The sequence below is a fragment of the Eubacterium limosum genome, assembly GCF_000807675.2.
Classification (GTDB): Bacteria; Bacillota; Clostridia; order Eubacteriales; family Eubacteriaceae; genus Eubacterium; species Eubacterium limosum.
This window is the reverse complement of the sequence record NZ_CP019962.1, coordinates 2,414,438-2,472,108: the sequence shown is the minus strand read 5'-3', so window position 1 is coordinate 2,472,108 and position 57,671 is coordinate 2,414,438. Positions and strand designations below refer to the sequence as shown.

Here is a 57,671-nt window from a genome sequence, read left to right as displayed (position 1 = left end):
ATTAACGTTTATTTGGTTAATATCCTTTTTTGAAACAAAATGAGTGGATAAGGTGTTTTTATCCTCCAGTTTTCCCTCATTCACTTGCTCTGAAGAAGTTCCCATTTCATTACTTTTTTCGATTTGTATCGGAGTATGCCCCGCATTTATTAAAGCATCTGAATTACTTTCTTCGGCATAAACAGTTCCGCCAATTAAAAGAAAAAAGCAAACTAAAATGTTAATCAACCATAATCTATTCTTTTTCATCCTTTATTACCTGTCTTTCATAAAACACTTTTTTCAATCAAAACGATCGATTTCTTTGACTGCATAGCGCAGAATCTGCAATGCATCGGTTGCGTTAACTGTATTATCTTTTGTGACGTCCGCCCGGATAAACTCATTGTTTTTAAGCGTGATTTCTTTAACCGAGTGGCGCAGTACCATCAATGCGTCGGTTGCGTTAATGATTTTATCATCATTTACATCGCCAATTTTCAAAACTACTTCAGGCTTTTCCTCCTGTTCACAAATAAAGCCTAGCGTCGTCTGCATATTTTCAAAATAAGTCGCACGGTCATTCCAGCAACCATCCACGCCCATAACAAGATACTCTTCACAACTGGAGGTATTATTGGGTTCATTTATTCCCCAATTCGTGTAGGTTAATGGGCTATTATCGATCCATCTCCATTCTCCTTTATTTTTTTCAGCCGAGGCACCCAACAAATATTCGGAACGCCCACCATCCTGGATAAGTTCTTTTAATATATTTTGTGTTTCCTGATCTTTAACAACTGCTAATCTTCCGCCTTTCATCTCACAGAATTTCTGCGCTTCATTCCACGGCAAGCTGACATCATAGCGCGTATAGAGTTTGCCATTGTAGTTCAGCATTTTACTGCCTTCGTTATTTTGCAATTCATATTCAACGATAAAGCCGGTTCCATAACGGTCTTCGTTGTTCAAATCATTCCATGTCCCGTCTGCTGAATAAATCGCTGCCTTATCTTCAATATTGCCATAATTATCCGGCTGATTCTGTGACCAGTTCCTATAGTCAAAACTTTCACCTGTTATCCAACGCCATATTTGATAATCCTGCGTTTCCGCCCCAATCCAATAACTATTTTTCTCACCCTTTTCCACCATCGCAGTCAGAAATTTTTGTTCATCCTGAGAATTCACCGTCGCTAAATGTCCATCCATAAACACCGCCTGATCTCTTGCACCTGCCCATGTCAAAGATGTATCATAAAGTGCGTACAGATGTCCATTTTTTTCTTCTATTTGAGCTGGTTTTAGCATTGGTACGTACCCGACTATCGCATCAAATCCCGGGTTTTTCGCCCGATCATATGCGTATAAATGGATATTATACGGCCCTTTTTCTCCATGGTATTCATCAAAATTAACCCGGTAATAAAACCGTTGATCCGGCCCAACCCCAATATCATGCCACAGATTTTCTTCCTGTCCGTATTTATCTGACCAAATCGCAATCCTTATTTTATCCACACCGCTGCCTTCATCACTGCATTTTCCTGTGACCGTAAACCCCTTGTTTCCTAAATCAATAATTTCAACATTAGTCAAAACCGGCTTTGTATCGTCAATAAACAAAATACCTCTGTGCTCAATATGCTTTCTGCCGCTTGGCGTATACGCATAGACATCGATAATATTATGTCCTTTCTCCAGTTCCCGCGAGTCGATATATTTATAATAACCGGCATTTCGATTATTGTACTGTGGATATATATTGTAAACATCAATTCGTTCCATTCCCATCTGCATGTCTTGTTCCTGCGATGTCTTTCCTGTTGCTTCATTAAAAATGGTATAGGTCACTCTGGATATTCCCTCGCCGTCTAATGCCCAGCCCTGAAGGATAAAACCATCGCCAAAAACACAGTCTCCTTGCCTTGGAGAATCCAGATCGTGTTCACAGGGGAGTGTGGATTGGACAGGATTAGCTGCATAATGTGCTATATAACCGTAAGCTCCTTGATTAAAAACTAGTGGCTGACTTAATTTCCCCGCAAGTGTCCCCTTTGATATTTGCTGGTTCCACTTTATCGTTGACTGTCCATCACTATTGCAATCGGTATAAATGATAGTATCCCCAATGATATTAGTAACAATGATTGTATGATCAAGAGAAGGTGTATTGCGAAAACGAACAAGATCTCCTATATGTACATTATTAATTTTCGAATCATTTGAATTCGCATCAATCCTAATCCATCCTTTTCCTAGGCCATTACCACATTCCACTCCAAATATAACTTTTGTTAGTTGCCTAGCATATCCATGACAAGTCTCCCCATGGTCAAAAAACGTTTGTTTTTTCCCGTGCCAATATTCAATTTGCGCTTCGTTTAATTTTTGATCAAATTCAAATTTTGACATTGCATTTGCTCTGGAAATTGGTACTAAAGTAGTTAGCAATACCGTAAAAAATAATATAAAGCAACTTCGTCTCATTACTTTTTTCATCATTTCGTCACCTTATCTCTATATAAATTTTCATCAGCAGCATACAGACCTAGTAAATCGGTCTGTATGCTTACAAATATAACATCAAGGCTCTGCTATAACTTATTCAAACCGATCGATTTCTTTGACCGCATACCTCAAAATCTGCAGGGCGTCTGAAGCGTTAACAAGATTATCTTTTGTGACATCCGCGCGAATGAACATATCAGCGGTCAAAACAATTTCTTTAACTGAGTGGCGCAATGCTTGAAGGGCATCCGATGAGTTAATAGCCATATCGGCATTAATATCTCCTAAAAGATATTCCGGTTCCAGTACCTCTACTGTAAACTGAACAGTCTTTTCTTTATATATGACTGTTAGTGTCTGCGCTCCGGCAATTTCACTGCTATATCCCATTCCCTGTAAATTTTCATTAACTATTTCTCGGCTGCCGTCATTATAAAGGGCTTCGATCTTTAATCCTGCCAAATCTAAATCTTCACCAAAAGCATAAAGGGTTTTGACTGGCATTTGCACAAGTGTAATCTCAGAAACTGATTTAATGGGTATATCAACACGCATTTCCAGGCCTTTATTACCTGTATTGTACTCATAATAAACGGCATATGGACGGTCGATAAACGTTACAATTCCAGTTTCTTTATTTAATACTCCACCACCAGTCATCGTTATCTTTTCAAAATCTTCCTCCATCAGATCCAGCGCTTTTAAATCCATTTCGAATCCATTGGTGTTTTCCACTACTTTCAAAGCACTGACCGTCTGCCCTGAGGTATAGGATGTGCCGCTGTTAAGATAAGTATTTTTCTCTATGTTTAATTTAGCAAGACAGTTATTGTAACACGCTAACGATCTGAGATAAGTCGCTCCACTCAAATCCAGTTCATTCAATTGATTTGAAGAACAGTCTAATTCTGTCAGGTTTTCATTGTTTTTCACATCTAAACTACTTAATTGGTTATTGCTGCAGTACAATTGTGTTAGTTTTTTTAATTCATTTACATTTAAACGCGTTAAACGATTCTCTGAACAATAGATTTTCTCAAGATTAATAGCTTCATCTAGATCTAAAGTTTCTAATTGATTTAAATTGCATGTAATTTGCTTTAAGCTGCTGTTTTCTTTTAAATGAATTGAAGTTATCCGATTATTCCAGCATAACAAATTTTCCAATTCAGAGTTTTCTGTCAAATCTAATACTCCTAAATAGTTGTCAAAGCAGGACAAATTCTTTAAATGTATCAAACCCCTGACGTCTAACTCTGTCAGATAATTATTGCTGCAAAACAAGTTTTCAAGATTTTTAAAATAAAGGATCCCATCCAAATTCTTGATCAAACGCTCACTTACAAAGATAGCGTTCGTACGTTCAATCATTTCCGGTGTTAAAACATCTCCGCCTTTGGCCACTTCATCTTTTACATAACTCCTAAAATTCTCATCCGGAAAATTTGTCTTATTAATCTGTATCACTTGACTTTGCTCGACACCACTATTTTCCGCACATACTGGAAATATTCCAATTAAAAGTACCAGAACGATGAATGCAAGTATATTTATCACTTTTTTCATTTGTTTTTCCTGTCTCTTTGATTTAATCAAAACGATTGATTTCTTTCACCGCATACCTCAAAATCTGCAAGGCATCAGAAGCGTTCACTTTATCATCAAAGGTAACATCTGCCTGCTTAAACTGATTGCCTTTTAATGAAACTTCCTTTATCGAATGCCGCAGGCACAAAAGCGCATCGGATGAATTGATACTGCCGTCTTCATACACATCGCCGAGGATTCCCTTTTCCGCCCAGGCGGCGTATAAGGTTTTATTTTCTTCTACACGATCTTTATCAAAGTTCCAGATTTTTGTGCATGCTTTATCCTGGTACCATCCTTTAAAAATATAGCCTTCCCGTTGCGGATCTTCCGGCTTCTTTAGAAACATATCTTCCTGAACCAGCGCAGATGCCATTGTATTTCCGCCCTGCGTATCAAAATTAACCATGTATTGAACAAGCCGAACGTCAAAATATTCTGACAATGTCGGTGACCAGTTATAGTTGCTGTTCCCGGCTTTATCATAAGCTGTTATATAAATGTAATAATAACCAGAACCTGCCTGATGATCCGTAAAATTAAAAGCATACTCCCAGTTGTTTCCTGTTATCACTGCTTTTTCTGTCACTTCGCCGCCCGGCCAGACCGTTCTTATTTCAATACGGTCAACACCGGAAATCATATCTTCTACCTTTCCACCGATCACAAAACGGCTGTGATTTTTTTTAACAAATTGCGTTTCTGCCAGTTCAGGCGCTGTATAGTCAATAGCTGTGTCCGACGCAGCAACTCCTGTTTGTTTCCCCGAATAGTCGTAAGCATAGATATGCGTATGGTAGATGCCTTCTTCGTAATTATGATCGCCAAGGTAAATGATTGCCGATGCTGTATTGTCCTTGACCGCCGCATCAACCCATTTCAAATCATCCTGTCCATTTTTCTCTGTCCACACCGCAACTCTGACAGATTTAACAGCGACATCATCACTTACATTACAGTAAACCTGATAAGCATAGGGCGATACATCCGAAATGACCACATCCGACACAGTTGGCGCTTTCACATCATTAACAGCCTTTTTGGGGTAGTTGGTATTGCGCAGAAGCGATAATTTTGGATTTTGTCTTCCAGAAAACGTACCATAACCAACCTCACGGATAAAAACGGTGTTGGCTCTATCCCAGTTGGCATCATAGATAATAAAGCCGCCGGCTGTCCGTCCTCCGAAAATCATAGAGTGCTGTGAATAACCGTTGCCGTTTTCAAGCTGGAGGAGGTCTCCAACCTGTGCCTGCGAAAGAAGACTAGCGACATTATCCGCTGTATAGTTTGGACTAACCGATCCAATCGTTATGAGTCCCGAATTGGCAGAGCCATCATAATTCCATGAAACAATATTTTCAAACAGAAGATACTGTATTTTCTTTGCAAAACCAAAACAGGTAGTCGCTCCGTAAAATCCCTCTTCTTCAAATTTTGACCCGTCTGGATATGTTGAATGCTGAATGCTTTCCAGACGGCTCTTGACCGTGATCTCATCATCGATCAACTGGCTGGCTGCCGCCTGAGCTGCTGTCATCTGCAGATCGTCAGACCAAGGCATGGCTTCAATACACTTCAAATCTGCCTGTCGTTCTTCCTCGGTCTGTTCAACCGCATTTTCACCATTTCTCTGATTTTCTGAAGACATTTCTTCATTCACTAAAACCGATTCTACATGAGTTGTGTCTTCTGCAAAGACGCTGACGGGCAGTGCTGTTGTGCACAGCACTGCCGCCATCATAATTGCCATAGTTCTTTTTAATTTCATTTCACACCTTCCTTTTCATTAAGGTATTTGTCGTCTTCTCAATCTTTTTCTGGTCGTACTCAATCAAAATGATTGATTTCCTTCACCGAATACCTTAAAATCTGTAAGCCGTCAGAAGCATTGACGATGTTGTCTTTATTGACATCGCCTCTGATAAAATCACTGCCCGTCAATGTCAGTTCTTTGACCGCGTGCTGTAAGTCCATCAAGGCATCAGAGGCATTGATGCTACCGTCTTTGTTGACATCTCCCTGCTGCCAAATTTCTGTGCTGAAAGTAATGTTATTTTTCTGCGCAAAGGTCTCCGCTGCCGAACCGGTATTGCCGTGAATCGTCAAATAGATTGAAGGTCTTTCGCCAAAAGCCTTATCTTCAATGGTCGTGACTCCGTCTGGCAGATAAACTGTTCTCAGTGATTTGAGATTCGGCATATAGTTTATACGGGAACCATCATCACCGAAAGCATCTTTTTTCAAGGTCACACTCTGCACCCCTTCCGGGATAATCAGGTCTTCTAATGTATTGCTAAAAGCGTATCTTTCGATATTTTTAATAGAAATCGGCAAGGTAGCTGTTTTAAGGCCAGTCCATGAAAATGTTTCTGCTTCAATAGTCTCAAGTCCAGTCCCCAAAGTTACAGATGTCATGCTTTCGCAATAAGTAAATGCACCTATTCCCATTGCTTTTGTGCTGTTAGGTACTTTGGCTTCCATAAGATTCTCACAATGAATAAAGGCCTGTCTGCCAATTGTTTCCAGCTGATCACCAAGCTTGATCCTTTTTATTTTTTCACAATGACCAAAAGCGACGTCTCCGATAGTGCGTAGATTATTGCCGGAAATAGTTTCCAGATCGGCATCATTGGCAAAGGCACCTTGACCAATTTCAACCACTGTTTTTCCACCAAGCGCTGCCGGGATATCCTTTTGACCTGGATCTTCTGCCATCACTATTCTAACGCCACCCGCTACGTCTTCGTAATAATAAGCACCATCGCGACTGGTTTCGCTTGTGACAAAAGGAATATTTTTTTCTTTGGCAAAAGCCTCGGCATCTGTACCTCGTGTGCCAAAAAAGATAACACCGTAACATTCATTGAAGGAATCCCCATATGGACGCTGGTCCCGCCAAATTGACTGAACTGCTGGAATAACAACATTTTTTAATTTTTGGCAATTTCCAAAAGCTCTGCTACCAATACTTTTCAAACTTACAGGAAACTTAATTTCCTGCAACGATACACAATGAGAAAAGGACAAATCCCCAATATTCTCTAATGCACTATTTTCTGAAAATTCGAACTTTTCTAACTCTCCGCAATCCCAGAATCCTCTATTCGGAATCGCTTTAAGTCCACTGCCCACATGAGCAAAAGTTAGCTTCTTACAGCCTTCAAAGGCGCTAATTCCCATTTCTGCCAAAGAATCCGGCAAAGACAGGCTAGTCAGACCTGTTTGATAAAAAGCTCCACTTTCAATTTTTTGAAGGCCCTCATTTAAGTGGATATCCATCAAGCTTCCACAGTTTTTAAAGGCATTATTTCCAATAATTTCAACACTTCCACCGACTGTAACACTTTTTAGGCTATTATTATTTGCAAAGGCATAATCGCCAATGGTTTTTACGTTTCCACTAATCGTGACATCTTTCAAATTATTATTATTGGTAAAAGCATAGTCTCCAATCGTTTTGATACTTCCCCCTACTATTACGCTCTCCAGATTGCTATTATTGGCAAAAACAGAAACACCAATTTCCACTGCAGGTTGATTTCCCAGCTTTTCCGGAAGAGTCAGCTTCGAAGCATTTCCTGTGTAGCCTGTAATCCGGACGCCGCCTTCAACGGCTTCATAATAGAAGTCCCCTAATTTCTGGGTATTCTCGCCGACAAAAACGATACCGTTTTCTTTAGTGTATTGCTCTACGTAACTTCCTGCCTTTCCGTGGACAATGGTGGTACCCTGTACAAAAGCATCACGCCCTATTTCAATGACACTTTCAGAAATGTCAATTTTACGTAATTTTAAACAATCTTTAAAAGCCTTTTCCTCTATCTTTGTTATGTTTCCTTTAAACACAATATTTTCCAGAGTGCTGCAACCGGAAGCAAATTCATATGGAATCTCTGTAATGCCTGTTCCGGTTGTTATTTTTTTTAATAAATGACAATTTGAAAAAACACCGCTGTACAGTATCTTTACAGAATTAGGTATCTCGATTACTTCAATACCCGTATTGCAAAAGGCCTCAGCACTAATGCTTTCCAGCCCTTCTGATAAATTCACTGCTTTCAAATTTTCACATAGACTAAAAACATACGGCTCAATGATTTTTACTTCATTACCAATAGTTAAGCTTTGAAGCGTTTTATTCCCTTTAAAAGCGCTCGCTCCTATGCACAGAATTTTTTTGCCGTCAAGCGTGCTCAGCTTCAGTTCTGTATCACTGCCTTCATAGGCGAGAATTTTCACACCATTTTCACTGCCGTTTTCGCCATAATATTGATAATCCTCATAATAAAAATCACCGGAATGATGGCTATTGGCATTGATAAAAGTATTGTAGTTTTTAGTTGCATACACCTCAGCTGCACTGCCCGACGTACCATAGATTTTAGTTCTCTGCGGTATCGCAAATTCTCCAATCGCCTTAATACTGGCTGGAATTTCAATTTTGATCAATTCGTTACACCCATTAAATACACGATCATTAATTTTTGTAATGGTGCCTGGAATATTGATCTGGCTTAACACAATACACGACGCAAAGGCTGATTCACTAATTTCAATAATATTGTCAGGAAGCCTTACTTTGCTTAATGCTTGGCAATGATAAAACGCTTGTTTACCAATTTCTCTGACACTGTTGGAAAAAGTTATTTGGCTTAACAGATTACAGGAATAGAATGCTTCTTCTCCAATTCTCTGGATATTCTCACCTATCACAACGGATTTGATCGAATCATTGATCCAAAAAGCCATATCTCCAATTGCGACAACTGCCTTTCCATCAATGGTATCTGGAATAACCACATCCTCTGCTGTTCCTGTATAAGCACAGAGCTCCAAACCGCCTTCTATCTCTCGGTATTTAAAGCCCTCTGCAGTCATCGATTCTTCTCCTGTCTGGGCTGCCACTTTAACCGCTTTATCCTGCTGAGAGGTTATCTCTTCATTCGCTTTTGTTTCAGGCATCGTGAACTCGGGTAAATCCAAAGTATTATTGTCTTCTGTCTGGCTGTCCGGTGCTTCGGCGTCCTGTGTGTTTTCAGGATTAATTTCCTTTTCATTCACGAGTGTTTCTTCTGTATTCGCGTTTTTCTGCTCTTCTGAAATTGCTTCTTCGTTTAATGAAACAGGTTCCGAAAGTTCCGCGTTCACTGCAAATGCGCTGGCGGGCAGTACTGCTGCACATAACACTACCACCATTATAAGCGCCAAGGATCTTTTCATTCTCATTTCTTGTCTTCCTTTCGTCTTAAGTCTCCATTATTTCCTGAGCTTTATTATTTTTATAACCCACACTCAATCAAAATGATTAATTTCCTTCACCGAATACCTTAAAATCTGCAAGCCGTCAGAGGCATTGACGACATTATCTTTATTGACATCACCTCTGACAAAATCACTGTCCGTCAATGTCAGTTCTTTGACCGCGTGCTGTAAGTCCATCAAGGCGTCAGAGGCATTAATGTTGCTGTCTTTGTTGACATCTCCCTGCTGCCACATTTCTGTGCTGAAAGTAATGTTGTGTGCATTGGCATAAGCTTCCGCCACTGTCCCTGCTTCACCATAAATACTTAAATCTTCTGGCGGTTGCCATCCAAAGGTTCTTTCTCTAATAATCGTTACGCCTGAGGGCAAATAAGCAGACTTCAGATGATCGGAAGCCATGGAGTTGTTTTCTAGAGTCACATTTTGTGCTTGGGAAGAAATTCGGACTATTTCCAAATTGCTTTGAAGAATCGCCTCTTCTCCTAATATTTTAATGGTATCTGGCAAAGTAAGCGATTTTAATCCAGAGCGACCAAAGGTTGTACTTTCAAGTTTTTCAAGATCTGACAGGGTTACACTGGACAGTTTGTCACAATAAGTAAAAGCTCCGGCACCTAAGGCCTTTGTGGAAATATTAGCAGCTTCAAGTCCCTTACATTTGCTGAAAGCCCATTCTCCAATTGTGTCCAGCTTACTGCCGATATTTATTTTTTTAAGATTTTCACAGCCTTTAAAGGCATAGCCTCCAATTGATTTAAGCTTCGCACTGCTAACCTCTGTTAAATCCATATCTCCGACAAAGGACGCTTTTTCAAGGGCAATAACCGGCTCTCCGCCCAGTTTTTCTGGAAGCGATGCATTTCCGGTGTTCTCTGCTCTGATAATTTTTACGCCGCCCTCGATATTTTCATAATAATATCCATTTTCTTTCGGCGTCTGTTCGCTGACAAATGGAATACCAGATCTTTTTGCAAAAGCTTCTGCCTGAGTATTTTTTTTGCCAAAAATGCACAGTAAATTATCTGAGCTAAAAGCGTGCTGATTTTCGTTAGAATGAATATTTGTTATACTTGCCGGAATTATCGCCTTGTTTAGTTCATCACAGCTATAAAATGCATAATCCTGAATTTTTTGCAGACCCTCCGGTAAAGAAAGCTGTTTGATTGAGTCGCACCCGGCAAAGGCCCATGAACCGATTTCAATCAGGCTGCTTTTCTCTTTAAAATCTACTGTTTTTAACTTTTCACAATATGAGAAAGTTTTTGCCGGTATAACGCTGAGTCCCGCACCGACTGTAACAGACTTTAGATCATTACATTGTTCAAAAATAGCACATCCCGATAAAGAATCCGCTCGTTCTTTTGACTCATATACTCCAAGTTCTTTAACAGAATCCGGAATGTCAATGGTCGTTACGCCAGAATAACTAAAAGCATGGTGGTCAATTTTTTCAAGGCCTTCGTTTAAATGAACCGTCGATAAATTCTGGCAATAGTAAAACGCGTAGTTGCCAATTTTTTTGACACTTGTTCCAAAGTTTACTTCTATCAGTTCGCTATGACTGCGAAAGACATTAAAACCAATTTCAATAATGTTTTTACCTTCAATTTTTGAAAGTGTCAGTTTTGGTTTATCTGTTCCCGTGTAACCCATAATTTTCACACCGCCGTCCACATCATCATAATAAAAATCACCGGACTTGGATGTCCGATCTGTTATAAAAATTTGGTTATTTTCTATCGCATATTGCTCTGCGGCGCTTCCTGTCGTGCCTTTAATAACAATAGATTCAATACCTGAAAAGAGTCCCCCTCCGATATTCGTGACGTTTTCTGGAATTTCAATAAAATGCATATTTGTACAATAAGCAAATGCACCATAATCAATAGTGATAACACTTTTGGGAATTTCAAAGTCGGTCAGCTTTTTACAGTTTCTAAAGGCGCTTGATCCAATTTTTGTAATTTGTCCTTTGAAAGTTACCGCTTCTAAAGTCTCGCACTCTCCTGAAAAGGAATCTGGTATTTCCGTAACGCCAGCACCGGTCACTACAATTTTCAGTTTCTTACATCCAGAAAAAGTGCTCCCTCCTAAAATTTTTACAGACTCGGGAATGACCACCTGTTCAATCGCGGTTGCTCCAAACGCTCGAAACTGAATTTCAATCAGGCCTTTATTTAACTCAATGTTTTTTAAATTTTTACATTCAGCAAAGGCTCCATTATTGATTAATCTAATCTCCGGTCCAAAGGAAACATTTTTCAAGAAACCATTACCTCTAAAGGCATTTTTTCCAATTTCAACAATCTTCTGCCCCTCTAAAACGGACAGCCTCAGATCTGCTGCATCGCCCTCGTAGGAGAGAATACGGATGCCACGATATTCAGCACTTGCTCCTGGAGTTGAGTGGTCAAAGTAAATCGCATCTTCATAATAAAAATCGCCCGATTTTTTTGCGCCTTTTACATCAATAAACGTCAATCCATTTTGACTTGCATAAATCTGTGCCGCGCTGCCCCATTCGCCAAAAATCTTCAGGCCGCTGTACGATCCCAAAGCACTTTCCCCAATAGTGGCGACACTGGCTGGAATTTCGATATTATATAAAGCGTAACATCCTGAAAACGCATTGTTTCCAATCGTTGTTAGCGATGCTAGTATATTCACATCACTAAGCTTTTCACAATAATAAAATGAATACTCCCCGACTTTTTGAACGTTTCTTCCGATATCAACACTCTCAAGAGTTTTATTATTGGCAAAAGCCTTTTCGCCAATCGACACCACTTCTTTTTCTACCAAAGTATCTGGAATAACGACTTTCGCGTCATTTCCAGTATACTTTACAATCTCAACGCCATTTTCGATGCTTTTATACTGATAATCGCCTTCTTCTAAAATGTCTTTAGCTGCTGCTCCGTAGTATTCTTCAAAACTCTCCGCTGCTGGCTCTGTCTGCTGCAAATTAAAGTTTGGTAAATCCAAAGCCTCGCTGTTTTCTTCTGTGCTGTCAGGCGTTTCCGTCCTCTCCGGCTCTTCAGCTTTAATGTCCGCTTTATCTGTGGCTTTTTCTTCTGTTTTTTTACTTCCCTGGTTTTCCGATATTTCTTCATTTACTAAAACGGGTTCTGTAAACACTGTGTTTTCTGCAAAGACATTGGCGGGCACTGCCACTATACACAGTACAAGCGCCAGGATCAATGCAAAAAATTCTTTAACTTTCATTTCTTATTTCCTTTCAGTTTACCATCAGCTGTTTTTGGAATTCTTTTTATTTTTCTTTACCACCACCGCAACAACGATGAGCAGTACGAGAATCATTCCTACAACAATCGCTGAAATCATCCTTTGATTGGAAAACGTATCAGTATTACTTTTCATATCGTTTACATTATTATTCTCAGATGTTTCCTCGTTTATATTATCAATTTGAACGGGAATATTTTCTTCCGACGCTTCTAGAGCTGTTGATGGAGCGTCGCTGTCATTGATGGATTTATCCGTTTCTACAGCCGCCACCGATAGGTCTCCTGTTATCAACTTTTCGCTCATAAGCTCATTGTTTTCATTGTACTGATCTTTAACTTCGATTCCTACAACCGGCTGTTCCGAAGAATTGGATATTTTTTTAAAGTAAACATTTAAAATCGTACCGCCGTTCTCATTGGGGTTAAGCGAGGCATAACTGCAATAAATCTTTTTTTCCTCAGCTACATGATTTCTGGCCACCATCGTATTTTCTGCAGACGCAAGGGGCCCATTTTTTATTTCCACAAATTCCAGATTTTCTCCTTTGTAAGAAAGGACAAAATCGGCTGCTTGAATATTTGAATTCTGTGCCAGATTCAAACTGTAGATTACCATATCATTTTCTTCTGTTTTAGAAATATTTGTTTCGCCTTGCTGCGCAAAAACGGCTGGCGTATAAATGATGGCAGTTATCAATAATAATAGGATTAAAAAAGATGTTTTTGATTTCATGTACTCATTCCTTTTTATGAAAAAGGACGGAAGTCATCACTCCGCCCCTTTCAATCATTATTTTTTAATGCTTATTCTTCATTTTCTGCGTATTTGATAAGCTCTTATACCAACTGCAGTCAGTACAAACAAAGCAGCGATAACTGCCGCACTACCTGCTGCAGTACCTGTAGACGGATTAGAAGAATTATTCTTGCCGTCCTTTTTGTTTTTATCGTTATTGACTGGTATCTGTTTAACAACTGTTACTTCAAAGGCATCCTTCAGCTGATATTCTTCCTTAGTATTATGATCCGTATAAATAACCGTAATTTTCTGAGTCCCCTCTTTATTTGCATCATATCCGCTTACTTTAAGCAAAGTGGATTCCCATACAATGGTTGCTTCAGCATCTTTTGTACTGTCATAGAAAACAACAGATAATCCTGCAGGATTCAATGCTTCACCCATCTTATATTCCAATTTCTGCGGTGTTGTTTTCAGCGTGATCCCATCAATCGCAATTGTGTAGCTTAAGCTTTTATTTCCTGCAACAATTGTATCTTCAGCCTTTTGAGTGTAAGTGACAACCACTACCTGTTTCCCGGCTTTTTCCATTTGGTAGCCAGAGCACATTTCTACTGTTACCGGAATAGCCAGGGCGTTTGAACCGTCTGTATAGATTGCGTTAATGGCGCCATCCGCGGCAAATGCACTGCCCTGTTTATAAGTCGTTTTCGTCGGTTCGGTATTCCACTCGATCGTTTTTAAAGCTTTCTTAACTGAAATATTAAAACTTGTCTCTTTTTCGGCATAAGTTACCTTGACGGTCTGTACGCCAAGTGTTGTCAAATCGACTGTTGAACACATATCCGCTGTCAGATTAACAATTTCGGAATTGCCATTATCATAAACGATGCTAAGTTTTCCACCTGTTACATCTAAGCTCATGTCCTGTCCGGCAATATATTCCGTTTTGCCCGGCAGAGTGTTCATTGAAACTCCAGTAACAGTTTTTTCAATAACTGTAATAGCAAAAGTGGCTGGCGTCTTCCATTCAGGCAATGTAACTGTTACGGTCTGATTGCCCGGTTTGTTAAAATCATAATCCGAACACATAGCTTCTGTCACTGCTATTTCTTTTTCATCGCCATCGTTGTACTGTGCTGTCCAGTGGGCTCCTGTCAGATCGAGATGCTGATTCTTCTTTCCTTCCAGATAATTTGTTTGGTCACTGGTTGGTGCGGTAAACTGTGCCGCTACAATTGTTTTAGGAATGACTTTTACATCAAAAGCTTTCTCCACTTGTTTATTCTGGCAGCTAACCATGACCGCGTAGGTACCAGCTTTGCTCATATCCATTCCCTGACACATTTCGGCTGTCAGGTCAACGGTTTCTTCAGTTTTGTCTGTATAGATTAATTTGACTTTTCCTCCGGCTGGGTCAAAAGTCTGTCCTTCAACATATTCTAATTTTGTTGGCGGTGTCACTTCAAGTCTGTCAATTTCTTTGCGCACATTAATCGTGAAAGACGTTGTCTTTTCACCATAAGTAACCGTCACTGTCTGAGTACCCAGCGTATTTAAGTCGTATCCTGAACACATTACATCTGTCAGAGCGATGCTTTCCGTGACACCATTATCATAAGTAACTTTCAACTTACCGCCGGAAACATCTAATTTGGTGTCTTTTCCTGCAACGTACTCTGTTTTTGCAGGGGCAGAATCCATTGCAATTGTCGTGACCGTCTTGGCTTTAACATAAATTTCAAAACTTCCTGCGGTGTCCCATCCTGGAAGCCTGACCGTTACATTCTGATTGCCAGCATTTTCAAGATTATAGCCAGAGCACATTGCTTCTGTCACAGCAATCTCTTCGCTGGTTCTATCACTATATTCCACTTGCCAGAAAGCTCCTGTTAAATCCAGATGCTGCTCAGGTTTTCCCTGGAGATAGTTTCTTTGATCTCCCGTTGGCTCCGTAAAGACCGCTGAAGTAATTGAACGTTCGGCTACTGTAATATCGAAACCTTTTGCCGCCTTAACATTTTTATAAGTAACATCAACGGCATACTTACCGGATTTACTCAAATCATAACCACTGCACATTTCTGCTGTCAAATTAAAATCCTGAGTGGCCTCATTTGTATAGGTCGCAGTGATAACGCCGCCGGCAGGATCAAATGTCTCTTTATCAGTAATATAACTGGTCTTTGTCGGCGCAGTTTTTAATGTGACAGCACTGACATCGGGGTCGACTTTCACCTTATCTTTGATGGTAACATCTTCTTCATTGATTGCAGGTACAGTTTCCATTGCACCCTGACCTTTAGCGTGTTCACAGTTTTTAATGGTCTGTGTAATCTGCGCATCCCCCATAACCGCTTTGGTTTTAGCCTTAAAGGTCACAACGAGCAGAGCACCTCCTTCTGTCATCCACTCAGGAGAGGCGATCGCAAGATTTAATTCGCCTGCGATTTCTTTGTTAATCGTCCAGGTCGGGGAACTCTTTCCTTCCTCATCGAGACGATCAGTCCATCGTTTAAAGGCATCGCCTTTAACGGCTTTTACCACTTCCACTTCATCTGAATTGTAGTTAATGGTATAATCGAAGGCTCCCATCTTTGAGCCTTCTGACACATTAACCGTCACAGTGAATTCTTCGCCTGGTTTGATCTCTCCAGCTTCCGTTGATAATGATACACGCATTGGCTCCTCTGCCAATGCAGCTGGTATCATTGTCAGCATCAATGCCAAAGCCACAATCAGACTGGTCATTTTTTTCATCAATGACTTCTTTTTCATGCTTTAACCTCTTTCTTTTATAAATTTATATATAAAGTACATTTTGTACGATATATCCCTCTAATGAATTAAACATTCTTGAAGCTGATTTAAATAAACACGGGCGTTTTCCGACAATTCCAATTGAGGTTTATCTTTTATCTGATAAGCGATCGGATCGGTATTATTCTCCACCTGCCTAAGCATATCAGGAATTTGTAACGCCATATCTCCATAATAATAAATTTTTTCAATTTCGCCGCGTTTATTATAAAAATCCATAGTCTCCTCAAGAATTTTCAAATATTCTTCATAACGTTTTTCATCATATTTAGCACGCTTAATAGACTCCTGCTTATACAAAATCATTGACTCATAATCCTGACGTTGCCCTGCCTCTAGAACCATTCCTTCATAAGCCAGTGCCACCGCATCATTCGTGTTCAAAATATCTTTTGATAAACGGATAGTGTCATTCTCTGACGAGCCCTCTAAAATCATATTTGTCTTAAACTCAGTTTCAAATGGCAGTATCTTTAAAGCATTTTCATAATTACCTATATGTCCTGAATAAAAACCAATTCCAAGATAAGTGTAAAACCCTGATATAAGTGCCAAAATAGTTATAAATGCCTTTTTAGCAATGAGGGGTGTAGAAATTGTTCTCACCTTACCCAGATCAAACACCATAAGTAAGATGAACCATATGCACAAAAATTGTAAATCAAAATCTACAAAACTATGGATACCGATGAGCATCAATAGTGTTTTTTCCATAAAGCTGCGCTTTTCAGAAAAAAGTGTTTTTAAAAATACAAATCCAAAAATCAACATAGCCGGGATCCCCGCGTCCATCCCCATCTGCAATAGCATGTTATGAACGTATCGCGTGGAATAAACGCCCGTCTGCACCTGAGGCTGTATGTAATAATAACCCGAACTGCCAATACCAAAAGGATTCTCGATCAAAAGATGTATGGAATCCTTCCAGTATAATACACGCCCCCATAACTCTGTGGACTGGGTGAACAGTTTTGTAAACCGTCCAATTCCGCCAGTATCTCCCGATAGAATGACATACACCAGAACCACGGCAAGGAGTACGCTGAAAATCCCCAAAAGAGGCAGCCGTATTTTTTCAGCCTTTATCAACAAGACCAATACAAGCACAGCCGTTAAGACAAAAACAGTTCGGCTGCCTGTCAGAAAAATACCGAGCAGTAAAATACCAAATAGCGCCATATTCACAGGGCTACGTTCATTCCTAAAGCCAATAACAACTATTCCCAAAAGCAGATAAAGAGCAAAGCTGTTGGCATATTGGAAAAATCCGCCCAATCGTCCACCATCAATAAACCAGTTGGAAAATTCCGGAATGATAAACCCAGAAATGGATAAAACAGCCATTACGGCACTCGACAACGGAACCACTTGCAGGCAGTCCCTGATCTCATTCCGCGTGAACTGCATCATTACCAGTAAAAACAAAATGCAAGGCGAAATCTTGATAAATCCTGCAAAGGCCATTCCCCGATCAACCGCCCAGATGCAGGTGAGCAGATAGCAGAGAAAGAAAACCATCAGCAGGCTGGCGCCTGTTCCGCCAAAACAAAAAGTTTCTTGTTTATAAATCCAATAAATCAGAAATACTGCCAGTGCTATGCCAGAAAGACAGGCTGTGAATTCGTAAAACAATCCGTAGAAAAAGGGAATAGTAAATAAAATCACTTTAAAAAAGTCAACGCCTTTTTTTCTGGCAGCGGCTGCATTTTTATTATTTGTCAATATAACACTGTTTCTTTTGTCTTTTTTACTCTTCTTATTTGAATTTTTTCTTTTTCTTTTTTGTTCTCCCATAATACTTTTGTTCCGTCTATCAATCAAAATGATTAATCTCTTTAACGGCATATCTTAATATCTGCAAACCATCCGATGAGTTGACCAGTGTATCTTTATTGACATCTCCCCAGATGAAATCATTGCCGGTCAGTTCTATTTCCTTGACAGAATGTCGTAAAATTAATAAAGCATCGGAGGCGTTGATTTGCTTATCTTTATTTACATCCCCTAACTGCCACATCTCTGTGCTGAAATTAATGTTGTATTTTTGAGCGTACGCCTCCGCGACCGAACCAGCATCTCCGTAAATAATCAAATCCGGCGAATGATAATCCCCAATCGCATTTTCCTCAATGGTTGTTACACAGGCTGGTAGATAGAGCTCTTTAAGACTGTATAATCTCAAAGAATAATCCTTCAAGGTAACGTCCTCGGCATTTTCCGGAATAATCAATGTCTCTACTCGGCTTTGCCAAAACGCATTTTCGATTGTTTTGATGGAAGTCGGCATCGTGATCGATTTGAAGGCTGCATAATCGAAAGTGCCACTTTTTATTGTTTGAATGCTATTTCCCAATGTGACGGACGCCAACTTGCTGCAATAGTTGAAAGCGCCAACTCCCAACTCTTTCGTACTGTTAGGAATTTTTATGGCCGTTAACGCTTTGCAGTCTCTAAAAGCATAATCTCCGATATCCTCCGTTTTCTCTGAAAGTTTAATATTTTTGAGGGTGCTGCCTACAAATGCATTTGCATTTATAAAACGGACATTGCCACTTTCAAAATTTTCGATATCATTATCATACGCAAAGGCGCTGTCTCCAATTTCAACAACGGGTTTTCCGCCCAGGCTTTGGGGGACATCTTTGTTTACCGAATTGGCCGAAAACAGTATTTTAACCCCATCGTCGACACTTTCATAATAATAGTCATTTTCATTGGGCGTGGTATCGCTGACGAAAGGCCATCCCTTATCCTTCGCAAACGCTTCAGCTTCTGTGCCTTCTTTGCCGACAATATGCGCATTTAACGGCTTATATGTATATCCTTCACAGCTGATGGACTGTATGCCTTCGGGAATTTCTAATTTTTTCAAGCCATTACAACCCCCAAACGCATCTTTTCCAATTGTTTTAATATTTTCCGGTAGTGTTATGGATTTTAACGTTCTGCATTCAAAAAACGCACTGTCCCCAATTTTTGATAAATTTTGGTTGAAATTTACAATTTTTAGATTTCTGCATGTCGAAAAAGCATTATTGCCGATAACAATAATACTATTACCCACAGTAACTGTTTTCAGATTTGAATTCCCAGAAAAAGCAGAATTACCGATTTCAACTACATCCTTATTTTCAAGTTTGTCTGGTATCGTCAGTTCACTACTGTTTGATGTGAAACCGATAATCCGCACACCGTTTTCAATCTCCTCATAATAAAAATCACCTGATTTTTTCGTGCTTTCATCTACAAACATTAATCCTTTTTCTTTTGCAAACTTTTCTGCAGCGCTGCCTTTCTTCCCTGAAATAATCGTAGATTGATTAAAAGGATAATCCCCAAATGTGACAACACTCGCAGGAATTTCAATAACACGCAGTGAACCACAGCCAGTATAAGCATAACTATTTATTTCCTCAACTTCTCCATTAAAGGTGATTTTTTCAAGATTAATACAATTCGAGGCAAAAGACTGCGGAATAATTTTTATCCCTGTGCCCGTCGTGATTTCTTTCAAAGACTCACAATAATAAAAAACATAAGTTCCCAAACTCTCTGTCGAATTCGGCATTTTAACAGTGGTTAACGCACTCCTGCTAAAAGCATTACTGCCGAGACTTTTCAGTCCCTCTGCAAATGTTACATTTTTCAAACTGCTACAGCTGCTAAAAGCGTTATCCTCGATTATTTTTATCTGTTTTCCCAGGCTGAGACTTTCCAGTGTTTGATTGTTGAAAAAAGCACCTTTACCAATTGTTATAATATTTTTTCCCTCGATTGTATTGAGATTCAAAACCGCGCTTTTTCCTTCGTAAGTTAATATTCGAACTCCGATACTTCCGTCTACTGTGTCATTTTCATAATAGAAATCTCCTGACTTTTTAGCCATTATATTAACGAAGTTCAAATGATTTGTTTCGGCGTAAGTCTGGACAAAACTCCCCGGCGTGCCAAAAATTTTAATCTGATTGTCATATCCAAAAGCATTACTGTCGATATCTATCACAGAAGCAGGAACAACCACCTTAGCTAACTTGCTACAGGAATAAAAAGCATAACTACCAATTTTCTGCACGTTTGCGCCAACTGTAACAGAAATGATGGTCGAATTGTTAGAAAATGAATGTGCTGCCAGGCTTATGACACTTTTGCCTTCAAACGTATCCGGTATGATTACATCGGCATCTGTACCGCTGTATTTAGTAATTTCAATGCCACCTTCCACTTCTCGGTATGTATAATCATCTTTTGCTACTGTCTCGATTCTTTTAACTTCTTGTCGAGGTGAAGACTCAGGCTCTGATTTTTGTATCTCATTCTGCTCTGTTACTGATATCTGTGGCAGATTGAATTCAGGCAATTCCAATAGCGGCATTGTTTCCTCTTTTTCCGGTTTTGTTAATTTATCTTCGAGTTCTTCCGTTACATTTACTTTATTAGCTTGTGTATTTTCAGATGTCGCAGATGGTATAGCCTCTTGCTCTGTCAACTGTTTCGCCGAATTGTCTGTCTCAGACTTTTCCCCAAAATCCTGTTGTGCAAATACACCTACAGGCAGCAGAACTAAGATTAATAAAACTGTTAGAATATGTACCACTCTTTTTTTTAATTTCATGACAACGCTCTCCTTCCTCTCCTTACTTAAAGTTAAATTCATCATTAAGTTAGGAACTTAACGATAAAAAACATCAAAAAATAAAAAAAGACTTGCCACACTTTTTGCCACATATTGCAAGTTTTAATAAAACATGATAGACTTATATAATCGAGAAGTATAAGATTTTATGACAATAAAATCTATAAAAACAATTGCAGAAAAATCAAATTATTGAAAATTTTATTGAGAAAAGAAATATTTTTATAGTTATTTTATCGTTAAGTTCCTAACTTAACGACCCTTATTTCACCAGCATTGTGCCATTTTTTCCATCTGCGCTCTTTTATGCTCTGTGGCGCAATGTCCGTAGCAGCTCAGGGTAAAGGCAACGCTGCTGTGTCCCATGAGTTCGGACAGGGCCTGCATGTCAACGCCTGCTTCCAGGGCTCGGGTGGCAAAGGAATGACGGAGGCTGTGAAAGGTCACCGAAGGGTCGAGCTGATGGCTTTTTTTTAATTCTGTAAAATAATATTGAATGGTCCGTGCGTCAATGGGCCTTTTTTCTTTCCAGGAGATCAGTGGCTTCTGGATATCTTTTTGGGTGCTGTGTTTCAGATATTCTTTTAAAATTTCTTTTAGCGGTTCGTTCAGCGGGATATCCCGGCGGCTTTTTCCTGTTTTCAGCGCTGTCTTGATCACGCTAGTTTTGTCTTCTTCCGCTGTTTTTACCCGCTGGCGACTGTACCGGACGCGCAAAACGCCTGCCTCCAGGTCCACATCTCCCACATTTAATCCCATCACTTCGCCCAGTCTCAGCCCTGCGCCTACGGATAAAAGGACCGCCATCGATTTTGCATTCAAATCTTTTTTCAGCGTCTCGCACAGTATTTTCTGCTCGCTTTGGGATAAAATCGGCTTTTCGCTGGTCTTCAACACCGCTTTGGCTGCCTCTGGCACGGCTTCGATATAGCCGTGTGATTTGGCATCCTTCAGGATTTTAATCAGGTGTCCCTGTATGTCTCGAATCGTCTTTGGCGCGAGCTTTTCCTTCCTTTTTAAATGCTCCCTGAATTCCATCATATGCTGATTACTGATGCTTGCGAGCCTCTGGCTGCCCAAAAAAGGAATAATATGCGCCCGCTCATAGCTTTCATAGGTTTTTAAGCTTGTGAGCCGAACCGACTGCTGCCGCTTTCCTATCCATTCTGCTAAGGTCATTTCTGCTTTCATTTCTCTTCCTCTGTAAAATTTATCTTTAAACAAAAAACCCCGGGACATAACTTTTCGTTACATCCCGGGGCCTTATGCTTACGCGTTTCTACCGCAGCATTTTTTATATTTTTTACCGCTGCCGCATGGGCATGGATCATTGCGTCCGATCTTTTCTTTTTTAACAACGGTGTTTCTTTCTCTGGAGGCTTTCATCAATTCCCGTTTTCTCTGGGCTGTCAGGATATCATCCCACTGCGGCAGATCATAAAGCCATTCGGCCGGTACGCCTACCATGTTGTAGTACAGCTTTTCAAAGTCAATTTCCAGGCGTACCTGGGTATCGGCTTCCAGCTCTTCAAGGTTATCGAAATCCGATTTCAGGCTCTCGCTGATGCCGTCCATAAAGCCTGCCATCATCACGGGGGTGACGTCGTATTTTTCTGCCAGCTCACTGATGGTTCCTTCTACAACATCCTGTTTTTTACCCAGAATATCTTCATAAAAAGCCGTTTCTTTAGTCAGATATTCATTCCAAAGCGCTTTATAGCCTTTTTCATCCTCCGCAGGATCAATGTCTGAGACCTCTTTCCATTCTTCGTATAAACTCATCGTTTTCTCCTTCTGTTCCTGTTTTGCTCAAAATATTATATCGCATTCCCGGTTTTATTACAATTCCTGAATGACAAAAATCCGGGTCTTTTATTTCAATTTCATTGGAATTCCTGAAACGGTAAAATAGACCTCATCGGCCCGGCAGGCCACGTACTGATTCATCCTTCCGGAAATATCTCTGAAGTAATTGCCGAGCTTATAGGAGGGCACAAGCCCCAGCCCCACTTCGTTTGAGACCATGAACAGGTGCTTGTCTCTGCACACCTCAAGCAGGATCTTAACCTGTTCCCTGATCTTATCCTCAACCTCTGCGATGGTGTCCATGCCGCAGTGGTCATAATCCACATCGTAATCCAGCATATTGTTGGTGATCATAACAGTCAGGCAGTCAAACAGAATGACGTCGGCCTCCTGAAAGGCAGGATCCTCCGCCATAACTTCGTAATCCTTATAGCGCTCGATGGTTGCCCACTCTGACGGACGCTGTTCCTGATGTCTTCGTATCCGGTCCTTCATGCCGTCATCAAAGGCAATGGCTGTGGCAATGTAGGCAACCTTGCTGCCCACTTCCTTGACTGCCTTTTCCGCAAAACTGCTTTTGCCGCTTCGGGCGCCGCCAGTTACAAATACTAAGCTTCCCATTTTCTTTTATCCCCTTAAAATATTATTTAAAGCTGCAATCAGACGGTCGTTATCCTCACGCCGCTTGATGGCTGCTCTGAAAAACTGGGTTTCCAGTCCAGCAAAATCCTCACAGGTCCGGATATTGATACGCTGCTCAAGCAGCTCCTTCTGAAGTGTCTGCGCGCTTCTTCCCGCCACCTTATACAAATGGAAATCCGCGCCGCTCGGATACACCTTCAGACCAGGCAGACTGGACAGGGCGTCGAAAACACGCTGCCGCTCTGTCTGGATGTAGTCCCGCGTTTTCTGCATATAGGCTTTGTCATCGTAGATACACATGGCGGCTTCCAGCGCCAGGGTATTGATGGTCCATGGCTCTTTGTAGGCCTCCATGGCCTGGATAAGCCCTGCTGAGCCGACGCCGTAGCCGATCCGCAGTCCCGGCACCCCAAAGAATTTGGTCAGTGAACGTAGCAGGAAAAGACGGCGGTCGGAGTGGTTTACATATTCCAGACAGGTTTCGATGCCTGAAAATTCGATAAAGGACTCGTCAATAAACCAGATAATTTCAGGGTCCATCCGATCCATCAGCTCCTTGATAAAGGCTTTGCTGTAAAGGCGCCCTGTCGGGTTGGTCGGATTGCAGAGATACACCGCCTTCGGGCGGCATTCCTCTGCCAGTCGGATGAGCCTTTCGGGATCCAGCTCAAAATCATCCTCCGGCGACAGCGTAAGCTCGCTGACTCCGCCGCAGCCGTTCATACTGAGCGCCCGGCGGTACTCGTTAAAGGTGGGCACTGGAATGAGCGCCTGCTCCGGGTGAACGCCTCTGGCAAAAAGATAGATCAGCTCAATGGCGCCATTCCCCAAAATCACGTTTTCTGGCGCGACGCCGATGTCCTCTGCGATTTTATTCCGGGCTGTCTCGCCTGTGATCTCCGGGTATCTGCCGAGGTCGTCCAGAGCTGTTTCCAGCCTTTTTCTCAGTCCCTCCGGCATCCCCAGCGGGTTAATGTTAATGCTGAAATCCAGCACGTCTTTTTTGTCGCCTCGATATCCGCCATGTTTATTCATTCTTTTCCTCACTATGAAACAATATAAATTCCAAAGAAAATCAGGCCCGTGAGTACCATCATAACGACCTCACTGGAAAACATAATGCTGATGGTATCCTTAATGTCCTCGTAGGCCAGGCTCCGTCCGGCATCGCCGATGGTCGGCTTTTCAAGCGTCTGCCCGAAATACAGGTTGGTGCCGCCCAGCTGAACGCCCAAGAGCCCGGCCACCACGGATTCTGGATGCCCGGAATTTGGGCTTTTATGGTTCTTTCGGTCGCGCGCGTAAATCCGCTGCCCTTCACCGACCCTATATCCCAGAAACAGGCCGCCAATGAGCATAAACCAGCTTCCAATACGTGCGATGACAAAGTTGGCGATATCGTCAATTTTGGCGGAAAAATAGCCAAAGTCCTTGTAGGGCTCCTGAACGTAGCCGACCATGGAATCCATGGTGTTGACGGCTTTGTACAGCATGGCCAGCAGCAGCGGGTTGACAAAGGGCACAAAAACCCACAGGACAACGCCGACAAACATGTAGAAAATCGGCGCGAGCACTCCGTCAATGGTGTTTTCCGCGGTGGTTTCCACTGTCGCGCGGACAATGCCGCCTTCCTGGAGCTCCTGGGTATCGCGCCCCACAAGGTAACCGACCATGGTGCGGGCCTTTGGTATATCCTTGTCCCGCAGTGCGTCATAGACCTTCATGACCTCCTCCTGCAGACATTTCGCCGCAATGGTGGTGGATAAAAGGTAAAGGTTCACCACATAAAATAAAACGATATTGAGCCGGTATGTAATATACTGCACTGCCAGAATAACAGCGCCGGTAATCACAATTGTCAATACCCAGAGAATGAGGCCTTTGAATTTTCTGGCCTTGCCCTTATTTAATTTTTTTGTTAAAAATCCAACCAGTTTTCCAATGTATACAATTGGATGGGGAATCCATGCCGGATCGCCGATCAGGCGGTCCAGCACCACAGCTCCCACAATCAGACAAAACCAAATGCCAGCGCTCATTCCTAAAAGCATCTTATACTCCAATAATTTCCATTAATTTCTGCATGTCCAGATTATTTTCAACGGTTTCGGCCAGCAGATCGTATTGCTCTTCCTTAAAGGCCTTGAAATCGACCGCTTCGCTCTCTGACGCGATGTTCTTTTTCTTTTTCAGGGTTTCAATTAATTTTTCACGGAACGAATCGTTGTCAAACACGCCGTGCAGATAGGTCCCCATAACTGTACCGTCTGCGGATACCGCGCCGTCCGAGCGCCCGTCCTCAAGCGTTGAAAAGCTCTTGGTGTCATCAATGGGCGTGGTTTCACCCATATGGATCTCATAGCCGGTGATGGCACTGCCGCTCAGTCCCATATTTAAGAAATCTGCACTGATGTGTCCTGCCACCCGCGTGGTGGTTTTTTCTTCCTCCAGCACAGTGCGCATGTTTAACAGCCCCAACCCCTTGATGGAACCTACTGTAGACTCGACGCAGTGCGGGTCACAGATCTCATCGCCGAGAATCTGGTAGCCGCCACAGATACCGATTACCGGCACGCCAGCTGTATGCTTGGCCAGAATTTCTTCCTCCAGCCTGCTTTCCCGCAGCTTCACAATATCGTCAATGGTATTTTTGCTGCCCGGTATTACAATGAGATCGGGATCGGCACGGTGCAGCTCCCGCTGGTTCTCATAATATTCTACCTTAACATCGGGGTACATGTCAAAGACTGTGCAGTCGGTAAAGTTAGAAATATGACGCAGCCGTACCACACCGATGGTGATCACGCCCTCGCGCTGTTCATCCCACCGCTCGGTTACACTGTCTTCATCATCAATGACAAGGCGCTGATAAGGGATAACACCCAGACACGGAACGCCTACCTTTTCCTCGATCATCTCAATGCCTGGCGTAAGCAGCTCGACGTCGCCCCGGAATTTATTGATGATAAAGCCCTTGATTCTTGCCTGTTCCTCTGGCGCAAGCAGCTTGATGGTACCGTAAACGGAGGCAAAGACCCCGCCGCGGTCAATATCGCCGATGAGGATAACCGGCGCGTCCACCATTTCTGCCAGTCCCATATTCACAATATCGTTGTCACGGAGATTGATCTCTGCCGGGCTTCCTGCGCCTTCGATGGCGATGATGTCATGGCTTTCTGCCAGCATATTGTAGGCGTCCATGACCACATCGGTCAGCTTTGCCTTATGGGCATGGTACTCGACCGCGTTCATGTTAAACTCGGCCTTTCCATTCAGGATAACCTGGCAGCCCACGTCTGAGTTCGGCTTCAGAAGCACTGGATTCATCTCTACCTGCGGCTCAATTCTGGCACATTCCGCCTGAACGACCTGCGCTCTGCCCATCTCTTTGCCGTCGAGGGTTATATAAGAATTAAGCGCCATATTCTGGGATTTATAGGGCGCTACACGGTAACCTTTATTGTTCAGAATCCGGCATACTGCTGCGGTCAGCAGGCTTTTTCCCACGGATGAGCCCGTCCCCTGAAACATGATATTTTTTGCCTTTTTCATTTTTTACTCCTAGCTTTATTTTTATGCGCACACTGATCTGGTTTTAACTATTTATTTTCTGCCATCCAGCCGAGTATTTCCTCTGCTGTATTAAAGACGACCGGGTACTCAATCCTGGGGCGTTCGATAAATATAACACGCACGCCCATATCGGCCGCAGCGCGCAGCTTTTCACTGACGCCGCCCACGTCGCCGCTGTCCTTTGTGACCAAAAACCGAATGTCGAACTGGCGGATGGTCTCCACGTTCATAGCGTAGCTGAAAGGCCCCTGCATGGCAATGATATTCTGTGGCTTGTAGCCAAGACGCTCACACTTTTCAAGCACCTTGCTGGTTGGCAGCACCCGCACGATCACACGTTCCTTGGGCAGAGGATCGTAAAACTCCAGCTGGCGGCTTCCTGTTGTCAGCAGGACATTGCCCTCCTGTTCCAAAAGGTAACGCACTGCTGATTCATAATCCGGAAACCCCAGCGTCTGCTGCCCGTCATCCATCATCCGCGGCCTTTCCAGGCGCACATAGGCGGCCCCTGCTTTTTTCGAGGCCGCGATGGCGTTGAGCGAAACCTCTTTCGCGTAAGGATGGGTGGCGTCCACACAGAGCTCAATGCGCTTTTCAGCCATCAGCCCGGCCAGTCCGTCTGTCTCAAGGGCTCCGGTGTGGATTTCCAGACGTGCGTTTTCCGGAAGGCTTGCTGTATTATAAGCAGTTACGGAGGAATAAAGAACGGCGCAGCCCTGTCCGAGCAGCGCCTCTGTCAGCTTGCGGCTGTCATACGTTCCTCCGAGGACCAGAATCACAGCTGGTACCCCCGTGGTGTAATCATTTTTAAATGGTCTTCTGTAATATAGGTTTTGGAATTGCCGATCACCACCATGGAAAACATGTCGATTTCTTCATCGCACATTTTTTCAAGTGTGGTGATGACGTAGCTTTCATTGGCACGCTTGGCGTTTCTGACAATGCCCACCGGTGTTTCCGGTGCTTTATATTCCAGCAGAATCTTCTGGGCTTCCACGATATTATCCGGACGGCCCTTGCTCTTTGGATTGTAGAGTGTCACAATAAAATCGCCTTCGCCAGCACAGCGCAGGCGCTTTTTAATCATTTCCCAGTCGGTCATCAGGTCGCTGAGGCTGATGACACAGTAGTCGTGCATCAAAGGAGCGCCTAAGGTAGACGCTGCCGCATTGGCGGCGGAAATCCCAGGGACCACAACCACTTCAACGTCGCTTTTCTGCTTTTCAACGATTTCCAGCATAATGCCTGCCATACCGTACACGCCCGCGTCACCGGAGCTTACCAGCGTAACGGTTTTTCCCTGTTCAGCCAGATCCAGGCAATCCTGGCAGCGGTCGATTTCCTTGCGCATTCCAGAGGAAAGCACTTCCTTATCGCCGATTAAATCTTTGATCAAATCAATGTAGGTTTTATAGCCTACAATCACGTCCGCATCCTTCAAGGAATTTTTAGCGGCTTCTGTCATATGTTCATACAGACCTGGCCCCAGACCTGTTACGTAAATTTTTTTACTCAATCTATTTCTCCTCTTAATTTGCTTATTTCAAAACGATCTCCAGCCCAAAGCCGCAGTTCATTCTTTATTGACGACCTGCCAGACCGACAGGGTAATTCCCCCACACTTCTGCTTCTCCAGCAAACACGCGCCAAAGCCGGACGCCACATAGCCGCACGGCTCGCTGACCGCGTAGAGACCTGTGGTTTTGAAAACAAAGTCCGAGCCTTCAAAACGGCTCTGTACCATTTTCACAAAATCATCCGGCACCACCTTAAGCTCTGCGTCAAAGGTTTTGCAGGCCGCGTGTATTCCCTTCTCATCGGCTTTCAGGCCAATGGTAGCAAATGCCTTAACGGATAGCGGATGGAGCTCAAGGGCGGCGAGCACCTGTCTCACAGCTTCCTCAATCCGCGCTGCCTCGGTATTCCTACGGCAGCCGATACCGATCACGATTTTTTTCGGCACGATCTGAATAACGGGTTTTCCTGGCGGCCAGATAAACGGATCATCGGCTGAGACCACCACGCAGCCGCTGTAATCGCCGGAAAGGGCCTCCTGCTTTTCTGAAAAAACCAGATTCGGCGGCAGCACCAGCCCAGTGGGTTTACCGTGCTCTTCGACAATCAGGGCGACGGGTTCATCGTCCAGGATCAAGGCGGTTACATCCTTGGCCGTGGTGAAATCCGCAATGGTGCAGCCCAGCTTTTCAGCCAGCACATCCACTGCCATACTGCCCTTCACATCGGTTCCGGTGGTAATGACGGGCTGGGCGTCCATACGCTTTGCCAGATATACGGCGTTCTCATTGGCGTGTCCGAGATGTCCGGATAAAAGGCTGATAACATACTTCCCGTCCGGATCCATGACCAAAATGCCCGGATCCTTTGACTTATGGCCGAGATGGGGCGCAATGCTCCGAACCACAATACCTGTGGCCATGATGCATAAAACCGTATCGTAATCGGCCATGAGCGTTCCGAAAAATTCACCGATTTTTCCGCGGATCAGCTGTGTTCCGGGGGCGGCGTATTTCTCCATGGTAAAGATGTCCGGCGCTTTTTCAGGAATGTGCTCCTTTACCTCAAGGGCTTTCCGGACACCTTGTCTGGAAACAGCGACAACGGCCCATCTCTCTGTGCGCTTCATACCCTATTTTGTAGCGGTGCGGTATTCGTGGGTAAAGGACGGATCATACAGCTTGGAAAGGCTGTACTTGTCGCCCAGGAAATCCCCGACCAGAATCTGAGCGGTTTTTGTAATACCGGCTTCCTTTACCTTATCCGCAATGGTTTCAAGGGTTCCCAGAACAACTTTCTGGTCTTCCCAGGTTGCACGCTGGATAACGGCAATGGGTGTGGTGGGCTCGTACTGGGTCATCAGGCGTTCTGCCACTTCGTCGATCATCTGAACGGACAGGAAAATGGCCATGGAAGCGTGATGCGCTGCCAGTGATTCAAGTTTTTCCTTTTCCGGCACTGGAGTGCGGCCTTCCAGACGGGTGCAGATAACGGTCTGTGACACGTCCGGCAGTGTAAATTCTTTTTTCAGAACAGAGGCTGAGGCGGTAAAGGAGCTGACGCCCGGCACCACTTCAAAGGGAATGTCTTCTTCCTCCAGGCGGTCCATCTGTTCACGGATCGCGCCGTAGATCGCCGGATCGCCAGTGTGGACACGAACAACTTTCTTGCCCTCGTTAACGCCCCTGGTGATCACTTCGATGACGTCGTCCAGTGTCATGGAGGCGCTGTTGTAAATTTCAGCGTCTTCCTTGTGGCCTGCCAGCACTTCCTTGTTGACCAGAGAGCCTGCGTAGATAATAATGTCCGCTTCGCCAATCAAGCGCTTGCCCTTTAAGGTAATTAACTCCGGATCTCCAGGACCCGCCCCGATTAAGTATACTGTGTTTTTCATTTGTACTCCTAGTTTTTATTTGATGTATTTGTTGATTTTCAATTTTTCAAAGCAGTTCTTTAACGCTTGTGCCGTTCTTGGCATGCTCTAAAAACATATCCTGAATGCCCTTAAACTGGCCGAGTCCCTTCAGGACACATTCCACTTCAAAGCCTTCGTTTTCGAGCAGTGTTTTCCATGAGTCTTCCTCGTCGCTTGCCATATCGTTGATGGCATGATCACCGGCTACGATCATAAAAGGCGCCAGGTAAAGCTTATGGTATCCTTTTTCCTTAAGCTGCGGAATAATATCGCTCAGACTCGGAAAGCCCTCTACGGTTCCCATAAAGGCGTTTTTATAGCCTAAGTGCTTAAAGGTGTAATCCATGGCCGGATAAGTGGCATTGGCGTGATGCTCGCTGCCGTGTCCCATATAGAGCAGGGCTTCGCCCTCTTTCATTTCTGGCAGCTCACTGATGGCTGTTCTGGCCACCTGCTCATAATCGTCAATGGTTGTCAGAAGCGGCGCGCCGATGGTCAGCACATCAAAATCATTTTCAAATTTTTTGAGCTCGTTGATGGTCAAATCGTATTCGTAGCCGTTGATGACGTGTGTTGTCTGGCAGACAACCTCGGTATAGCCTTCATTTTTCAGCTTTTCAAGGGCTTCGTGGGGAATGTCCACATATTCATTGTCACGCTCTCTGAGTTTCTTGATGATCATCCGCGAGGTAAAAGCGCGTCTGAAATCATAATCCGGAAAGCCTTTCTGCAAGTCTCTCTCGATGGCTCCGATGGTTTTTTCCCGGGTTTCACGATAAGATGTCCCGAAACTTATCACTAATAAAGCTTTTTTGGGCATTCTGCACTCCTTGTTCTTTTATTCTCTATGCAAGCGCCTTAAGCGCAGCCAGATTGTCGGCAATGGTCTTTTCAATATCGGCTTTGGTGTGGGCGGCTGAGACAAAAATCCCTTCAAACTGTGCCGGCGGCATCAGATTGCCGCGGTTCAGCATTTCGGCAAAATATTTTGCGTAGGTTTTTGTATCGCTGGTCATCACACTGCTAAAATCACTGATTTCCTGATCGGTAAAGAACAAGGCGCTCATTCCGCCAAAGCGCACCATCTTTGCCTTAACACCGGTTTCCTTAATATTTTTGTTAAAACCGGCTTCCAGCTGCCTGGCACAGTCTTCCAGATGGGTGTAAACCTCTGGGTGTTCCTTGAGATAGGTTAAGGTGTTGAGCCCCATTTTCATGGCGATGGGGTTTCCGGACAAGGTACCTGCCTGGTAAACCGGGCCGAGCGGTGAGAGCTTTTCCATGATATCCCGCCGTCCGCCAAAGGCGCCTACCGGCATACCGCCGCCGATGATCTTACCGAGTGTGGTAAGGTCCGGCTTAATGCCCAGCACCTCCTGTGCGCCGCCAAAGGCCAGCCTGAACCCTGTGATGACTTCGTCAAAAATCAGCAGGGCACCCTCTTCCTCGGTCAGCTTTCTCAGGCCTTTCATGAAGGTGCTGTCCGGCGGCACAACACCCATGTTGCCCGCGACCGGTTCGACGATCACACAGGCGATCTCTCCCTTGTTTTCATCAAAAAGCTTTTTAACGGAATCCAGGTCATTGTAGGTTGCCACCAACGTGTCCTTGGCCGTACCAGCAGTAACGCCTGGGCTTGTGGGCACACCGTAGGTCAGGGTGCCGGAGCCGGATTTTACCAGCAGAGAATCGCTGTGTCCATGGTAGCAGCCTTCAAATTTGATGAATTTCTCACGCCCGGTATAGCCTCTGGCCAGGCGGATGGCGCTCATGGTGGCCTCGGTGCCGGAGTTGACCATGCGCACCATATCCATAGACGGGTAAGCGTCAATGATCATTTCCGCCACGCGGATCTCAATTTCTGTCGGCGCGCCGTAGGTGTTGCCCTTTCTCAGCGCTTCATCGATGCCGTCGTAATAAGCATCCGCGGCATGGCCGAGAATCAGCGGCCCCCAGGAGCAGATATAGTCAGTGTATTCATTTCCATCCGCATCATAGATCTTTGAGCCCTTTCCATGGTCGATAAAGATCGGCGGCATACCCACTGACTGAAAAGCGCGGACGGGGCTGTTGACCCCGCCGGGAATAACACGGTTCGCTTCTTCAAAAAGTGCAGTCGACTTTGTATGCTTCATTTTATTCTGTCCTTTACTGATATTTTTCAATCAATGCTTTTAAATCTTTTGCGAAATAGGTGATGATGATTTTGGCCCCCGCACGTTTAATGCACAGCATACTCTCATAAATGGCCTTTTCATCTAACAAGCCGGCGTCTACCGCATTCCGGATCATCGCGTATTCGCCGCTGACCTGGTAGGCTGCCATTGGCAGATAAGACAATTCCTTGGCCTTTGCAATGATATCCAGATAAGGCATTGCAGGTTTTACCATGACAATGTCTGCGCCCTCCTCGATATCTAGCACGACTTCCTTCAGCGCTTCCTCGCTGTTAGCCGGGTCCATCTGGTAGCTTCTGCGGTCGCCAAAGGCCGGAGCGGAGTTTGCCGCGTCGCGGAACGGTCCATAGAAGGTAGACGCGAATTTGGCGGAATAGCCCATAATTGGAATGCTTTCAAAGCCTGTATCGTCCAGTGCTTTACGCATGGCTTCGATATGGCCGTCCATCATGTCTGAGGGCGCTACCATATCCGCGCCGGCTTTCGCATGGCTCACGGTTACCTTACACAGGGTTTCCAGCGATTTGTCACGCTTAATATCGCCGTTATCGTGGAAGAAGCAGCAATGCCCATCGCTCTTGTATTCGCAGAGGCAGACATCCGTGATGACGTACATTTCCGGATCTTTTTCCTTGACAATGCGGATGGCCTTCTGGATAATCCCATCATCCACAAAGGCTGGTGTTGCTTCCGCGTCCTTTTCATCCGGCACGCCGAACAGAATAATGTAACGGACGCCCAGCGCCTTCAGCTCATCCAGTTCCTTTGGCAGCATATCGAGCGACAGGTGGTACTGTCTCTTCATGGACGGGATTTCACGCTTAATGTTTTCCCCGTCTACCACAAACAACGGGTAAACCACATCGCGCATGGATAATTCTGTTTCGCGGATCAGATCACGAACCGCTGCGTTTTTTCTCAATCGGGTTGGTAACATAATAATCAACTTCCTCTCTTTATTTTTCCATATTCAGAATCGCTTCAATCATTCCGGCAATGGTATAAACCTCTGCCTGGACATCGACCGTTAAACCCAGCTCTTTCATTTTGTCTGAGGTTACAGGTCCAATCGAAACGCATTTTGCATTTTTAGTATCATCCACATTTTCACTGCCAATTTTTTCCACAAAATATTGCACCGTTGTGGAGCTTGTGAAGGTAATGTAGTCAATCTCTTTATTTTTCAGCATTTCCGCCACATCGACGTCGGTGTTGTCCTCTCGGACCGTTTCGTAAATCTGAAATTCATCCACCGGGCAAACCTTGCGGAGCTCCTCAACCACGTAAATCCTGGCGTTTTTGGAGCGTGGGATCAATACCCGCGACGTTTCTGTCAAAAGCGGCATTAAACCGTCAACCAGCTCTTCGCCGACATATTTTTTCGGCACAAAATCCGCGGTGATCCCCTGCTCGGCAAGCAGCGCCGCTGTTGCTGAGCCAATGGCTGTCACATGGATGTTCCCGAGGGCTCTGGTATCTCTGCCCGAGGCCTTCAGCGCGTCGAAGAAAATTTCAACGCCGTTGGTGCTGGTAAAAATAATGTGGCTGTACCTGTCCAGACATCCAAAGTTCTCGGCCAGCGCATCGACATTCTCAGGAATCGGCTCAATTTTGATGGTCGGGTACTCGATGGCGTTACCGCCGAGTTCTGCGATCTGCGCCACCATTTTCGAGCTCTGTTCTCTGGAGCGGGTTACCACGATATTTTTTCCAAAAAGGGGCTTGCTGTCAAAAAAGCGCAGCTTCTCACGCTTGGTCACCACATCGCCGACTACGATCAGGCTTGGCGCTGTGATCCTGGCTTCTGTGGCAATGCCGTAGATTGTTTCCAGTGTGCCTTCCACCACTCGCTGGTAAGGCGTAGAAGCGCGGTGCACCACAGCCGCCGGCGTATTTTTATCCATCCCGTTTTTCATCAGCTCTCCGGTGATTTTTTCAAGATTTTTGACGCCCATCAAAAACACGATGGTCCCTTTGGATTTAGCCAGTACCGGCCAGTCCAGCTCAGACTCCTCAGATTTCAGATGCCCGGTAACCACCTGAAAGGAAGAGACACAGTCTCTGTGGGTAATGGGAATACCCGCGTAAGCCAGGCCGCCGATAACCGAGGTAATCCCTGGAATCACTTCAAATGGAACTCCGGCGTCGTAGAGCTCCTCGCCTTCCTCGCCGCCGCGTCCAAAAACATAAGGGTCGCCGCCCTTAAGGCGGACAACATTTTTGCCTTCCTTGCCCAGCTTGATCAGCAGAGCGTTGATTTCATCCTGAGGCAGCGCATGGTTGGCGGCTCTTTTGCCGACATAAATCTTTTCACACTCTGGTTTTGTCCATTTCAGGAATTCCTCATTGACCAGCGCGTCGTAAACCACCGCGTCACAGGTTTTTAATTTTTCCATGGCTTTGACGGTGATCAGTCCCTTATCACCGCAGCCGCCGCCAGCCAGATAGACCGTGCCCGGCTTAATTTCTGCTTCTACCATTTCTTTCAGTTCCTTTGCCAGACGGTCTCCCATTTTTGCTTCCTCGCCCAGGGCTCCCTCTGTCTGTCCTTTATATAGAATCGTGCCGTCTTCGTTGCCAAAAAGTCCGTAAAGGGTCAATTTTTCACCCTCCACATCACAGTATGCTCCGATAGGGATATGGCAGCTGCCGTTTAAGCTGATCAAAAACTGGCGTTCCGCTGTCATTTGCGCCTTGGTAACCGGGTTACTGACAGATTCCATGAGTGCCTTGACGGTTTCGTTATCCTCACGGATTTCCACTGCCAGAATCCCCTGGGCTGGCGCCGATACAAACTGGCATGGTTCAAGTGGGAGGCAGGTATAATCCTCGCTCTCATAAACGCCGATGCGTTTAAGGCCTGCCGCCGCCAGAATAATGCCATCCAGTCCCTGCTCTTTCATTTTCCGGATACGGGTATCAATATTTCCGCGGATTCCCACCACTTCAAAATCTTTTCGGATATTTTTCAGCTGATAAATCCGGCGTTTGCTTCCAGTACCGATGACTGCATTTTCGGGCAGCTCCTGGACAGCGCTTATTTTATGCGGTGTCAACAGCACATCCCTCGGGTCTTCCCGCATGGGCGGCACAGAAAGTGTCAGCCCCTCGGGCAATGCAGAAGGCATATCCTTCATGCTGTGAACGGCCATATCAATTTCACCGCTTAAGAGGGCATCCTCCAGCTCTTTGGTAAAAATACCCTTATCCCCAATTTTATCAAGGGCTTTGTGCTGAATTTTATCGCCCTTTGTCTTGATGATTTTGAGTTCAAAATCGACCTCCGGGTTTGCTTTTCTTAATTCCTCAAGAAGCCAGTTTGTCTGGACCACTGCCAGCTTACTGCCTCTTGAGCCTACGATTATTTTCATATTTTCTCCACTTCTCTCTGCAATTCTTCAATGGTTAACGCTGTCAGCTCCTTGAGCCGTCTCTTTTTTGCCTCCGGTGAGGTTTCTGTTTTCAATATATGCAGCCTCAGCTGTTTAAGCAGACTGAGACGCTCTGCGTAGCTTTCATTGTATTTTTCTTCCAGTTCCCTTTTTATCTGGGTAGTCAGCGTTGGACTGGCGCCGTCGGTACAGACCGAGATCGTCAAGTCTCCCCGCCTTACCACTGAGGGAAAAATAAAATCAGAATGCTCCGGGTCGTCTGAAACGTTGCACCAGATGCCGCGTATTTTACAGCTCTCAAGAATCTGGGCGTTCAGCTCACGCTGGTCTGTCGCCGCCACTACAAGATCCATGCCGTCAAGGGCTGTCTCGATCCGGCAGTATGCTTTAATATAACGGATGTTCTCAACCGGCTTTTCTGGAACCTCCATGTTTTTATCCACGCAGGTCACAGAACACCCATACCCGGCTAGGGTTTCCGCGCGCCGCATCCCTACCTTTCCGCCGCCAATCACAAGGGCCTTTTTCCCTTTAAAGTTGAGCAGAATCGGCCCTTTCATTGAGCCGCCTCCGCATTGCCGCCTGAAAATAAAAAGGCCAGTGTTTTCTCAAAGCGCAGTATATCGTCCTCGCTGTCCAGTGTTTTCAGCTGTTTGATGGACGGCATCACCATTTCACGGAATTTTGAATGGACAATTTTTTCAAGAAATTCCTTGTCCTTCCCCTCAAACTGATAGCGCTTGTTGAGAATCTCAATGGTTTCGTCTGCCAGCTGTCCGGAAACCTGGTTAAAATGTGCCACCATGTTATCTACCTTGGACTTGGTAATCCAGACCATGAGTCCGTCGATTTCCTCTTCGATCTCGAGGGCGATCTTCTCTGCCACTCGCTCACGGTAGTGCATTTTTTCATCAATGATGTCCTTAAAATTATCAATGGTCAGCAGCTCGACTCTGTCCATTTCCGAGATGGCTTCCTCAATATCTCTTGGCAGTGCCAGGTCAATGGCCATGAGCGGCTTTTTGCGCTCTGGCATGAGCTCCCGTTTTAAAACCACATGGGGTGAGGCTGTTGCTGAGATAATCACATCGATATCCTCAATGGCTTCATAGCGGTCCTCGTAGCGGATCATGTTGACGCCCTCATAGATATCACGGTACTCATCCCCCGGATGATAGGTACGATTGGTCATATAGACGCTGTTAAAGCCCTCTGCCGCCATATAACGCAGCGCCAGAAGCCCCATTTTTCCAGAACCGATGATCAGCACCTTTTTATCGGCATAGTCCTCATAGGTTCTTTTAACATGCTTAACCGCTGTCGAGCTCAGGGAGAGCGGGGTCTCGGAAATTTTATAAACGGTTTTAACCTTCTTGGCAAAGGTGACGGCTTCTCTGAAAGCCTTGGTTAAATATTTCCCGCAGCCGTGAACAGACTGGGATAATTCAAGGGCATCCTTTACCTGTCCTAAGATCTGATCCTCACCCAGAATCATCGAATCCAGCCCTGTCACTACCCGGTAAAGATGCAGGATGGCCTCTCTGCCCTTTTCACAGAACAGATAATTTTCCAGCTCCCTGGATTTCTCCTCGATATAAAAATTTTTCAGCGCCCGGCCTGCTGCTTCCACGTCACGGGTCGCCACGTAAATTTCGCTTCGATTACAGGTAGAAAGAATGATCACCTCTTCGATACACGCCTCTTCCAGAAGGCTCGCAATACCTTCTTTTACGGTCCGCTTGATAAAAGCACCCTTTTCCCTGATTTCCAGAGGTGTGTCTTTATGATTGATCCCCACTACAACTAACTTCATTTCAATCCTTCTCCTTCAATCAAACATTCATTCAAAACAAATAAAAACCTCTTCATTACGTCTCCGTAAAAAAAGAGGTTTGTCAACAGAATTATTTATCCACGCTGATTACTGCGGATACCACAATTAAATTAACGTTACTAAGTTCCCTTTTCCCTGGAGGTAATTATTAGCACTCTGTTTAGTAGGTTTCCTGACTCATCGCATTATATTCTCCTCGCCTTCCCGGTTTTCATTCCAGTGGCATCATAAGGAGACTTAACGAATTACAGTGACCGGATCGCTCTGGATTTTCACCAGATTCCCTTTATCCTTTGTTTTTACCGGAGCAAAAACGAAAGAATCCAAAACAGATTTTACATTAGTCTTTCCTATTCAATTTTCGTTTCCAATTATATCACCAATCTGACTCAGACGCTACCCCTTTTTATGGGAAATAAGCAGTTTTTTGCCAATTTCACCGAATATTCTACATATTTTCTGTAATCGGATTACAGGCAATAAAAAACCGGTCTCTTTTTCCAGAGTCCGGTCATTTTACACATTCACGCTAGTTTTCTGTTTCATGGCTCATTAAAAAGAGCATCATCATTCTTTCTGCGTATTCCTTTTTTTCATCAGGGCAATGCTCTAGAATATCAAGCAATGCAGTGTTTTTTTCTTTCTCATCCAGGCTTTTGCCAAACAGGATGCTGTCTGAAGACATTTTTAACGCTTCGCAGAAACGTTCAAGACTCTTAAGAGAAAAGCCTTTGGTTCCCAGCTCAATGTCCGTTAAAAAAGTCTGTGTAATCCCTATTTTTCGCGCCAAATCCTCGCGGCTCATATTTAAAAAAGTTCTACGCTGCCGGATACGCTGGCCAATTGCCTTTTGATCTAACCTTGATTCCATTGTCTTCTCCTAAATTTCAGGGAAAACCAAATAAAAAACTGTGCAGGATTAAACCAACCATGCACAGTTATATGACACTTTTATAAAATGCTAACACAAATAAGCCCACTTATTTATAGGGTGTCCTCTTGTTTTTAGCACAAAAATAGCCTATAATAAGTAATGCGGTACGTGCCCCCCAGGGCCGTTGTGTATGGTGGTTGTGCACCTGCGCAAGCCGGATAAGTGTGCCAGCACTTTCCGGATGCCGCAATTTTTATTTAGTTTTCCCAATATATATACTTTATTATAAATCGAATCTCCCGTCAAAGCAATCTCTTTATTTAAAAACTTTTTATCTGCAATTGAAGTTATCATTTTAATTCAACCAATTATATCCTTTTTATTCGTTTTTTTATTTTTACCCGAATTCACAATGTGAAAAACCCATTTTAGAATATTTTCAGTATTCTACTACCATCAAAATATTTTTTCTATGTTTAATTCTCTTCAAAATGGGTACACCTCATTTTGAGGCTCTTACATCTAATTCCGATATGGTAAAGGTTAAGCAAAAGAGAATTTCTTTATAATTTTTTCTCAATTTAAATGTGATTTTTACTAAATGATGTTATACTATTAAAATACCCCCAAAGGAGATTGTATTTTGAAAAAAGAAATTCCATTGTATCTATTTATTTGCAGAAAGATTGAGGATGATATTTACAACGGCAAATTAAAACTGGGTGATACCCTGCCATCTGAACCTAAAATCAGCAAACAAATGGGTGCCAGTCGTAATTCCGTTCGAAAGGCCCTGCGTCTGTTGCAGGACAACAATCTTATTTTCTGCTCCCACGGTAAAAATGCTCAGGTTATCTTTGACAGCCGCCTGCCAGAGCACCGCGCAGCTTATGAAAAACGCTTTAAAAACCGGTGTCACGGCATCAGTGATACATACCGGATGCTTTCTATCCTTTTACCCAGCATCATTACACACGGCGCTTCTAAATGCAACAGTGAGGATTATATGACCCTTTACGAAATGACCGACAATCTGGATTCTTCCAACCCGATCGAATTGTTTGCTTTTCACTGCCGCTTCATCCGGAATATCCTGAGAAGAACAGAAAATCCTTTTATCATCGAACTTTTTGAACAGGTCTGCGATTTTGTCCGAATCGACTCCATTCACAGCAGTATTACTGGCCATACGCTCCATGAAGATCTTTCAGAAGACACCATCAAAGGATGGTACAAAGAACTGCTGGACCATGCCGCTAAGCAGAATTTCAAACATTTTCATCATTTACTGCTTCAGGGCTTTAATGAAATCAGCCAGCGCTTTGATGCGGCCTATATGGTGAACGCACCGGCGGCGCCTTCTGAAGCTGAAAGTTTTAACTGGTTTATCGACAATGCTCCGACACCGCTTTATCTGAGGATTGCCAGTGATATTATGTGGGAGAGCGAAAAATCCGGCAATGTAGCCGGCGATTTTCTTCCTTCCGAATCCGAACTGCGCAGAGTTTATGGCGTTTCACCAGTTACCGTCCGAAAAGCCCTGTCTATCCTGAATTCCCTCGGCCTGACCAGAACCTTTAATGGAAAGGGCACCCAAATCGTTTTTGAGCGTTCTCATTCCCCGGAAGTCCTTGGCCAGCTGGACGAATACCTGAGCAGTCTCCAGATTCTGCGCTATTCATGTAAGGCTATCGCCTTTGACGCTTTCAAATCCATGAGCGAAAAGGACAAAAAACATATTCTTGAGCTTCTGGAAAGTAAACGCTACAGCCGCGGCATCACAACAGCCTTAACCGATATTCTAATCTCATCAATCCAGTCCCCGGCCATACAGAATATTTACGAGCATCTGAAAATCAAACTGGCTTATGGGGTCATTCTTAAAACCTTTGTCAGTAATGATGATTATGACCGTGTCGACCGCCTTTTATACGGCGATATGGACAAGCTCTCAAAGGCTATCTCAAACAACGATACTGCTCTGCTGGGAAAAATCATTGAGAGCACTTACAAGCATACCTATGAGTACTCAGAGAACAAATTAAGGCTTCTCTACTCAGAGCAACCTGAAGAAATTAAAGAAAAGACTCTCTGATCTAAAAAAATGAAACCGCTTTAATAAAATCTGCAAATGATTAACCTGGGTTTTCATGCTGGAAAAATTGGTATAGGTCTTGAGACTTTTTTGCACTTAATATATAATTTATAAAGTTAGTTAAACTCAAAATTTTAGGAGGATCATTCTATTATGTTAGTATCAGCAAAAGAAATGCTTAATAAAGCAAAAGCAGGCCATTATGGTGTGGGACAGTTCAACATCAATAATCTTGAATGGACCAAAGCGGTTCTTCAGACGGCCAATGAGCAGAGATCACCTGTTATCTTAGGGGTTTCTGAAGGTGCTGGAAAATATATGTGTGGCTATAAAACAGTCACCAATATGGTTAACGGAATGCTGGACGAATTAAATATTTCTGTTCCGGTTGCCCTTCATTTAGACCACGGCAGCTACGAAGGCGCAAAGGCCTGTATCGCAGCCGGCTTCTCATCCATCATGTTCGACGGTTCTCATCTGCCTTTTGATGAAAACATCGAAAAAACAAAAGAACTGGTTGAAATCTGCCGCGGCAAGGGCTTATCCCTGGAAGCAGAAGTCGGCGCCATCGGCGGTGAAGAAGACGGCGTTGTCGGAACCGGCGAATTCGCTGATCCTGAAGAATGTAAAAAAATTGCTGATTTAGGCGTCACCATGTTAGCTGCCGGAATTGGTAATATCCATGGAAAATACCCAGAAAACTGGCAAGGCTTAAACTTCGACGTTTTAGCTAAAATTCAGGAAAAAACCGGTGATATGCCTCTCGTTCTCCATGGTGGTACCGGTATTCCGGATGAAATGGTCAGAAAAGCCATTGATTTAGGCGTAGCAAAAATCAATGTAAATACCGAATGCCAGCTCGTATTTGCTGAAGCGACCAGAAAATACATCGAAGCCGGCAAAGACCTTGAAGGCAAGGGTTTTGATCCTCGTAAATTACTGGCACCTGGCACACAGGCCATTAAAGATATCGTAAAAGTAAAAATGGATCTTTTCGGTTCCACTGGAAAGGCAGACGCTTAAACAGCGCAAAAAAAGTCCGGGACGTAACTTTTCGTTACGTCCCGGTTTTTTATTTATTTCAATTTAAAGCTCTTCGAGGTCTTCCTGAGTCAGCAGCTTCACACCGCTTCTTGAAAGTGCTTCAATGGCTTTTTCATTGTCTTCAACCCTTAAGATCATGTAAGCCAGATCCTTTTTTCGGGTGATAAAGGCATAGGTGTATTCCAGGTTGATGTTGCTGTCGCCCAGAATCTTCAAAATATTTTTCAGCGCTCCCGGTTCATCTGGAACAGCCGCTGCCAGCACTGGCGTCAGCTTAAAGATGTAGCCAGCCTCCTTGAGGACGGTCGACGCTTTATAAGAATCATCCACAATGACGCGGACAATGCCAAAATCCTTGGTTTCGGCAAGGGAAAGGGCGCGCATGTCAATATCATTTTCTGACAGCACATCCACAAAATTCGACAACTGGCCAGCTTTGTTTTCCACAAATACGGAAATCTGTTTAATCGTCATCATTTACACCTCGTTTAATATAAATTACGTTTATCAATCACGCGAACGGCTTTGCCTTCGCTGCGGGTAATGGACTTCGGCGCAACCAGCTGAACATTGGCATAAATACCGAGCATGGCCTTCAATGCGTCGATCAGTTCTTTTTCTCTGGCTGAAACCTCTCTCAGGTTATCCGAGAACATTTCAAGGGTCATTTCAACCTGAACATCCAGCTTATCGCTGTTGTTTTCACGGCTGACAATGATCTGATAATTTGCCGGATACCCTTTGTTTAAGAGCACTGTTTCAATCTGTGATGGAAATACATTAACACCTTTTACGATGAGCATATCGTCGCTGCGGCCCATTGGCTTGGTCATCTTGACATGGGTTCTTCCACAGGAGCATTTTTCGCGGCTCAGGACACAGATGTCACGGGTGCGGTAGCGGAGCAGCGGGAATGCTTTTTTAGTAATGCTTGTGAATACCAACTCGCCTTTCTCGCCATCCGGCAGTACCTCACCGGTATTCGGGTCGATGATCTCAGCGATAAAGTGGTCTTCATTGATGTGCATACCTGTCTGTTCGCTGCATTCAAAGGACACGCCCGGCCCAGAGATTTCGGTGAGCCCGTAAATATCATAGGCTTTGATGCCAAGCTTATTCTGAATATCCTGGCGCATTTCCTCACTCCAGGCTTCCGCACCGAAGATACCGGCTTTCAGCTTAATTTCATCCTGAAGACCCATTTCACAAACCGTTTCCCCCAGGAACGCGGCATAGGATGGCGTACAGCAGAGAATCGTGGAGCCCAGATCCCGCATAAACTGAATCTGACGTTCAGTGTTCCCTGAAGACATCGGCAGTGTCAGACAACCCACCTTATGGGAACCGCCGTTCAAGCCAGGGCCGCCGGTAAACAGGCCATAGCCGTAGGAGACATGCACCACATCTTCCTTGGTTCCGCCGGCTGCCACAATGGCACGAGCGCAGCATTCATCCCACAGGTCAATATCATCCTGGGTATAAAAAGCGACGACCCGGCGTCCAGTGGTTCCGCTGGTAGACTGGATACGCACACAGTTTTCCAGCGGCTCTGCCAAAAGTCCGTAAGGATAGGCCTCTCTCAGGTCATCCTTTGTTAAAAACGGCAGTTTGTGTAAATCATCCACACCCTTGATGTCGTCTGGGGTCACATTTTTTTCTTCCATCAGATTTCTGTAATAGGGGACGTTTTCATAAACATGCTTAACCGTCTCAACCAAACGTTCATCCTGCCAGGCCCGGATCTGTTCCCGTGAGGCACACTCGATTTCAGGCTGGAAATAATTCTCCATAATTTTCAATTCCTCTCTGTTATTCTAAGCACATGGCCGCTGCCGCATGCTTTATTAATAATAATCTTTAATATATCATACCATTTTGGCGCTTCACCGTAAACATAAATTCTTTTGTTATTGTGTATTAAAATTTATGCAAAACGCTGTCAGACGCGGAATCAAAAAACTTTGACGGTTCACTCTACACCTCTACCTCACCTGTTAAGATCAGCTCGATAATCCCTTCTTCGCTTTCCGGCAAGTCATAATCACCCTCCAGGCTCCCGGCTTTATGGTAAACTAATCCCGCTTTCTCATTTCTCTCAAGGCAGTCCAGCAGCGTCTCCTTGCCGTAGATTTTAACAAACTGCGCGAAGGCTTTCATGCGTTTATCTTTCAACATGCTGTCTTTGCAGGGAAACGCCTCACATTCCCAGCAGCCTTCAAGGCCCTTTTCGCGGCAGCAGCTGTAGTTTTTACAATTCTCTTTATCCTTACAGCCGTCTTTTCCGCACCCCGGGCAAGCAATGTGTTCGCCGCAGAAACAGCACGCCAGGCCGCAATAGGCAATCCCAAGCTCCCGCTTCATTTACTCCGCACTCCCGGTAATAATAAAAATAGGGTTGGATGCTTTCAGCATGGTGAGGCCGCCGATAAACTCACCCCGGCTGACCCCAACCTGAATCATGTCCACATCGGTAAAGTATTTGCGCATCAGGGTTGTGGCCAGGGATGCATTTTCCATGGTGACAAAATTTGCTACCAGCCTGCCGCCTGGGTTCAAATGCTCTTTGCACCAGACAAAAATCTCCTCAAGCTGTCCGCCGGTACCCCCGATAATCACCTTATCAACCTTTTCTTTGATTTCCTCAAGCACTGCCGGCGCTTTTCCCGAAATAATGGTCACATTGTCTGCACCGAATTTTTCAATGTTCTGTTTTTCAAGCTCCAGCGCCGCGTCTTTGGCTTCGACCGCATAAACCCTGCCCTCATTTGCCGCGTAAGCCGCCTCCATGGTCAGGCCGCCAGTACCGGCGCCAATGTCCACCACGATGTCTTTTTCCTGAATACCCAATAAAGAGATTGTCAGAATACGGACCTCTCTCTTTGTCATCGGGGCCTTTCCCCGGATGTAATCTTCATCTTTATAGCCAGCTACTCTACTCATCTGCAATCACCACTACGGCCATGCCTTTTTCCTTAAAGCTAAGGCCTTCCTCCACTGTTAATCTTGTAATCCGTTCGTCTGAATAGGAGAGATCTTCCCCAACATAAAGGAATTTTTCCCCATAACTGTTCTCCCTCAGCATTTTGGCAATATAGGCTGTATTATGCTCTCCGTCTGTCAGAATACCAACCTTATTTCCTGTCGCTACGCGCTTTAGCAGATCCTGATCCCTGCCGTGCAGACTCATCATCTCTGCGTCCTGCCAGGTCATGCCGATTTTAGCAAAAAAATACTGTAAGGAGGATATCCCCGGGATCGCTTCGATATCCTCTGCCGGAACCCTCTTTTTCGTGTAGGTTAAAAGACTGTAAAAGCCGCAGTCACCCGACACGACAATGGCTGTTTTCCGGGCAGCATAACATTCCTTTACACGCTGCATCAGCTCAGACAAGGGCGTTCCCCTGCCGATAATCATGACTTCTTTACCGGCAGCGTCAAAGCTCTCCAGGTGCCGTTCCCCGCATAAAATGACCTCGGCCTCGGCAATTTCCCTCTTAGCGATAGGGAGAATATAATCAGGATGTCCTGGCCCAAGGCTTACTACTTTTAATTTATACATAACGCTTCTACCATATCCTTTGCTCCGCCGCTTTCACCCAAAAGACCATGTGCCTTTGAAAAAATAATTGTTTCAATTTCAATATTATCATAGACCTTTGCCTCGCAGCGTCTTTTAACCGCTTCGGCCAGATGATCAAAATATCCCGGTATTTTTTCCTCTAGCAGGTAGTCGGTCGCCTCATCAGTGGTGGTGCTGTTCATAATTTTTTCGACACATGGCTGACTGCCGCCAAGAAGCGCGCAGTGCGCCGCCAGAATTTCCATCCGCCCATCGGCCACCGCGCTGTGCGTGTTAAACAGACCGCCGGCCACCTTTACCAGCTTTCCCAAATGCCCGACAAAGAGAATCTTTTTAAAGCCCATCCGCTCGGCTTCCTCAAGCATAAAGCCGATAAAATTGCTGGTTTTCACAAGCACCTCTGTATTCAGATGGAGTGATTCCACAAAATCCTTGCCATAATTACCTGGAACAAAGATAATTTCATCATTTCCCTTTGCTTTGAGCATGGACAGCTCCAGCCGCATGGATTCCTTCAGCGCATCCTCGCTCATGGGCTCAACGATACCAGAGGTACCCACTACAGACAGGCCTCCGACAATCCCCAGCTTTGGGTTAAATGTCCTCTTAGCAAGAACCTCACCGTCTGGAATGGAGACCTCTACCTCATAGCCGCCCTCTGCCCCGTATTCCTTCATAACCTTCATAATTTCGCGGGTGATCATCTCCCGCGGAACCGGATTGATGGCCGGTTCTCCCACCGGCAGGCTCAGGCCTTTCAGGGTAACCTTCCCAACGCCCCTGCCACCTTTAAAAGTAATGCCGGGCTCGGCCTTTTCGGTCACCTTCACAAAAATTTTAACGCCGTTTGTAATATCCGGATCGTCGCCGCCATCCTTGATCACCGAGCAGGAAGCCCAGTGATCACCGATCTCACAGTCAAACAGCTCGATGGTCAGCGGCCACCCCTTTGGTGTGTCAATGCCGATGGTTTCCAGCTTCTGACCACCCAGCAGCATGGATACCGCGCCCTTTGCCGCCGCTGTGGCGCAGGAACCTGTTGTATAGCCGTAGCGCAGCCGCTTACCGCCTTTTTCTATATATTTTTCCAGCATACTATCCTCGCTAAAAGAGGCCTTTGCAGCACCGTTTGTGCCCCGGGCACCCCGATTTCTGCATCGGCCTCCATTTTTCTTAACTCTTTTTATAATGTAATGTCATAATCCTTTTTGATCAACAGGGTAGAAAGATAAGGAATATCGCCCTTGAGCACCTCAATATCACGGATCATGCTCTGGTTCTCCATACCGATATTGGATACCAGCACAAAGGAATTTTCCAGTCCGCGTTTTTCCAACTCCTCTGCCAGACGTTTATTGTCCGCGCTCACCTTCATAATAACAATGTTGCGGTGCGCGTCCAGAATCTGCTGTATTTCCTCAATGGGCTGTGTCATTGCCACGATCCCCAGTGATTCCTCTCCCTGGGTCAGCGGAACATTGATCTGCGCTGCCAGGTTACAGAAGGACGGCACGCCGGAAAGGGTCACCACCTCGACGCCCCGCTCCAGAAGGTATTCCATCACATAGGAATAGGTGCTGAATACCATTGGGTCTCCAAGGGTTAAAAAAACAACGCTTTCTCCTTCTTCCAGAATTTTTTCAATTTCATCTGCGTTTTCTTTCCACTGCTTTTCCAGTGTTTCACGCTCTGCGCTTAAGGAAATCATTGGGAAGGACATCTCCACAACACGTGTGTGGTCGGTAATGTGGCTTTCCACAATACGATATGCGATGCTTGGTTTTCCCATTTTTTTAGTCGGTGTGATGATCACATCTGCCGACTGCAGAATTTTGTGTGCCTTTACTGTCAGTAAATCTGGATCTCCAGGGCCGACGCCCAAACCATAAAATATACCTTTCATTCTTCCTCTTACCAATCCCGTCCTAATTTATAAAGCATGGCGTTTAAAATCGCCGCAACCACCGGGCTTCCACCCTTTCTGCCGTTAATGCGAATGTATGGAACCCCCAGGGCGTCCAACTCGTCGAGTGCTTCCTTGGATTCTGCCGCACCTACAAAGCCGATGGGCGCACCCACAATTAAATCCGGCTTTGCTTTTCCTTCCTTGATAAATTCGATAAGCTTGTACAGCGCGGTTGGCGCGTTGCCAATGGCAAAAATACCGACCGAATCGTCATCCAGGGCTTTTTCCATGCCTACGGTTGAGCGGGTAACCCCTCGCTCCTTGGCGGCCTTTGCAACATCCTCATCGTGAACATAGTTGACAATCTCAAGTTGATGGTCTGCCAGTGCTTTACGGTTGACCGCAACCTTGATCATGCTGGTATCCGCATAGATTTTTTTACCGGCCTCAAGGGCTTTCAAACCGCTCTCAACCGCGTTGTTTTTAAATTCAATCAGGTCTGCGTACTCAAAATCAGCGGTAGTGTGAATCACACGTTTTACAATATCCGCGATCTCCGGCGGAAAGGTCTTTCCGCCGAGCTCCTCGGTAATAATCTCAAAGCTTCTTTTTTCAATTTCTTTCGGGTTGTTGATATAAGCTGTCATTTAATTTTCCTTTCGTTGTTTGCGCGGTAACTCCGCCGCTTCTCCGGCTGTGGCCTAAAAGAAAGGCCATGCTCAGTTTTCTATGGAAACTCTCAGGCCGCCGGGAATAATATTCTTCAAAAACAGCGCGTCGTAATCCTTCTTAGGGACAACGTTCAAAAATCGCTGCATAAAAGCAGTGTAGTCAAAGGCCTCCTCGCTGTAAAGCACGCCGATAACCGTGCCACTGTGGCCAGTAATAACCCCGTGTCCGCCAAATTCCTCAGACAAGGCTGCAAGCGCTTCAAGATGGGGCTTGTATAAAATCTTCTGGTTTAACCGGGCGCTTTCGGTACAGGCACGCCCGATCGCGTTGAGGTTTTTATCCTGCAGCCCCTGTTTAAAAAGCTTCAGGACCGCTTCAAACCGATCGACCTCCTCGCGCGTGTAGCCATCCTGCTGACGATGAAAATTCATGGTGTTGACGGCTCCCTTGAACTCCACAATCAAAATCTGCGCTTCAAGCTGTGCCTCAAAATTCATCAGCACATCGCCGCACACATGGTTGAAAAGATTCAGCCGTTCAAACATTATATTATCGGTCGGCTCGATAAACACGCAGAGCTCCGCGATAGTTTTGTCGCTGAGGCCCAGATCATAGTAGGCACTCAGCCCTCTGGCAATCCCGGCGATATCCGCAGTACTGCTGGCCATCCCTTTTTCAATGGGAATTTCCGAGGACATCTGGATATTGATATGATGCTTTTCCTCTCTTGGAATGCTGTATTCTGAAAAGATCAGATCAAGCATTTGAACCGCCTTGGTGTCGAGCATACGTGTAGCTGGCCCTTCCACAATACGGATATTGGAATAAAGGTCGATGGGGCAGGATACAAGGCACGGCTGTTCCTGATAGATCCCCTGGATAAATTCTCCGCAGGAGCCCGGTGATTTAACCGTTACTGTTCTCACTGTCCTGTTCCTCCAACCTTTTGATTTCTTCGGCTTTATCAAGGAGTGCCAGCAAAAACTGTGGGTTGCTGTAAAAATGGATGTGCGGGTACCCGGCAAGGGTATTGCCCTTACAGAAGCCACAGGTCCATTTCCGGTCTCCCTTAGTGATCTGGTAACGCATGGGGATCGGCTCCTTCTCATGCACCAGGCTGTGATGGAATTCATGCCCCTTAATATGTATGGGCGTATTGTTAATCACGGTATCAATATCAATATAACCAAAGCGCTGAAGCCGCTTAGTCATTTTGGTGTCTGCCTTAAAAAAGCCTGCCGCCTGATACCTTTCCCCGTCAAGCATTTCCATGCTTTCTGTCAGATACATCAGGCCGCCGCATTCTGCAAAACAGGGCAGGCCGTTTTCTAAAGCCGCCCTGATGCTTTCCCTGAATCCCTGATTCTTCTCAAGGTCTCTTCCAAACATTTCGGGGAAGCCACCGCCGATATACAGAGCGTCCAGGCCCTTTGGCAGTTCATAATCCTCAAGAGGGCTAAAGGGTACCAGCCTGACCCCCAGCTTCCTTAGGGCATTGAAATTATCCTCATAATAAAAGCTGAATGCCTTATCCTTTGCAAACCCTATGGTCAGATCGTCATAACGCCCTGCACAGGCGTCAAATGGATCTTTCTGAACCTGTGGTACGGCTTCTCTCCGGCTGAGCAGAAGCATCTTATCGAGATCAATGTGTTCCTCTGCCAGCGCCGCTGCCTTTTCCACCTGTTCCCGAAGTCCCTGAAGCTCATCCACCGGAATGAGGCCGAGATGCCGGCTGTTCATAACAATATCCGGACAATTCGGAAAATAGCCTACACAGGGAACCCCTGTACAGGTCTCAATCATTTCTTTTAAAAGCTGGTAATGGGATTCCGAAGCGATCTTATTGATGATCACACCGGCAATCCGGGTATCTGGGTCAAAATCCGCATAGCCCTTTACCATCGCCGCCGCGCTTTTGGACATGCCCCGGCCGTCAATGATCAAAAAGACCGGCGCGTCCACAACCTTTGACAGATAAGCGCTGCTGCCCACATCAGTCTCCAGACCGTGCCCGTCATAGAGCCCCATAACACCTTCAATCACTGCGACCGAATTCTCCGACAGCTTGTGGTAAAACAGGGAGCGGATTGTCTCCTGATCCACCATCCAGGTGTCCAGATTGGTGGATTTTTTTCCAGTGACAAAGGTGTGAAACATCGGATCAATGTAATCTGGTCCGGTTTTAAAAGGGACAACCGGACAATTCCTTTTGCACAGGGCTGCCATTACCCCCATGGTTACAGTTGTTTTCCCAACATTACTGCTGACTCCCGCCAGCATAAAAGTATTCATAGTACAATCTCCCAAGTATCACAATTTCTAACGTTGCTGAAGCATTTCCAGAAACTCGTCGTGGTCTCCGATTTCGACCACTGTTTTCTTTTCGCGTATCTTATTCAGACAGGCTTCCAGCCTGCCCTCGGTAAAATCATTATTCAGACAGTTTGCGTGCAGGTAAATCTCTGCGTCCAGAGCCTCCAGACCTTCCAGATTATTGACGTTGCCAAGCCCAAAGGGCACATCCGCGATCAGAACGATGTCCGCATCCTGCATCAGTTTTAAATTTTCCTGCTGCTTTTCCATGGAGATGGTGGTAAAAGGCCGCTCCACGACAATATCGAGGTTCAGTGATTTACAGACCAGCCAGTCGTCGCTGCCCTCATTGATGACGCCCGCGGTTACACGGTGTCCCATGTCATCCAGCTCCTCAATAACCTTTGAAGCTCCGCTGCCGCCGCAGATCACATGGATGTGCAGCGGATTCCTGGCCTCCTCGCCCTCAAGGACGCGGATGGGTACGATCTCTGGTTTCTCAAAAACCGCATTCTCCCGCACCAGCATTTTCATATTGTAAAGCTGTTTCAAATTCCGCTCAATGACCACGTCGGCCGGCGGCCCGTCTGCCACTACCCGGCCTCCCTGAATCATGATCAGGCGTTTGCAGTATCGCGACGCCAGATTGATATCGTGAAGGACAGCCACTACAGTCATATGGTCGTTTTTATTGAGCTGGTCGATAAGCTCCATAACCTCGATCTGATGATGCACATCCAGCGCGGAGGTGGGCTCATCCAGCAGAATAATATCCGGCTCCTGAGCGATGGCCCGGGCAATGATCACACGCTGCTTCTCACCGCCGCTCAATTCATTGAACATGCGGCCTCTGAAGCCAAGGGTTTTGGTCATTTTCATGGCCTGCTCCACAATCCGGTAATCCTCAGCGCCCTCGCGGTCCTTATAACTCAGATAAGGATTTCGGCCCATGAGCACAATATCTTCAACCGTAAAGTCATAGTCGATGTCAAAGGACTGTGGTACCACCGCCACCATCTGAGAGCGCTCGCGCTGCTTAAGATCGGCGTTATCCCTGCCGTTCACCACAATCCGGCCGCCAGTGATGGGCAGAAGGCCCGACAGACATTTAAGCAGTGTGGATTTACCGGTACCGTTTGAGCCGATAAGGCCGACAAACTCGCCTTTATGGATATCTGCTGTAAAGCCTTTGATCACCTCTTTGCTGCCGTAACCGGTATGAACGCCTTCAAATTTCAGCATAACAGCATCTTCCATCAACGAGCGCCTCCTTTCTTCGATTTACGCAAAAGGTAAATAAAGAAGGGGCCGCCAAAGGCAGCGGTGATGATTCCCACCGGGATTTCCTGTGAGGAAACAGTCCGGGCCAGCGTATCACAGATAATGAGGAAGGTCCCTCCAAATACCAGTGAAAAAGGCAGCAGAATCCGATGCTTTGGGCCGGATAAAATCCGGACAATGTGCGGCACCACCAGCCCGACAAAACCGATAATCCCTGTCACTGAAACCACCGCTGATGTGATCACCGACGAGACAACCAGCACTTTTTTCTTTAGATGGTCGGTATTAACCCCCAGCTGTGTGGCGGCATCCTCGCCGAGAAGCATAATATCCAGCTCTCGGACGGTTGTGAACAGGATCAAACAGCCGATGATCACGTAAGGTAACACAGTGATTACCTGGTCCCATCCCTTGCCATTCAGGCTTCCCATGGTCCAGAACATAATCTGATTCATACTCTGGACATTGAAAATCATGAGCAGGGACATAAAAGCCGTCAGCGACTGGCTCACGGCAATCCCGCTCAGTAGCAGGGAAGCAACCGGTACTTTTCTCCCGACCTTTGAAATGTTGTACACTAAAAAGATCGCCAGAAAGGCACCTACAAAAGCTAAAACAGCGGTTCCGTTTAATCCCAGGAAACCTGCTGAAAAGTGCATGACAATCCCGATCGACGCGCCCAGAGCCGCGCCGGAGGATACACCAAGGATAAAAGGGTCTGCCATGGGGTTCTTGAAAATCCCCTGGTAGGCAGCACCACAGACTGCCAGTGCTCCGCCTGTCAGAAAGCCCAAAATGACTCTTGGCAGCCGGACATTCCAGATAATCGCAATATTACCAGCTGATATACCCTCCATATTAACAGGCAGGTGCAGAACCTCGTGCAGTAAAATTCTGTTGGCTTCGCCAAAAGGAATGGAGGTAATGCCTACGATGGTGCATAAATAAATTAAGATCAGGCACCCCACAATGGATAAGGGCATCGCATATCTTTTCAACTTTGTTTTCATCCGTCCTCTTTCTTAACCGTCTGTTTAAAACCTCCGCAGGCGGCAAACGCCTGCCTGCGGAAAAATCTTTCTACTTAAACTGATCCGGGTAAACGGCTGTAGCCAGCAGCTCCAGCCCATCGACAATACGCGGTCCCGGACGCTGGATCAGGTCGCTGTCCGGAGAGAGCATTTCATAATAAACAATGGCGTCATTCTTAACCGCGTTGACCTGGTCAAAGCCTGGTACCTTTTTAATTTCATCTGGTGTGGTAAAGAAAGACACATAGACGTCCGGATTCTTTGCGATGATCTGCTCAACGCTCAGCTGCGGCCAGTCTGTGCCGGCATCGGAGGCGATGTTCTTGGCATTGATATCCTTGAGCATGTTGCCCAGCAGTGAGTTGTCTCCAGCGCTGTAGTAGCCGCCGATATCAATAAAGACCGATTTCTGCGGATTGGCTGCCACGGCCTTTTCCTTGATTTCATCGTATTTTTTAGTCATGCTGTCTGTGATTTCCTTAGCTTTGTCATTGGCGTTGACCACTTTGCCGATATTGATAATCGTGCTTTCCACCGCGTCTACAGACATGGGGGTAAAGGTAATGACCTTCGCGCCAGTAGCTTCAATCTGACTGCGGACATCGTCGCTGATCAGATCACCTGCCAAAACAACATCCGGGGCAAGGGAAATGATCTTTTCCACATTGGGATTATTGTAATCGCCGATGGCCGCTACCTGGGCGGCTTCCTCGGGATAATTGCAGTAATCGGTCCGCCCGACAACCTTGTCACCCACACCCAGCGCAAACAGGATTTCTGTATTCGCAGGCGACAAAGACACGATTTTTGTGGGTTCCTTTTCGATTTCCACATTGTTGCCCAAATCGTCGCTAACGGACACAGGATAAGCTGTTTCTCCGGTAACTGCGCCGGAAGCTTCTCCGCCCTTCTGGCCTTTCTGAGCACAACCTGCCGCGCCAAACAAAAGCGCCGCGCAGGCCAGAGCCATCAGCAAACTTTTCAACACACTCTTTTTCATTGGTCCCTCCATAAAATAAATTTAAAACGGCTTAAAACAAAGAAAACCGACCCCACGAGAGAGGCCGGATTATGAAAATATACAATCCTCTACTTCCCTCCGAAGTGATTATATCGCTTTGCTTCAAGTGTCCTGACTCTTGCTTCCTTCTCCATCCTCCCTTCCCATCAGGATACGCCTGACAGTGGTCTATGAGGATCTTGTCTGCAATTACAGTAGCGGGGGCTGTAGCGGATTTCAACCGCTTTCCTCTAACAAAACAGCATCATTAAGTTATTAATTGAAGTTTAGCACAAATCCCCGAATTGTGCAATTAGAAATTATTGTTATCCAGATCCAGACTGCTCCGAACTGCACGGCAGAAGTCAAGGGGCTCCCGCTTTTTCCATTCGTCGTTAGCAATGACCTCGTAGGAAATAAAATCCACACCGGTACTCAGGATCTCAGGCATAACCTCGCAGAAAGGAATTTCCCCCTCACCCGGTATCCAGTGCCTGTCAATCTGTAGGTCATTGTCGGACAGATGCAGTGCCTTAATACGATCCTTGTACGCTTTCAGAATCCTTCCCCTGCCGCAGGGCAGCATATAATCATGGGAGCTGTCATAGCACATCCCAAAATGATCGGCATGGATGGCGTCCAGCAGCCCCTTCAGCAAAAACGGACGCGACACATTTTCAACGGCGATATTGACACTGTACTTCTCTCCGGCCTCCGCCAGCTCAGAAAAAAAGGCCAGCCCGTTTTCCCATTTATAAGGGCCAAGATCCAGATCATTGGTGTGTACCACCACAGTCGAGATTTCAAAGGTATGGCAGTCCCGAACAAAGCTGACAAATGTGTCTAAAAGCGCCCGGGTTTCCGCAGATCCCTTTTCCCAGATATCGTTATAGCCGATAAAAGGCGCGTGAATGTTGGTGATCCCAAGCCCCTTGCTCCGCACAATATCCGGGAATTTTTCCTTCTCCAGATAATAGGGCTCACACTCGTCCTCCCAGGAAATCATCACCTCGTCAAAACCAGCTTCTTTGATCACGTCAATGCGCTCTTCAAAAGGCATGAAATAGCCAAACCACGAAAACATACTGTATTTCATCGGCTTCCCCTATTTGTCCTGAAGCCTGGGTATGCTCAGGTCAAAGGGCGGATACACGACGCCCTTTTCTGTGATGATTGCTGTAACATTCTGATGCGGGGTAACGTCAAAGGCCGGGTTTTCCATGCGCACACCGTCCGGCGCGATCTGCTGCCCCTTGATATGGCTGATTTCCCGGGTATCCCGTTCTTCAATGACAATATCATCGCCGGACCACATATTAAAATCAATGGTTGAGGTTGGCGCTGCCACATAGAAGGGAATGCCGTGGGCCTTTGCCAGAATGGAGACGCTGTAGGTTCCGATCTTATTAGCCACATCACCATTTCGGGCAATGCGGTCTGCACCTACCACCACACAGTCGATTTTCCCCTGCTTCATCATCCAGCCAGCCATATTGTCTGTGATCAGCGTGACAGGAATACCGTCTTTGTGAAGCTCATAGGCTGTCAGGCGGGCTCCCTGCAGAAAAGGCCTTGTCTCGTCGGCATAGACGGAGATCTCCTTGCCTGCCTCCCAGGCGGCACGCACAACGCCGAGCGCTGTCCCGTAATCCGCTGTGGCGAGAGCGCCCGCATTGCAGTGGGTCAGAATGGTATCCTTGCGGTGGATCAGCTCCGCACCGTATGCGCCCATATCCCGACACATCTGGATATCTTCACTGCAAATGGCATCTGCCTCGGTTTTTAGAAGCGCTGTGATCTCTGCCGGTGTTTTTTCCGCGTTGTTTTCGATCACGCCTTCCATCCGGTCCACTGCCCAGAACAGATTGACCGCAGTTGGCCGTGTTGCCCGGAGCACCTGGCAGACTGTCTCCATTTCCTTTAAGAAAGCCTCCCGCGGCAGCTCTTTAAATTCCAGAGCGCCGAAATAAACGCCGTATCCGGCGGTAACACCAATGGCCGGCGCGCCGCGGACAATCATATCCACAATGGCTGTTGCAATCTCACGGTAGTCGGTGTAACTGTGCGTTACCTCCTCAGTTGGCAGAAGGGTCTGGTCAAGCATTTTTAAAGCGCCGTTTTCATAATAAACAGGTTTCATGGTTCTTCCTTTCTCGGTATCTGAAAAAGCCTCCCTTGGTTAAGGGAGGGCAGAGTGTCAAAAACTGTGAGACGAAGCCTTTTACCTAAGGAAGAAAAAAGTGTCCTGCGGGCACTGCACTCACACCTGTATCTTCTTCACTAAAGTTGGTGCCTGATCCCTCCAGTGTCCGGCTGTTCCAGTAAAACGGCACGATTCCTGACCGTTATCCGCAGCGCCTGGACCTTTTTCCTTATCTGGATAAAAGGCGCAGCCTCACGCTGCGCCAACTCTTTGACAGTCTAACCTCACCTATACTTAAGGGAGGTAACTTTTTCTATATTCGTTCAATCATCTTAAAAATCAGCTGTTTTACCCGGTCATTGTTATCCTCGAGCACACGCGCTACATCCTCAGCCTGCACAGGCTTGATGTCCGGGCGCCCCTCGAGACCGGCGTCATAGTCGGTGATCAGGGCAATGTTGACAACCGGAATCCCCTTTTCCAGACACAGGTAGCCCTCCGGATACTGGGTCATATTGACGACATCTGCGCCCATCATGGCAAACATGCGGCTTTCGGCACGGGTTGAGAACCGTGGTCCGTTGACCACCACAACAGTGCCGCCGTCATGGGTTTTGATCCCCAGTTTTTCGGCTTCCTCAAGGGCAATCTGGCGGAGTCCGGAATCGTAGGGATCTGCTGAGCTCAGGTGGACCACATTGGGGGACTCGTTAAAAGTATCCTTGCGGCCTGAGGTCATGTTGATAAACTGGTCTGTGACTACAAAATCGCCAGGTGCGATTTCCGGACGCAGCGAACCCACGCAGCAGGGTGAGATCAACGCCCGGATTCCCAGCTGAGCAAAAGCGTCGATGTTGGCCCGGTAGTTAATTTCGGATGGGTTCAGAGTATGGTCCTTTCCATGTCTTGGCATAAAGGCCACCTTTTTGTCCCCGACGGTTACCAGGCTGATGGCATCGGAGGTTTTGCCATAGGGTGTATCCACATCAATTTTTTTAACGTCCGGATACAGCTCATAGAGACCGGAACCACCGATCACGCCGATATCTGCTTTATAATATAACATTGCTTATCTCCTTGTTTCTTTATACTACTGTAAATCCCAGTGACGATTTAAAATGCTCCAGGGCCCATTTGTGACCCTCTGCATTAAAGCTTGCCACACGGTTTTTGTGAACCGTGACCTCATAACCCAGATTATAGGCGCTGATGGCAGTGTGCAGCACACAGATGTCTGTGCACACACCGGCCAACTCCAACTTCTGGATATGGTTCTGCCTGAGCAGGATATCCAGTGCTGTCCCCGCAAAGGCCGAATAGCGGAACTTATCCATATAGAAAACCTGCCTGTTTTCAAGCGTCTGGTACGTCCGCAGCTTTTCAGCGGTCTTTCCATATACCTCTCTGCCCGGGCTTCCCAAAAGATTGTGGGGCGGAAACAGCGCGGTTTCGGGGTGGCTCCCGTCGTTTTCCAGATGCAGGTCATTCACTACAAAGACCATGCCACCCGCCTCAATCGTTTCTCCGATGGCGGCTGCCAGATTTTCATCAATGGCCTGGGCCGGCGCCCCGGCGGTCAGCTTACCGTCAGGCGCTACAAAATCACAGGTATAGTCAATCAGAATGAGTGCTTGGTTCATATTACCACTCCTTCAGCTTAATAATTTTTCTTCCAACCGCCTTTTTTAAAGCCCTCTTCTTCTTCCAGATTCGTAGCTTTAAAGCCCAGCCATTTATATTTAGAGTCATCTTCCTCTTCCGCCGGTGTCGGCTCTGTGGCCGCGGTCTGTGAAACAGGCTCCGGCTCATTAAATACCGGGGGTTCCTCGGGAATAAAGTCGTCGCCGACAACATCCTTGGCGATTTCGATGGCGGCACTCAGCACATTGGCAACGCTGGAGGCGTCCAGGAGCTCAATTTCTTCCTCAACAGGCTCCGGAGCCGGCGGTTCTGGTGCTGGTTCCGGTTGATGTTCCGGCGCGGGCTGCACAGGCTCCGGCTCGGGTTCGGCCATCGGTGTTTCCATAATCTCCGGCACAGTCTCTGCTGCCGGAGCTTCCATTTCTGTTTGCGTTGCCTCAGCAGCGCTTTCA

47 protein-coding genes and 2 riboswitches (2 of these 49 running past the window's edge) are annotated in these 57,671 nt (G+C 45.5%); of the genes, 2 read left to right on the top strand and 45 right to left on the bottom strand.

Annotated features, from left to right (window positions below; translation table 11 throughout):
- The 27 genes from B2M23_RS11635 to B2M23_RS11505 form a co-directional block, all read right to left on the bottom strand.
- Positions 1-249, bottom strand: the start of a protein-coding gene (locus B2M23_RS11635) for a bacterial Ig-like domain-containing protein (protein ID WP_081571205.1). 3,555 nt of this gene lie to the left of the window's left edge; 249 of the gene's 3,804 nt are visible here — the first part of the coding sequence; its start codon is at positions 247-249; the stop codon falls past the left edge of the window.
- A 33-nt stretch (positions 250-282) separates the two neighbouring features.
- Entirely contained in the window at positions 283-2,484 is a 2,202-nt protein-coding gene (locus tag B2M23_RS11630; protein ID WP_081571204.1) for a lectin-like protein, read from the bottom strand.
- 99 nt (positions 2,485-2,583) lie between these two features.
- Entirely contained in the window at positions 2,584-4,056 is a 1,473-nt protein-coding gene (locus B2M23_RS11625) for a bacterial Ig-like domain-containing protein (RefSeq protein WP_052237228.1), read from the bottom strand.
- Between the two features lie 22 nt (positions 4,057-4,078).
- Complete coding sequence (locus tag B2M23_RS11620) at positions 4,079-5,848, bottom strand: InlB B-repeat-containing protein (RefSeq protein WP_038352237.1); 1,770 nt, start codon at positions 5,846-5,848, stop codon at positions 4,079-4,081.
- Positions 5,849-5,907: 59 nt separating this feature from the next.
- Complete coding sequence (locus B2M23_RS11615) at positions 5,908-9,306, bottom strand: leucine-rich repeat protein (protein ID WP_038352238.1); 3,399 nt, start codon at positions 9,304-9,306, stop codon at positions 5,908-5,910.
- Between the two features lie 66 nt (positions 9,307-9,372).
- Positions 9,373-12,567, bottom strand: coding sequence for a leucine-rich repeat protein (locus tag B2M23_RS11610; RefSeq protein ID WP_038352239.1), 3,195 nt, complete (start codon positions 12,565-12,567; stop codon positions 9,373-9,375).
- Positions 12,568-12,591: 24 nt separating this feature from the next.
- Entirely contained in the window at positions 12,592-13,323 is a 732-nt protein-coding gene (locus tag B2M23_RS11605) for a cohesin domain-containing protein (RefSeq protein ID WP_038352240.1), read from the bottom strand.
- A gap of 78 nt (positions 13,324-13,401) precedes the next feature.
- Complete coding sequence (locus B2M23_RS11600) at positions 13,402-16,107, bottom strand: bacterial Ig-like domain-containing protein (protein WP_038352241.1); 2,706 nt, start codon at positions 16,105-16,107, stop codon at positions 13,402-13,404.
- Positions 16,108-16,167: 60 nt separating this feature from the next.
- Positions 16,168-17,943: an O-antigen ligase family protein gene (locus B2M23_RS11595; protein WP_167617880.1), complete on the bottom strand. Its 1,776-nt coding sequence runs from the start codon at positions 17,941-17,943 to the stop codon at positions 16,168-16,170.
- 19 nt (positions 17,944-17,962) lie between these two features.
- The gene (locus B2M23_RS11590) at positions 17,963-20,761 is read right to left on the bottom strand and encodes a leucine-rich repeat protein (RefSeq protein WP_038352243.1); all 2,799 of its coding nucleotides are present in this window, start codon (positions 20,759-20,761) and stop codon (positions 17,963-17,965) included.
- A gap of 288 nt (positions 20,762-21,049) precedes the next feature.
- The gene (locus B2M23_RS11585; RefSeq protein ID WP_038352244.1) at positions 21,050-21,973 is read right to left on the bottom strand and encodes a tyrosine-type recombinase/integrase; all 924 of its coding nucleotides are present in this window, start codon (positions 21,971-21,973) and stop codon (positions 21,050-21,052) included.
- Between the two features lie 78 nt (positions 21,974-22,051).
- The gene (locus B2M23_RS11580; protein ID WP_038352245.1) at positions 22,052-22,564 is read right to left on the bottom strand and encodes an SEC-C metal-binding domain-containing protein; all 513 of its coding nucleotides are present in this window, start codon (positions 22,562-22,564) and stop codon (positions 22,052-22,054) included.
- A gap of 90 nt (positions 22,565-22,654) precedes the next feature.
- Positions 22,655-23,209, bottom strand: coding sequence for a bifunctional adenosylcobinamide kinase/adenosylcobinamide-phosphate guanylyltransferase (gene cobU, locus B2M23_RS11575; protein WP_038352246.1), 555 nt, complete (start codon positions 23,207-23,209; stop codon positions 22,655-22,657).
- A gap of 6 nt (positions 23,210-23,215) precedes the next feature.
- Positions 23,216-24,265: a pyridoxal phosphate-dependent aminotransferase gene (locus B2M23_RS11570; RefSeq protein ID WP_038352247.1), complete on the bottom strand. Its 1,050-nt coding sequence runs from the start codon at positions 24,263-24,265 to the stop codon at positions 23,216-23,218.
- 11 nt (positions 24,266-24,276) lie between these two features.
- The gene (gene cbiB / locus B2M23_RS11565; RefSeq protein ID WP_052237229.1) at positions 24,277-25,281 is read right to left on the bottom strand and encodes an adenosylcobinamide-phosphate synthase CbiB; all 1,005 of its coding nucleotides are present in this window, start codon (positions 25,279-25,281) and stop codon (positions 24,277-24,279) included.
- A 1-nt stretch (position 25,282) separates the two neighbouring features.
- Complete coding sequence (locus B2M23_RS11560) at positions 25,283-26,782, bottom strand: cobyric acid synthase (protein WP_038352248.1); 1,500 nt, start codon at positions 26,780-26,782, stop codon at positions 25,283-25,285.
- Positions 26,783-26,829: 47 nt separating this feature from the next.
- Positions 26,830-27,582: a precorrin-6A reductase gene (cobK, locus tag B2M23_RS11555; protein WP_038352249.1), complete on the bottom strand. Its 753-nt coding sequence runs from the start codon at positions 27,580-27,582 to the stop codon at positions 26,830-26,832.
- Positions 27,579-28,319 carry a precorrin-3B C(17)-methyltransferase gene (gene cobJ / locus B2M23_RS11550; protein ID WP_038352250.1) on the bottom strand — a complete coding sequence of 247 codons (741 nt, stop codon included), beginning with the start codon at positions 28,317-28,319 and terminating at the stop codon, positions 27,579-27,581. Before cobJ ends, cobK begins: the two co-directional genes overlap by 4 nt.
- Before the next feature lie 57 nt (positions 28,320-28,376).
- On the bottom strand, positions 28,377-29,447 hold the full coding sequence (locus tag B2M23_RS11545; protein ID WP_038352251.1) for a cobalt-precorrin 5A hydrolase: 1,071 nt from the start codon (positions 29,445-29,447) through the stop codon (positions 28,377-28,379).
- Between the two features lie 3 nt (positions 29,448-29,450).
- The gene (gene cobM, locus B2M23_RS11540; RefSeq protein ID WP_038352252.1) at positions 29,451-30,212 is read right to left on the bottom strand and encodes a precorrin-4 C(11)-methyltransferase; all 762 of its coding nucleotides are present in this window, start codon (positions 30,210-30,212) and stop codon (positions 29,451-29,453) included.
- A 46-nt stretch (positions 30,213-30,258) separates the two neighbouring features.
- Entirely contained in the window at positions 30,259-31,053 is a 795-nt protein-coding gene (locus tag B2M23_RS11535) for a sirohydrochlorin cobaltochelatase (protein WP_038352253.1), read from the bottom strand.
- 25 nt (positions 31,054-31,078) lie between these two features.
- On the bottom strand, positions 31,079-32,368 hold the full coding sequence (hemL, locus tag B2M23_RS11530; protein ID WP_038352294.1) for a glutamate-1-semialdehyde 2,1-aminomutase: 1,290 nt from the start codon (positions 32,366-32,368) through the stop codon (positions 31,079-31,081).
- Between the two features lie 13 nt (positions 32,369-32,381).
- Complete coding sequence (gene hemB / locus B2M23_RS11525; protein ID WP_038352254.1) at positions 32,382-33,347, bottom strand: porphobilinogen synthase; 966 nt, start codon at positions 33,345-33,347, stop codon at positions 32,382-32,384.
- A 19-nt stretch (positions 33,348-33,366) separates the two neighbouring features.
- Positions 33,367-35,781 carry a hydroxymethylbilane synthase gene (hemC, locus tag B2M23_RS11520; RefSeq protein ID WP_038352255.1) on the bottom strand — a complete coding sequence of 805 codons (2,415 nt, stop codon included), beginning with the start codon at positions 35,779-35,781 and terminating at the stop codon, positions 33,367-33,369.
- Positions 35,778-36,362, bottom strand: coding sequence for a precorrin-2 dehydrogenase/sirohydrochlorin ferrochelatase family protein (locus B2M23_RS11515; protein WP_052237230.1), 585 nt, complete (start codon positions 36,360-36,362; stop codon positions 35,778-35,780). The genes hemC and B2M23_RS11515 overlap by 4 nt, the downstream gene beginning before the upstream one ends.
- Positions 36,359-37,615 (bottom strand): glutamyl-tRNA reductase, encoded by a 1,257-nt coding sequence (gene hemA, locus B2M23_RS11510; RefSeq protein ID WP_038352256.1) that lies wholly within the window; start codon positions 37,613-37,615, stop codon positions 36,359-36,361. Before hemA ends, B2M23_RS11515 begins: the two co-directional genes overlap by 4 nt.
- 166 nt (positions 37,616-37,781) lie before the next feature.
- Positions 37,782-37,964, bottom strand: a riboswitch (cobalamin riboswitch).
- Positions 37,965-38,165: 201 nt separating this feature from the next.
- Complete coding sequence (locus B2M23_RS11505) at positions 38,166-38,507, bottom strand: helix-turn-helix domain-containing protein (protein ID WP_013379103.1); 342 nt, start codon at positions 38,505-38,507, stop codon at positions 38,166-38,168.
- 646 nt (positions 38,508-39,153) lie between these two features.
- Here B2M23_RS11505 and B2M23_RS11500 point away from each other — a divergent pair.
- Together B2M23_RS11500 and fba are read left to right on the top strand one after the other, a co-directional pair.
- Positions 39,154-40,605, top strand: coding sequence for a GntR family transcriptional regulator (locus B2M23_RS11500; RefSeq protein WP_038352257.1), 1,452 nt, complete (start codon positions 39,154-39,156; stop codon positions 40,603-40,605).
- A 153-nt stretch (positions 40,606-40,758) separates the two neighbouring features.
- Positions 40,759-41,628: a class II fructose-1,6-bisphosphate aldolase gene (gene fba, locus B2M23_RS11495; RefSeq protein ID WP_013379100.1), complete on the top strand. Its 870-nt coding sequence runs from the start codon at positions 40,759-40,761 to the stop codon at positions 41,626-41,628.
- Positions 41,629-41,691: 63 nt separating this feature from the next.
- Here fba and B2M23_RS11490 read toward each other — a convergent pair whose 3' ends face one another.
- The 18 genes from B2M23_RS11490 to B2M23_RS11405 all read right to left on the bottom strand — a co-directional run.
- Complete coding sequence (locus B2M23_RS11490) at positions 41,692-42,126, bottom strand: ACT domain-containing protein (RefSeq protein ID WP_320055094.1); 435 nt, start codon at positions 42,124-42,126, stop codon at positions 41,692-41,694.
- A gap of 11 nt (positions 42,127-42,137) precedes the next feature.
- Positions 42,138-43,439 (bottom strand): phenylacetate--CoA ligase family protein, encoded by a 1,302-nt coding sequence (locus B2M23_RS11485; protein WP_038352258.1) that lies wholly within the window; start codon positions 43,437-43,439, stop codon positions 42,138-42,140.
- A gap of 184 nt (positions 43,440-43,623) precedes the next feature.
- The gene (locus B2M23_RS11480) at positions 43,624-44,010 is read right to left on the bottom strand and encodes a DUF3795 domain-containing protein (RefSeq protein ID WP_038352259.1); all 387 of its coding nucleotides are present in this window, start codon (positions 44,008-44,010) and stop codon (positions 43,624-43,626) included.
- Positions 44,011-44,589: a precorrin-6Y C5,15-methyltransferase (decarboxylating) subunit CbiT gene (gene cbiT / locus B2M23_RS11475; protein WP_038352260.1), complete on the bottom strand. Its 579-nt coding sequence runs from the start codon at positions 44,587-44,589 to the stop codon at positions 44,011-44,013.
- The gene (cbiE, locus tag B2M23_RS11470) at positions 44,582-45,208 is read right to left on the bottom strand and encodes a precorrin-6y C5,15-methyltransferase (decarboxylating) subunit CbiE (RefSeq protein ID WP_038352261.1); all 627 of its coding nucleotides are present in this window, start codon (positions 45,206-45,208) and stop codon (positions 44,582-44,584) included. Before cbiE ends, cbiT begins: the two co-directional genes overlap by 8 nt.
- A complete protein-coding gene (gene cbiD, locus B2M23_RS11465; protein ID WP_052237231.1) occupies positions 45,196-46,323 on the bottom strand; it encodes a cobalt-precorrin-5B (C(1))-methyltransferase CbiD in 1,128 nt (375 codons plus the stop codon). The genes cbiE and cbiD overlap by 13 nt, the downstream gene beginning before the upstream one ends.
- Positions 46,324-46,412: 89 nt before the next feature.
- Entirely contained in the window at positions 46,413-47,132 is a 720-nt protein-coding gene (gene cobI / locus B2M23_RS11460; protein WP_038352262.1) for a precorrin-2 C(20)-methyltransferase, read from the bottom strand.
- A gap of 8 nt (positions 47,133-47,140) precedes the next feature.
- Positions 47,141-47,782, bottom strand: coding sequence for a precorrin-8X methylmutase (locus B2M23_RS11455; RefSeq protein ID WP_038352263.1), 642 nt, complete (start codon positions 47,780-47,782; stop codon positions 47,141-47,143).
- A gap of 72 nt (positions 47,783-47,854) precedes the next feature.
- Positions 47,855-48,733 carry a GHMP family kinase ATP-binding protein gene (locus B2M23_RS11450; protein WP_038352264.1) on the bottom strand — a complete coding sequence of 293 codons (879 nt, stop codon included), beginning with the start codon at positions 48,731-48,733 and terminating at the stop codon, positions 47,855-47,857.
- Complete coding sequence (locus B2M23_RS11445; RefSeq protein ID WP_038352265.1) at positions 48,714-50,102, bottom strand: cobyrinic acid a,c-diamide synthase CobB; 1,389 nt, start codon at positions 50,100-50,102, stop codon at positions 48,714-48,716. Before B2M23_RS11445 ends, B2M23_RS11450 begins: the two co-directional genes overlap by 20 nt.
- 27 nt (positions 50,103-50,129) lie before the next feature.
- A complete protein-coding gene (locus B2M23_RS11440; RefSeq protein WP_038352266.1) occupies positions 50,130-51,380 on the bottom strand; it encodes an ABC transporter ATP-binding protein in 1,251 nt (416 codons plus the stop codon).
- Positions 51,380-52,414, bottom strand: a complete 1,035-nt coding sequence (locus tag B2M23_RS11435) for a FecCD family ABC transporter permease (RefSeq protein ID WP_038352267.1) — start codon at positions 52,412-52,414, stop codon at positions 51,380-51,382. The genes B2M23_RS11440 and B2M23_RS11435 overlap by 1 nt, the downstream gene beginning before the upstream one ends.
- 70 nt (positions 52,415-52,484) lie before the next feature.
- A complete protein-coding gene (locus B2M23_RS11430) occupies positions 52,485-53,435 on the bottom strand; it encodes an ABC transporter substrate-binding protein (protein ID WP_038352268.1) in 951 nt (316 codons plus the stop codon).
- Positions 53,436-53,543: 108 nt separating this feature from the next.
- Positions 53,544-53,735: riboswitch (cobalamin riboswitch) on the bottom strand.
- 13 nt (positions 53,736-53,748) lie between these two features.
- Complete coding sequence (locus B2M23_RS11425; protein WP_038352269.1) at positions 53,749-54,531, bottom strand: sugar phosphate isomerase/epimerase family protein; 783 nt, start codon at positions 54,529-54,531, stop codon at positions 53,749-53,751.
- A 9-nt stretch (positions 54,532-54,540) separates the two neighbouring features.
- Entirely contained in the window at positions 54,541-55,575 is a 1,035-nt protein-coding gene (gene mtnA / locus B2M23_RS11420) for an S-methyl-5-thioribose-1-phosphate isomerase (RefSeq protein WP_038352270.1), read from the bottom strand.
- Between the two features lie 316 nt (positions 55,576-55,891).
- Positions 55,892-56,644, bottom strand: coding sequence for an MTAP family purine nucleoside phosphorylase (locus tag B2M23_RS11415; protein ID WP_038352271.1), 753 nt, complete (start codon positions 56,642-56,644; stop codon positions 55,892-55,894).
- Between the two features lie 19 nt (positions 56,645-56,663).
- A complete protein-coding gene (locus tag B2M23_RS11410) occupies positions 56,664-57,218 on the bottom strand; it encodes a cysteine hydrolase family protein (RefSeq protein WP_038352272.1) in 555 nt (184 codons plus the stop codon).
- A 17-nt stretch (positions 57,219-57,235) separates the two neighbouring features.
- A protein-coding gene (locus B2M23_RS11405) for a DUF2284 domain-containing protein (RefSeq protein ID WP_052237232.1) crosses the window boundary here: on the bottom strand, positions 57,236-57,671 show its end. The gene runs 1,094 nt beyond the window's last position; only the last 436 of its 1,530 coding nucleotides appear in the window; its start codon lies off the right edge, out of view — the gene reads right to left on this strand; the stop codon is at positions 57,236-57,238.

Coding starts and splice junctions, on each gene's coding strand:
- B2M23_RS11480 (WP_038352259.1), bottom strand. CDS start 44,010: ATGAAGCGGGAGCTTGGGATTGCCTATTGCGGCCTGGCGTGCTGTTTC.
- B2M23_RS11485 (WP_038352258.1), bottom strand. CDS start 43,439: ATGGAGAATTATTTCCAGCCTGAAATCGAGTGTGCCTCACGGGAACAG.
- fba (WP_013379100.1), top strand. CDS start 40,759: ATGTTAGTATCAGCAAAAGAAATGCTTAATAAAGCAAAAGCAGGCCAT.
- B2M23_RS11445 (WP_038352265.1), bottom strand. CDS start 50,102: ATGAATACTTTTATGCTGGCGGGAGTCAGCAGTAATGTTGGGAAAACA.
- cbiE (WP_038352261.1), bottom strand. CDS start 45,208: ATGTATAAATTAAAAGTAGTAAGCCTTGGGCCAGGACATCCTGATTAT.
- B2M23_RS11455 (WP_038352263.1), bottom strand. CDS start 47,782: ATGACAGCTTATATCAACAACCCGAAAGAAATTGAAAAAAGAAGCTTT.
- B2M23_RS11620 (WP_038352237.1), bottom strand. CDS start 5,848: ATGAAATTAAAAAGAACTATGGCAATTATGATGGCGGCAGTGCTGTGC.
- hemB (WP_038352254.1), bottom strand. CDS start 33,347: ATGTTACCAACCCGATTGAGAAAAAACGCAGCGGTTCGTGATCTGATC.
- cbiT (WP_038352260.1), bottom strand. CDS start 44,589: ATGAGTAGAGTAGCTGGCTATAAAGATGAAGATTACATCCGGGGAAAG.
- hemA (WP_038352256.1), bottom strand. CDS start 37,615: ATGAAGTTAGTTGTAGTGGGGATCAATCATAAAGACACACCTCTGGAA.
- B2M23_RS11435 (WP_038352267.1), bottom strand. CDS start 52,414: ATGAAAACAAAGTTGAAAAGATATGCGATGCCCTTATCCATTGTGGGG.
- B2M23_RS11545 (WP_038352251.1), bottom strand. CDS start 29,447: ATGAAGCGCACAGAGAGATGGGCCGTTGTCGCTGTTTCCAGACAAGGT.
- B2M23_RS11440 (WP_038352266.1), bottom strand. CDS start 51,380: ATGGAAGATGCTGTTATGCTGAAATTTGAAGGCGTTCATACCGGTTAC.
- mtnA (WP_038352270.1), bottom strand. CDS start 55,575: ATGAAACCTGTTTATTATGAAAACGGCGCTTTAAAAATGCTTGACCAG.
- B2M23_RS11630 (WP_081571204.1), bottom strand. CDS start 2,484: ATGATGAAAAAAGTAATGAGACGAAGTTGCTTTATATTATTTTTTACG.
- hemC (WP_038352255.1), bottom strand. CDS start 35,781: ATGAAAATAATCGTAGGCTCAAGAGGCAGTAAGCTGGCAGTGGTCCAG.
- B2M23_RS11410 (WP_038352272.1), bottom strand. CDS start 57,218: ATGAACCAAGCACTCATTCTGATTGACTATACCTGTGATTTTGTAGCG.
- B2M23_RS11580 (WP_038352245.1), bottom strand. CDS start 22,564: ATGAGTTTATACGAAGAATGGAAAGAGGTCTCAGACATTGATCCTGCG.
- B2M23_RS11600 (WP_038352241.1), bottom strand. CDS start 16,107: ATGAAAAAGAAGTCATTGATGAAAAAAATGACCAGTCTGATTGTGGCT.
- B2M23_RS11605 (WP_038352240.1), bottom strand. CDS start 13,323: ATGAAATCAAAAACATCTTTTTTAATCCTATTATTATTGATAACTGCC.
- B2M23_RS11425 (WP_038352269.1), bottom strand. CDS start 54,531: ATGAAATACAGTATGTTTTCGTGGTTTGGCTATTTCATGCCTTTTGAA.
- B2M23_RS11515 (WP_052237230.1), bottom strand. CDS start 36,362: ATGAAAGGGCCGATTCTGCTCAACTTTAAAGGGAAAAAGGCCCTTGTG.
- B2M23_RS11615 (WP_038352238.1), bottom strand. CDS start 9,306: ATGAGAATGAAAAGATCCTTGGCGCTTATAATGGTGGTAGTGTTATGT.
- cobM (WP_038352252.1), bottom strand. CDS start 30,212: ATGAAAAACACAGTATACTTAATCGGGGCGGGTCCTGGAGATCCGGAG.
- B2M23_RS11560 (WP_038352248.1), bottom strand. CDS start 26,782: ATGAAAAAGGCAAAAAATATCATGTTTCAGGGGACGGGCTCATCCGTG.
- B2M23_RS11535 (WP_038352253.1), bottom strand. CDS start 31,053: ATGCCCAAAAAAGCTTTATTAGTGATAAGTTTCGGGACATCTTATCGT.
- B2M23_RS11590 (WP_038352243.1), bottom strand. CDS start 20,761: ATGAAATTAAAAAAAAGAGTGGTACATATTCTAACAGTTTTATTAATC.
- B2M23_RS11570 (WP_038352247.1), bottom strand. CDS start 24,265: ATGAATAAACATGGCGGATATCGAGGCGACAAAAAAGACGTGCTGGAT.
- B2M23_RS11505 (WP_013379103.1), bottom strand. CDS start 38,507: ATGGAATCAAGGTTAGATCAAAAGGCAATTGGCCAGCGTATCCGGCAG.
- B2M23_RS11585 (WP_038352244.1), bottom strand. CDS start 21,973: ATGAAAGCAGAAATGACCTTAGCAGAATGGATAGGAAAGCGGCAGCAG.
- B2M23_RS11490 (WP_320055094.1), bottom strand. CDS start 42,126: ATGATGACGATTAAACAGATTTCCGTATTTGTGGAAAACAAAGCTGGC.
- B2M23_RS11430 (WP_038352268.1), bottom strand. CDS start 53,435: ATGAAAAAGAGTGTGTTGAAAAGTTTGCTGATGGCTCTGGCCTGCGCG.
- B2M23_RS11595 (WP_167617880.1), bottom strand. CDS start 17,943: ATGGGAGAACAAAAAAGAAAAAGAAAAAATTCAAATAAGAAGAGTAAA.
- cbiD (WP_052237231.1), bottom strand. CDS start 46,323: ATGCTGGAAAAATATATAGAAAAAGGCGGTAAGCGGCTGCGCTACGGC.
- cobI (WP_038352262.1), bottom strand. CDS start 47,132: ATGAAAGGTATATTTTATGGTTTGGGCGTCGGCCCTGGAGATCCAGAT.
- cbiB (WP_052237229.1), bottom strand. CDS start 25,281: ATGCTTTTAGGAATGAGCGCTGGCATTTGGTTTTGTCTGATTGTGGGA.
- B2M23_RS11610 (WP_038352239.1), bottom strand. CDS start 12,567: ATGAAAGTTAAAGAATTTTTTGCATTGATCCTGGCGCTTGTACTGTGT.
- cobU (WP_038352246.1), bottom strand. CDS start 23,209: ATGGGAAGCTTAGTATTTGTAACTGGCGGCGCCCGAAGCGGCAAAAGC.
- B2M23_RS11625 (WP_052237228.1), bottom strand. CDS start 4,056: ATGAAAAAAGTGATAAATATACTTGCATTCATCGTTCTGGTACTTTTA.
- B2M23_RS11415 (WP_038352271.1), bottom strand. CDS start 56,644: ATGTTATATTATAAAGCAGATATCGGCGTGATCGGTGGTTCCGGTCTC.
- hemL (WP_038352294.1), bottom strand. CDS start 32,368: ATGAAGCATACAAAGTCGACTGCACTTTTTGAAGAAGCGAACCGTGTT.